Below are 57,671 nucleotides of genomic sequence, written 5' to 3'. Positions count from 1 at the left end.
ACAGCGATAAATTCATGCCTGAAAAGATCAAATGTTTCCTCACAGAAAACCTTGTCCAGATTTGCCAGGAAGTCTTTTTTGCTTCTTGCTTTATAAATTTCAAGCGTTGTTATGTTTACATCAGTAACCTTGATCAACGCCGCGCAGCGCATGACCTCATCGGGGCGGTTGTAAAAGTAATTCCTGAAATCAGTTACACCGGCCTCCTTTAATTTTTCAATATATGTTTTTATTCCGGAAAAATCTATTTCCCAAAGAGATGTCGGTGAATCCTCAAAAAACCTCCTGTAGCGCCTTTCGCTCTCCTGAAGTTTACGCTGAAGCTGCAGGCGCTCGCTTATCTCGCTCAATAACTGCTCGTTGGTTCTCTGAAGCGCCCTGGTCCTTTCACTGACCCTCTCTTCCAGCAGATCATGCGCATTTTCAAGCGCTTTCTCGGCAGACTTACGGTAAGAAATATCCCTGACAATATGAGAAACCCCGATAATCTCTCCTTTAAGGTCAAACCTGGGCATAGCCCTGACCTCAACATGCTTATCAAAAGCCGGCTCATACATCTCAAAAGTAGCAGGTTTGCCGGTAGTGAGACATTCACAGCTCACGCATTTTTCAGGCGGAAATGATGTGCCATGATAATATTGATAACATTTAAGCTGTTTACCCGGTACTGAATCCGGCAAATTCAGCATATCAAGCGCAGCCTTGTTCGCCTGGATTATATTAAAATCATGGTCATGGATAGTGATCATGTCGGTTATGTTATTGAAAGTCTCCTCCCACTCCACTCTTGACCGAAACAGTTCATTCTCAATCTGTTTTCTTTGAGTTATGTCACGGATAGTGCTAAGCAATACCTCTCTGCCTTTAAAAATGGTCAGTACCGAATTCACCTCAACAGGCATAACTGTGCCGTCCTTTCTCAGGTGGGCAGACTCAAATATGGCCTTGCCATGTTTAGCGATCTGCTCAAACCGTTCCGGCACCTTCGCGGCAAACTCGGGCGTGTCAAGTTCTGAGATATGCATCGAAAGCATCTCATCCTTGGTATAACCCAGCCGCTTATATGCGGCTGTATTGGCATCAATGAAGTTCCCATTCATATCAAGTACAAAGACGGCGTCATTGACAGATTCAAACAGGTTTCTGAGATCATTTTCAGATCTGGTCAATTCTAAAACTGCCAGCTTGCGGTCAATGCCTAAAGCTATCTTGCTTGATATGGATCCAAGCGCTTCAACAACGGTGTCAGAGATCATGTTACGCGAAAAAACTCCCAGAACCCCGACCACATCTTCACCAACAATAAGCGGATAGCCTGCAAAGGCTCTTATGCCCTCACGCTTTGCCCATTTCTGGTCATTGAGACCGGAGTCCCCGATAACATTATTGGTTATATGCGGTAATTTCTCCTTAGCTATCATGCCGATCTTAAATTTACCGACAGGGATTCGGCTGTGTTCTCCGTCAAGATGTGTGTACATCCCGGCGCTTGCCTGAAGTTCAAGGAGATTATCCTCCCTGTTAAGAGACCATATCCTGGCAAAAGCCACATCCAGGCGGGTAGCTGCTGATTCGCAGCATCTCTGAAGAATCTCCTTAAGAGTGCCTCCATAAGTAAGGGCAATTCCGATATCCGCCCGCAACAGCGCGATTGAGGCCTGTTCTGAAAGCATCCTTTCTCTCTGAACATTTTCAGTGACCTCTCTGACCATCTCAATGCCTGCTATTATTTTCCCGGATGAATCCTTCAATGGAGATGCCACTATTTCATAGTGTATCTCACCGTTATCGGTTACTCTGGATTGTTTCGCAGTATGGATCCTGCCGTCCTTAAAAGCCATTGCGAGATGGCAGGTTTCACAGACCTTATCCTTCTTCTGATATGCCTTGTAACAATATTCGCCGAAATGGTAACCGACAAGATCAATATGCGCCTTGTTCTGGTACAATACCTTGAAATCAAGGTTCTGCATGCTTACAGCTTCACCCATTCCGGCGAGAATACCTTCTGTCTTGGCCTTTTCATCCTCAAGCTTTGCTGTTCGCTCTTTCACCTCAATCTCAAGATTGTCACGGTATTTCATAAGCTCTTTTACCGCGCTCTCACGTTCTTTCATGCTCCTTCTTGCCTTGAAAGAACTGAACATTACTGCGCCAAAAAGAAGCAATGACACAATTGACATGGCTTTCGATATATCTGATATGATCTTGTTAAAGGCTGCCTTGCTTGCGGAATTATCAAGATAGGTCTCAAAAATGATCGCAACCTTTCCATCTTTAATTACAGGAATATAAGTTTCAAAAACATCGATAGGTATGATATTGCCGTCAAGGGATTTTGTGTCTTTCTCCGCCTCTTTTGAATAAATATTGCCTTTAAGAACGATATCGTAAAAGTATGGGTGTTCATTGATATCGCCTATCTCGCCATTTTCAGTGGAGTATACAAGCCTGCCGTCGGGGGTAAAGACTTTTATTTTAAAAAGGTTGAAATTCTTCCTGGCATTATTTATCTCATTGACAAAATCAGATGAAGCATAGTCAATGGGCAAATTATCAATACCGAACATCCCTGCAATGTGATTTGAGATGTGTAACGCATGCTCCTCTGTTTCCTTCATCTGATATCTGGAAAAAGCAGGATAGACGTAAAGTTCAGTAAATATCGGCAAAGATACTACAGCCACTATTGATAACAACATAATGTAAACAAGAAATTTATTGGCTCTCATATGGTCATTGAAGGCTAAGGCAAGGATTCAGAACATTACCCGTTAAATATATTATACATATTGCTTAAACCAAGAAAAAACAGCCTTACGCTTTAATGCTTATCCTGCTTATAGATAAAAAGGTTAAAGTCATACAAGCCCTTATTATGTCGGAGAGCGACGTGAGGCGAGATATTAACTGCCGCAAAATCATAAATATCCTCCGGCGAGATATAGTGAAGCTCGAAGTCCTTTCTCGGTTCATGCGAAGAAAGCGCGTTGAAGATCAGGGCGCGACGGCAGTGTTTAAAAAGCTTTGACAGCACATTCTTTACAGTATCATAAATGCCTTCCAACTTCAGGTTAAAGACACCGCACAGAAAAATATAATCAAAATCCTCATTCAGTGAATCCCGCTCTATATCAAAAACCTCGAACCTGCATTGAGGAAACTTTCTTCTGGCTAAAGAGACCATCTCATCATTAATATCAAATCCGGCATAATCAACAGCTATCCCCTTCTCCTTAAGAAATTGGTAAAAGTCTCCTTTGCCGCACCCGTAATCAAGTATCTTTCTGCCGCATATATCAGCATTGAGATGGAGAAGGGATTCAAAACGGAGGCGCTGGCCGGGGCCGGTCCATTTTACAGCTGCCGGTGTGTCACCGTGCATCCGGAGTGAGTTGCAGTAAAATGAGATCACATATTCTTTTGAAAGCTCATCCATATCATTCTATTCTTATAATGCTCATCGCAGGCAGTCCTTCAATAAGTTTTCTCATTGTGCGTTCCAGTGATTCCATGGACCTGGATTCGACTGTAACAATAAGATTAAAATCATCGCGTTCAAGTATAGGGTAAGAGCCTATGCTGATGCCCTTAACCGGAGAATCGAATTCGCTCAAAACTGCGGCGACATCAGACTCGCGTGTCTTTAAAAATATTTTTTTCAGGTATATGGATGATGATGAGAACCTCTCTTTGATAAGGGGAAACTTGTTTTTCAGATAGCCCGGGATCCCGGGAAAGATATATATGTTCTTGAAATTAACTACGGGAAACCTCATCTTCTCATTAAATAAGATCTCAGAGCCGTCAGGTATATAGGCCATCTTCAGCACTGCATCGTTCATGGAGTCATACAACGATGATAAGATATTGCTGATCAAGGGGCTGCACACGAGCTTGACACCAAAACCCTGCGCAATACCTTCCATTGTGATATCGTCATGCGTGGGGCCGACTCCGCCGGTTGTGAATACAAAGTCGAATGCAGCGGAGAAATCCCTTGCCTCCTTTCCTATGGCATCAAGTTCATCGGGTATTACTGATATGCGCCTGACATCAACGCCTAAGGCCCTGAGTTCAGCGGTAAGATAGTAAGAATTTACATCCTGCACCTTGCCGGAGAGTATCTCATTGCCGATAATGATAATACCTGCTGTATTTATGCCGTTATCATTCATATCTTAAGTATCACCTTTAGCGCATCCCTGCCTGAAGCATACTCAAAAGCCTCAATGCCGTCATCTAATGAAAAAACCCTGCTGATGAGCGGTAGGACATTTATTTTTTTTGAAGCAAGCGCCCAGATCGCCTTATCAAACGGCCCGCACCTTGACCCGACAAGCGTGACCTCATTGACCACAATGCTGTTAATATTTAAACTGCATGCTTCAGCTGTGGTTGTCTTCAACACAATCATACCCCCTGGCCTGACGATATCCAATGCTGTCTTGAGGCCTGATGGAGAGCCGGTGGCGTCAATAACTATATCAAAACCCTTTTTATCAAATTCAGACAAAATCAATGTCTCTATCCCCATGCCGCCGAGTATGGCAAGTTTATTGTCATGCTTTCCGACAACAGTAAGGTTGCAGCCTGAAAGAGAGATAACCTGAGCCGTAAGAAGCCCGAGCTTCCCGTCACCGAGAATACATACATTATCACTCTGCCTGATCTTAACCTGCCTGGTTATTTCAAATGCTGCCGCAAGCGGCTCAACAAAGACCGCTTCTTCGTCAGGCACATTATCAGGGATAACATGTATGTTCTTTAGCGGTAATGTTACATACCCGGCAAATACACCATCCCTGTTGAGTATGCCGAGCACTGAGCGGTTCGGGCAATGGCTCTGCATGCCGTTCAAACAATATGAACATCGTCCGCAGTTAAGGTTTATCTCGCCTACCACCCTTTTGTTTATAAGTTCTTTGTCATCTGTCTCTTCGACAACCCCTGCAAACTCATGGCCTAACACACCGCTGAATCCCATATAACCTTTAGTGATCTCAATGTCAGTATTGCAGATGCCGGCGTAAGTGACCCGGATCAGCGCTTCATCGCTTGCAGGCCGGGGGTAGTCCGTTCTCAAAACAAGATGTTCATTATAGACCAGCGCTTTCATACTTATTCATTTTACTTCATTTAAATCTAAATATAAATATAACTTACTTCAGGATAAAGGAGAATAATTAACTCTTCCTTGACTTAGTTAATCCTAATTGATAAGATTTACTTAGAAGCACTGCAAGGTTAAAACAATGAAAGAAAGACGGAAGTCATTCAGAAGAACAACCGACATTGATATTGAGTTCAAGGTCACTGAGATACAGTTCAGGCAAAGCACAAAGATCCTTTCAAGGGGAAAGATAGTAGATATCTCAGATCTCGGCTTCAGCCTGGTCACCCATTACCCTCTTGAAAAGGGCCAGGTAATCACGATCAAAGCAGAAAGTCACGACGATATTCCGAAATTCGGGCTTGCCCAATGGACGGAACATATCAACGGGATCTGCAGAGCGGGATTCGGCTACAAGTTCAACAGCGATTTTTAAGATCTTCAGGCATCTGATAAAGGATCACTTATTCCAGCATCTTTAAAACCCTTAATTCTCAGGACACAGCTGTCGCATCTCAAACACGGCAAATATTTACCGTTCTTTATTTCAGGGTCATAACAGCTCCATGCAAGAGAATGATCCACGCCAAGTTCAGCGCCTTTTCTTATGATCCCAGCTTTAGTCATATCTATAAGCGGAGCATGAATTTTAAATTTCATATTTCCCTCAACTGAAGCCTTGGTAGCAAGGTTTGCCATCTTCTCAAAAGCATGGAGAAACTCCGGCCTGCAGTCAGGATATCCGCTATAATCAATTGCATTGGCGCCTATAAAAATATCTGCGGAACCTGTAACTTCGGCCCAGGCAAGCGCTAATGATAAAAATATCGTATTTCTTGCGGGAACATAAGTAACAGGGATATTTGAGGAATCAGGAGTTGGGAATTTGCAATTTGATCCCGAATCTTCTTTAAAGACTTCACCCTGAACTCTCTTCGGCACTTCCATTTCAGACGTAAGGGCTGACCCGCCTATCTGCCTAAGGTCGATATCAAGGACAAGATGTTTTTTGACTTCCAGCTTCTCGGCGGATAAACGGGCCATACGAAGTTCTATGCTGTGCCGCTGGCCGTAATCAAATGTCATGGCATAAAGGTCAAACCCAAGGGCCTTTGCAATATACAATGTTGTCGTAGAATCAATGCCGCCGCTCAAAAGAACTACAGCCCGTTTCCCTTTACCTGTCCCTCTCATCCCTTACTGCCGCCTATTTTAGTTTCTGTGCCGCTGCAAAGCCTCTTTATATTTGAAGCATGTTTTAAGACGATCATCACAGCAAGTATTAAACCAATTGCGATCTTTACATATGAAGCGCCAGACAGCGCAAGTATGATCGGCATGGCAATATATGCATTTATGGCAGAAAGAGATGAGTATCTGCTAAAAGCAGCTGTCACCAGCCATATAATGACCATAACTGCCAGGGTCGCCGGACTGTAAAAAAGCATAACCCCGAGCCCTGTTGCAACGCCCTTTCCACCCTTAAAGGAAAGAAAGGCCGGAAAGAGATGCCCGAGCACAACTGCCAGAGCCGCCATCCCGCCCCATAGATCAAATGAAGAAGAACCCCGTTCGCCAAGTATGAGATATAACAAAAATAAAGGCGCTGCTCCCTTAAGAATGTCACATACAAGCGTAAGAAACGCGGGTAGTTTTCCAACGCCTCGCAGGACATTGGTCGCGCCTATATTGCCGCTGCCCGTACTCCTTATATCTATGCCTTTTGCCCTGCTTATGATAACGCCGAAAGGAATGGAGCCGATAATGTAAGAGAACGGTATAAGAAGGTAAAGATAACTTCCGGGATCCATTACAGCTTCTTCCAGAATGCCTGAAAATATTGTACTCCGGAGACCAGGCCTATTATCATTGCTGCCCAAAGGAGCGTGATACCGACGCTGTATTCAACGAGAAACTCGATCGGCCCGAAAAAATCATAGCTGATCAACGACCTGTCAAGCAGAAGTATTATGATCGAAGCGATCTGTGCGCCGACCTTTATCTTTCCTCCGGTCTCGGCAGGTATCACCAGGTCTTTTGTCAATGCAACCACCCTCAGCCCGGTCACGAGAAATTCCCTGGCAACGATGACTATGGCTATCCATGCGGGCACAAGCGCCATGTCCACAAGAACGATGAGCGCTGATATAACAAGAAGTTTATCCGCTATCGGGTCAAGCAGTATCCCGAGCTTGGTTACCTGTTTTGACCTTCGTGCAATATATCCGTCGAAAAAATCCGTAATAGCTGCAAGTGAAAATATCAGGGCTCCGGTAAAAGGGTCTTTGGCCGCAATAAAGACAAAGAGCGGGATCACGAAGATTCTGCTTAATGTGATGAGAGTGGGTATGTTAATCAATGGACTCGCCTGAGACATTTTCCCAGAGGCCGGAAGACTTCAATATTAAGTTGATAAATTCTCTTACAGCCCCTCTTCCGCCGTTTCTGCCTGATATGAAGCCGGCAATCTTTCGTACCTCATCCTCAGCATCTGCCGGGGCTGCGGTCATGCCTGCCCTTTTAAAAAGTTCGATATCAACTGTATCATCACCCATAAATGCGACATTCTCATCTTTGAGCCTGTATTTACTGAGAAGCCCTTCATAGACCTCTGACTTCTTAAACACACCCTGATGAACATCAGTGATGCCGAGCTCTTGCGCCCTTCTGTCCACAACCTTTGACCTTCTTCCTGTAATGATGGCTGTCTTTATGCCGGCCTTCTCGAGCATCTTTATCCCATGGCCGTCCCTGACGTGAAATCTCTTGTATTCGTTCCCGTTATTATCAAGCATTATGCTGCCGTCAGTCATAACGCCGTCAACATCCAGTATAAGAAGCCTTATCTTTTTTGCTTGTGCTTTTATATTCTTTTTCTTCTGAATGCTGAATGCTGAATGCTGAATGCTTTTTTTCATACTATCCCTGCCTTAAGCAGGTCATGCAGATGAATTATGCCCTCGGCCTTCCCTGACTGATCAAGAACGACAAGAGAGGTGATTGAGTTCTTTTCCATTATGGAAACAGCCTTTGTCGCAAGAGCGTCGCGCATTATAGTCTTGGGATTTGCTGACATGACATCACCTGCCTTAAGATTGATAAAGCCCTCGCCCCATTTTTCAAGGCCTCTCCTGAGGTCTCCGTCAGAGATCACGCCTTTGAACATTCCTTCCGCGTCAGCTACCGTTGTTATGCCGAGCCGCTTGGATGATATCTCAAGTATGGCAACCTTCATGTCTGTATCAACTCCGACAACAGGCACATCGCTTCCTTTGTGCATCAGGTCTTCGACATTTGTAAGCAGCCTCCTGCCTATATTGCCTCCGGGATGGCAGAAAGCGAAATCCTCTTCGGTAAAGCCCTTTTTGCTTAATAATGTTACGGCAAGGACATCGCCCATCGCAAGCGTTGCTGTGGTCGAGGCGGTCGGAGCAAGCCCCATAGGACATGCCTCTTCCTTAACTGATATATCAAGCACGACATCAGACTTTTTGGCAAGTGAAGATGAAAGGTTCCCTGTCATGGCGATTATCTTTACATCAAGCCTCTTAAGCACCGGAAGGATATTAATTATCTCGTCAGTTTCGCCGCTGTTCGATATTGCAATGACAACATCATCTTTTGTCACCATGCCGATATCGCCGTGGCTTCCTTCCGCAGGATTAAGATAGAATGCTGAGGTTCCTGTTGATGAAAGTGTCGCGGCTATCTTCTTGCCGATAAGCCCGGACTTTCCCATCCCGGTGACCACAACCTTCCCTTTGCATTGATACAGAATATCAATAGCCTCTATGATCGTCTCATTGACCCTTTCGATCAGAGACTCTATAGCATCCGCCTCGATCCTTAAAACCTTTTTTGCCTGTTCAATATACTTGTCCATAACTTCTTTTATATCTTCCTTATAAGTTCATTTATCTGAACCAGCTTCCGCAGTAATTCCGGCAGCGAATCCAGCGCTACCATATTGGGGCCGTCACAGAGAGCTTTTTCCGGGCATTCATGCACCTCTAAGAATACTGCATCACACCCTGCGGCAACAGCGGCTCTCGTAAGCGGCGATATGAACTGCCTCTCGCCTCCTGATGAACTCCCCATTCCGCCGGGAAGCTGCACGCTGTGAGTGGCATCATAAACCACAGGATAACCAAAGCCCTGAATTATCGGGATAGAGCGCATGTCAACAACAAGATTATTGTAGCCGAATGAAACTCCGCGCTCTGTGATCAGAATATTTTCATTTCCGGTTGAAATCATTTTATTAATAATATTCTTTACGTCACCCGGCGCAAGGAATTGTCCCTTCTTTACATTGACAGGCTTGCCGGTCTTAGAGGCTTCAATTATAAGGTCGGTCTGCCTGCATAAAAATGCGGGTATCTGAAGGCAGTCCAGCACTTCAGCAGCCTTCTTTGCCTCTTCAACTGAATGGACATCAGAGATAATAGAAAGCCCTGTCTCTTTTCTCGCCTTATCTAAAATAGTTAGCCCGGCATCAATACCAGGCCCCCTAAAAGAAGTGACAGATGTTCTGTTCGCCTTGTCATATGAACTCTTAAAAATGATCGGTATATTCAGCCGCTGAGAGATTTCAGCAAGCCTGACGGCAGCCTTAAGAGTTGATGCTTCAGACTCGATCACGCAAGGGCCTGCGATAAAGGCAAGTGGATTATCTTTTCCTATAGATACATTTCCTATTTTTACTTCATTGGTCTTCATTTATATTTACCTGATAAAAATTATATGGCCAGGCAGAAAGCCTGACCATAACCTGGATTAATAGCAATAATTTCAATATGTTAACCGGCAAGACATGATGTATTTTATCCGCTAAAACTTAAAGCCTGTCTACTTCTTCGGTGAATGTATCGCCCTGTCATGGACATCCTCAGAACACTCCATAATACCCTCGGCAAGTGTCGGATGGGCGTGGATCGTATCTGCAATATCTTTTGCGGTCAGGCCCTTCTCCATTGCAAGAGCAACCTCATGTATCAGGTCAGAAGCATGAGCGCCGATAATGTGCGCGCCGATTATCCTGTCTGTCGCATCTTCAGTTATCATCTTAAACATGCCTGAGATCTCTCCCATCGCATGCGCCTTGCCGAGCGCCCTGAACTGGAACCTTCCTACCTTGTATTTGATCCCGGCTGCAACAGCCTGCTTCTCCCTGAGGCCTACTGATCCTATCTCCGGGCTTGTAAATATCGCGGCAGGAATAACGTCATAGTTAACTTTACTGCTGCCGCCCATGGCATTCTCAGCGGCGACAATACCTTCTTTTGATGCGAGGTGCGCAAGCATTATCCCACCTGTGACATCACCGATGGCGTAGATGCCTTCAATATTGGTCTGCAGGCTGCTGTCAACTATTATCTCTCCGCGTTTACCCTGCGCTATACTTAAACCCTCAAGCCCGATATTCGCACTGTTGACAGCCCTTCCGATTGATACGAGCACCTTCTCTGCCTCAATCGTCTTTCCATCGGTGAGTGTTGCGGTTATGCCGTCATCTCTTACGTCAACCTTATTAACGCCAGTATTGGTCAGAAGCTTTATCTTGTTCTTCTTAAGCTCTCTCTCAAGTATCTGAGAAATCTCCTCATCCTCTGTTGAAACAGCATTAGGCATCATCTCGACCATAGTCACTTCAGAACCAAATTCCTTGTATATAAATGCAAACTCGCACCCTATGACGCCCGCCCCTACAATGAGGAGGCTTTTGGGAATGGAATCCGGATTTATCGCGTGGTCGCTTGAGAGTATCCGCTTCCCGTCAAAAGGAAATACCGGGATCTGCGCAGGCCTTGAACCTGTGGCGATAATTATTTTGTCAGTATCAATATCTGAAACAGAACCGTCCTTCAGCGTGACCTTTATTTTTTTCGGCCCGGCAATAATGCCCCTGCCTTCTATCAGGTTGACCCCCCACGACTTGAAGAGCCCGCGTATGCCCTTGACCTGTGTGACAACCACCTTGTTCTTTCGCTCAACTATCTTCGCTATATTGGGAGATATGGAGCCTTCAAAATCCAGCCCGTAATCCTTTGCGTTTCTCGCCTTGTGAAGAACTTCGGCAGACGCGATAAGTGTCTTTGTAGGAATACATCCCCAGTTAAGGCATGTGCCGCCTACCTCTCCGTCTTCAATAACCGTTACATCAGCTCCCAGTTGTGCCGCCCTTAATGCTGCTACATACCCGCCGGGGCCCGCGCCAAGAATCGTTATCTTCATTATTTAAGCTTCACCTCTTCCTCAAGATATTTCTCATAAGCCTCCAGATCCATAAGGCCGTTAAGCTGGCCCTCGTCATCAATATCAAGGACAGCTATCCAGCCCTTGCCGTAGGGATCCTCATTGATGATCTCAGGAGAGTCGGAAAGGTCCTCGTTTATCTTTACAATGGTACCTGTCACGGGGCTTATCACGGAAGAAGTGGCCTTGGTAGACTCGATCTGAGTGAGCTCTGTCCCCGCATCTACTTCCCCGTCAAGTTCAGGAGCATCAATATAAACGATGTCTCCAAGGGATTCCTGGGCATAGTCAGTGATGCCGACCGTAGCCTTCTTGTCCTCAACTTTTACCCAGGTGTGCTCCTTGTGATATTTAACGTCTTCGGGATTCATAATATTCCTCCTTATTAAATTGTTTATTAAATATTAAAACTATATAACATTGGATATGAGAGAAATTCTAATCATTGGAGATTTTATTTGTCAAGAAATAAAATCTACTTGATAAAGTCGTCCAGGATCTTTATTGACTCAGGGTCTGTCCAGCTTCGAAAACCCGTGAACTTGTTTTTTATTACACCATTGCGGTCAATAAGGAAGTTGGTCGGCAAGCCGTAAACACTGTAGGCATCTGTTACAATGCCGTCCTCATCTGAAAGAACCATGTAGCTGGCAGGATTGCTTTTGATATACTGCTTTACCTTTTCAATATCTCTGTCATTAGCTACCGAGATTATTACCAGCCCTTTAGCGTTATACACTTTATACAGTTCATTCAGCTCAGCCCTCTCTTTCCTGCAGTAAGGGCACCATGTGGCCCAGATGTTCAGCAGTACAGGCTTGCCTTTAAAAGACGAGAGCGTGACATCATTGCCCTTCAGGTCCTTTATTTTAAAATCAGTTGCCTGTGAACCTATCACCCTGTCAAGCTTCCACGGCATCATATCTTCGGCATTTGAATGACCGCAAAAAACGGTCAGCCCGAAAAAAACAATAACTAAAATTGTAAAGACCATTGACTTCAAATTTTTCATTTCATATCTCCTGTTCACAATAGTACATTATTGTACATATTTATGATGAATTTGGCTAACAGAAAATGGTATTTTGCAAAAGCCGCAGCCTTAACAGAATGCAAAACCACTAAAACCGGCATGCCGGGTCTTTCTTATCAAAGGTATCATCTAAAACATAGGCCCTTCCCCTGCAGCCGCCTATGCAATTATCAACCATGGCGCATTTCCGGCATTCATAAGGCGGAGCAAGAAGCGTTTTTCTTATTTGCCGTCTTTTGGCTGAAGAAAAGATTTCATTTAAAGTATCAGTGCCAAGATGCCCCATATTTAAAGGCAGTAAAGGGCATGGAGTAACGTCAAGATCCGGCGAGATATAGATCATCGTGTTTGCGCCGTTACAGCCCGTTCCTTCATGCTGTTCTTTGTCATGAAAGGCCTTCCAGAGAAAAGGATCATGAACCGTTACCTTCAGCTTTTCAAATGACATTGATTTCAGTTCATCATGAAGCCGGCCAATATTTTCGAAGTCAGGATAAAATATATCTTTGTCTTCAGCCCTCTGTATCGGAAATTCAAGTTCAGTTACCTGGCTCTTTAAGCAGAAGCAAATAACGTCAGGAATATCATGGAAGTTATTTTTGTTTAATAAAAATGAAACACTGCCCGTAACGGCAGCATCAGTGGATCGGAGTTTTACTATGGAATCCGTCTCTGTGAAAATAGAGACCCTGCGTTTCTGTAATATCTCCATCATCGGCCGTTCAACGGCATCGTGCTTCACAGTCAGCCTGATCTTAATATTCGTTTCACCCAGTTTTTCGAGAATACCGATCGAGGCGGCGCTTAGAGGATGTGAAATATCTCTTAGATTAAGGACAAATATTTTGCTCTTTATCAGTTCATCGCAAACATTTAAGATCGTCTCTTCACTGTATCCCGACGGCCTCAGGTCCCAGTAAACGATGAACGGATCTATCAAGTTATCAGGATTCATGATACCAGCAATGCGGATCAGGGTTGTTCATGTCGCCTGTCAGCGCGATGGCGCGCGCTGTACAGCCGCCGAGACAATCCGCATAATGGCCGCATGTTACGCACTTGCCTTTTGGTGTTTTGTTTCTCATCCTGATCAGCGCCGGAGAGTTTTTCCATATGTCTTTTAAATCGTCTTTTGTGATATTGCCTATCACGATCGGGATAAATCCGCATGGGGTTATATCCCCGTTTGATTTAATATTCAATGAAAGCTTCCCGCAGATGCTTCCCCTGACCATCGATCCATTTTTATTAGCCCCCAGCAGAGCTATCACAGGATCATCAAGCGATATATCCAGGTCTTTAGTTTTATTTTTTGCGTCAAGCGCCTTGATATAAAATTCCTTCCATTCATCACCGCATAGATCCAGCTTGTCCTTATTTGAATATCCGAGTCCTGAGCATTTGAAGTTGTGAAAATTGAGATGTTTCACTTTGTTCCGGGCCGCAAACTCAACCAATGCGTCAATATCCTTGTGATTGATCCTGCAGATCACGGTTGATATGGATGTCTCAATCCCTGCTTTATTCAGGCAGTCAAGCGCCCTCACCGCCCTTTCATGACTGCCAATTGCGCCTCTGAACTCATCGTGGATCTCAGACAGGTGGCTGTCAATGCTTATCCCGACTTTTGAAAATCCGCTGACTTTCAGGTCAACCGCCTTCCGGTTGTCTATTAAAAAACCGTTGCTGTTCATGGAAACCCGCAGGCCGTTTTGTGAAGCAAACCGTGCTATTTCCATCAGGCCGCTCCTTAACAGAGGCTCCCCGCCTCCAAAGTTGATCGAAAGTACGCCTGCCTTTGCGACTCTCTCAACGCATTGAAAAAGCAGGTTCATATCAAGTTCACCGGAGGGGTCATTCCGGCTGTAGCAGTGGCTGCATTTAAAATTGCATTTGTTCGTAACAGCCCAGTTGATCGTCAGCGGCGAGCCCGGAAGAAAGTCATTCATATCTGAGATACCCCTTTTCTTTCAGCTCGGAGATAAATGCCTCCGCATCCTTTTTCAGGACTTCAGGCTCAACATCAAATATCCCGGTAAGTTCAGATACTATTTCATCGATCGTCCCGCCCTCGCACCTTTTCCATATCTCTGTCCCAAGCAGGTTAAGCGACAGCATCATTCCATTGTGGAATAAAACGGATGTGCCGATCCTTTCGGCATCTTCTCCTTTTTCAAGCCTTTCATAAGCCTGCGCCCTGTATTCGTCCTCTTCCCGCCACATTACGTCAGCATTCCTGAATATTTTCATTTTCCATTCCGCCTTATCAGTCACCCTGAGCCGTCAGGGACGCAATAACAAGATCTTCATCTGAAGCATTGCGAATCCCGTGGTCTACAAGAGCGGGTACGATCACTATCTTGCCGATATCAATGGCCTGTGTCTCGCCTGCTGTCATAAATTCCCCCTTGCCCTCCATAACTACCCAGATATGGTTTCCATGATGCGTATGGGTTATAATTTCCTGCCCGGGTTTCATGCATATGAGGTTTATCTTTGAATGTTTGTCCGACCATATTGTTTCATGGTGCCTCTTTTCTTCACTGAATTTTTTAAGCTTCGCGATGTCCAGCACAACACTCTTGTTCTTCATAATTCCCTCCGGAAATGTTATTTACAGCAATTCAAAAATATAAGCCCTCTCTGCAAAAGCTACACCTGAATCAGTATCTCATCCTTTTGTAAAACCTTTCAAGTATCTCAGACATGCTGTTGAAAAAATAGAATGACTTAGCTACCCGGATCTCTTCCGTATTTTCAACAGAGCCGGAGAAGGCGACGCCAAAAATGGAAGCCAGCCTGTTGACAGCCGGGCCTTCAGTTCCTTCATGATGTTTTCCGTCAACAATCAGCAGGCCTTTCCCATCTTGCGAAAATCCGGTAATTGTATTTAGCTCAGCGCCTGAGAAACAACATGCCGGATCTGCTTCTCCAAAAATTATCCAGAGCTGGCTGTATTCTTCAAGCGATGCCCGGGTTATTTGAGGAGTCTCTTCTCTGTCCGTTAGCTTTATTTCAAATCCGTCCTTTTTTTCAAGGCCCTCAACTACGCTTCGGCTGAAGGCATTCTTATCCGTTCCTGATCCGCTGGCTGTATTATAAATTAATATATTTCTCGTGTTTCCCGATACATTGTTATCTTCCAGCCATGCCGCGATATTTTCTATATATCTCCGGTTATCATACTTATCTGCCGAACCTTCCATGAATCTCTCGCCGCCGGAATCAAAGACAACGCCTCCGTATCCTTCAGCTGAATTATTGAATGCAGCGATGATGCCTTTGCCGCCGGGATCCATGACAATACTCACATGTTTGCCATTTTGCATTTTCGTTATAACTGCCGAACTTCCTCCTGATATGGAACTTACGCCCCGTAAAACAGGATTGCCCGCGTCAACATATGGAGTAAATACGAAATATTGAAAAGCATAAGAGATCATAATTGTTCCAGCAACACAGACAAACAGGTACAGGAAAAACACCCTCTTTTTAAAGACCGTCCAGAACATTACCATGGTTGGAATTGCCGTTACCGGCCCTCCGATAAGGAAAGCCAGTCCCGCCCCTCCATTCATGGTGCCGTCAAGCGTGCTCCTGATATGGTATAGAATGCTTGAGGCGCTTATCTGATGCAGAAATATCGGAACCGACCCGAGCGTGATCCATACTATGCTAAGCTTGTCTTCCTGCCCGAAAAATTCATAGATCCAGTCGTAAGGCATATACCTCTGAACGATGCTGCCTGTTGCAACTCCGATGAGAACGTATTTCCCGACAAGCCAGAGCATCTCAGATGACTTTGCAAGAAAGACAATAAACATATTATTCGTCCTGGCAGCTACCCTGTTTCCGAATTTCTCCTTGCAATTGCATCTCAGGCGGGCGTCAGGATAATTCTCATCATGGAAATCACCCCTTGGGATCGCGCCTTCAATGAAAATGGCCTCTGCATGAAAACCTTTGTTCCTGATGAGATGGGTCAGTACCCCGGCAAAGATGCCCATCAGAAATGCGGCAATCGTTCTGATGGCCGTCCATTCCGGCCCCAGATCGTTTAGCGTGAGCAGGTAAGTTGAGGGGCTCATGAGCGGAGAAGTCACAAGAAGAGACATAACCGGAGCTAACGGCAGCCCGGCAAACAGCAGGCTGACCGCAGTCGTAAGAGTGCCGCAGGCGCACAGAGGTGTTAATATCCCTATCAGCGACGCCAAGAAAATACTGAGGAAACCGTAACGATTGAGAGTGCTTCGAAGTTTTATCGTGAGCTTGTATGTGCGTATGAGGCCGGCCAGAAGTATCCCGAAGATAAAGTACGGGAAGATATCTTTTAACTCGGCAAGCATCCCGTGTCCGCTGAAGAGCATATCCCATATCTCATTCCCAAGGATCACTAAAAAAGGTTTTTGTGATAACTCAGGCCTTGCCGCGTGGCCGGTCGGGCCGTAAACCCACACATGCCAGACAATAAGCAATAAAGATGCAAATACCATGAAGAGGAGCGTCCTGTTAGCTCCCTTATGAGATGTCCCGTGTATCCGGCATTCATTATTGTTATGTTTTTTCATTTTAAGGATTTTGTTAAGCGCCTGGATCAATCCAATCCCGTCTGGTATTCAGGCGCAAGCCCTTTATCCCTTTCACGATAGAGCAGGCCTATTATAAGCAGGAAAACAAATCCGGCTAATACAGCGATCTTTCCCCATAGCGGAACCTCGGTAGAGGCGGCAGCAATTCCCCAATTCTGCACAAGCGCTCCGCCGACAAGCATTCCCATTACCGTTACTCCGGCATCGGTATCGCCCTGTCCTGAAAGTATCAATTGTCTGAACGGGCATCCTTTAATCAGGACAGAACCAAATCCCACAAGCCCCATACCGAGCGCGTCCCACAAATAAGTATCAGATACTACAGCCTGCGTCGTTAGATCAGGAGAGAATTGTCCAGTGAGCAAATTTGCAGACAGCGCGGTCAGGAAGAATGCTCCTATTGCCATCAAAAGGCCTGTTGACTTCGGGCATCCGTAGACTTCTTTCGGCCCCCATAAAAACAATCTTGCCAGGCCGCCGGTAATGCAGAAGCCGGATATCTGAGCAAAGGCCCCGATAAGAAGTCCGAAAAACAACGATACCCACACGGGCGCATGTTGTGCCGCAGAACCCTTTGTACTGAAATTTATAAATGGCGCCTGAACAATAAAGAGAATGAAAAGCGCCAGCATTAAGCCGGGAATGATAAAGCCGTTCGCGCGCTGTGTCTCAGAAGGCCTTCCGAGCCTGAAACCTCCTTCAAGAAATTGCAAACCTGTCCAGACTCCTGCAGCAAGGCCAATTGCACCGATAATAGCTGTGAAATCTCCGGCAGATATGCGCAGGATCAGTTTTATCGGACAGCCGATGAATACAGAACACCCGAAAATCAGAAAGACGCCGACAAAGAACCTTAGAAGCGGCGAGCTTCCTGAAGTCGCTTTGAATTCCCTCGCTGCAAGAGACGCGAAAAAAGAGCCCAGAACAAATGCTATGATCTCCGGCCTGATATACTGCATCCTTATATCGTTGTGCATTCCGACGGCGCCTGCGATATTCCTCATAAAACAGGAGACGCATATGCCTGTATTTGCCGGATTGCCGAAATAAGAAAGCAGAACCGCTCCGGCTCCGAGTAAAATGCCTGTTGATATGAATTTCAGCTTACCCACAGGATCCTGCCAGTTTTTTTAAAAGATAATACATGTTTTTTTTTGCCGCCTTCACATCCTGATCATCATGCCGTTTTGAGAGCGTTTCATTAATCCTGACCTTTGCCTCCTCAACGGCAACCTTAATTTTATATCCCTGAAAGAGAGGCGCTTTCTTATCCAGATAATCGGGATTCAGGTCAACCGCTTCCCTGTACTTAAAGATCGCTCCGACAGCATCCTGCTTCCTCATCATCATATCGCCCATCAGCATATGAAGCTCTCCTTCATACGGATACCTGTTGATTAATTCATTAAGCAGCATTTCCGCCTTAAGAAAATTATCGCTCTCCAACAGGTTATTGATCGTTTTGATCTGATCGGCGGCCATCCCGCCAGCGATCGCCGTATTGTCTGCGTAAGTAACTGAACGATTGATATGGAATCCTGATTCACTGCGGTATTCAGCGCTGACAACCGCAATAGCTGCGATAAATATAAGGGCAAAAAGTATGGAGATTTTATCCAGTTTATCCATTTCGTCTTTTCACCTGCGATTGCCGATAGTAAAAAACGGCATACACAGGTCACGATCTCATGCTTCTATTTTAATATTTTTGATACGGCGGCATATTGGTGCGCTTTGCGATGTCTCTCACAACATCGTAATCCTCATCTTTTACATCCTGAAAACCGTCAAGCCTTGCCCTTGCAAGCACCTTCACAGTCTCTCCGTCTATTTCCACCGTGTCTTCCTTTTTTAATTCGAGCAATGCCTTCTTTAAGGCATTTGCGAGCGGTTCGTCGATCTTTTGCGCAGAGCCGAAGGTGCAGTACGGGATCGATCCGCCCTCAGCGATTATCCTGAAATCACCACGGTCGATCTTTCCCTCTTCAACCATCCGTTCAAAATCGAGCATCTGAAACGCGCCGGCGTCATACATGCCGTACAGAACTCCGTAGATCACCTTTTCATGTTTATACGTGCCTGCCGGTATCGTGTAAAACGACAGGTCATCTTCAGGATCTATACCGCTTTGGATCATCAGGTCGTATTGCTGTAAGTATCCGGTCGGCGCGAGCATGGGGCCGAAGGCCATGCTCTTCCCTTTCAAATCTTTTATCGTATTTATCCCGCTGTCCTTTCTTGTGACGATCGCCCCGTTCGATCTAAATCCGAGCGCTCCCTGTTTGTCCGCTGTCAATGCCCTGACGCCGTGATAGCGGTTTAATATTATGTAGAGAAGCGAATTCGTATGAGTAAAATCCAGGCTGTCAACCTCTTTTGTAAAGTTGGTTGTATCAATCGCCACAGCCTCTGTTTTTACGCCGAGTTTTTTACCTAAATAAGCTGTCAGCGGCCTGAATCTGTAAAGCGTTTCTTCTTCACTGTTGCAGATCATGTAGCCTATCCTGTAGGCCTTTTCATTTTTAACGGAAGGTGACTGCCTGCATGAGGCAAAAATAATAATCAGATTAATAAAGAGCAACAGTTTAATAAATCTCATCTATTTTCCCCTTTTCTGTCATAAAAATATCCTTCTTAATAAATATGCTGTCCCGCCGATAAATACAATACAGAATCCTGCATAAACAATCGGGATCCCGGGATCTCTTGTAATTTGAATGCCTACAAAAGGATTTCTGTCCGGATCCCTATTTGTCGCGGTATGAAAGAATTTCAGCCCCTGCCATGTAAAAGGACTGTTCACTCCTGTACTGCCTTCAGCGACTACTTCACCATTTCTTGAAAGAACCAGGTCCACCCATGTCTTTTTAATGACAGGATTCATGTATGCCACGAGCTTAAAATCAAAAGGAAAATCGGCAGGCAATTCCATAACACCTGTTGTATCGGCATATCCAATGTAGCTGTCTGCGTTAAAAACGCTTAGTCTCAGTTTTTGCGATGTTACATCAAGGGTGTCTGCCTGTATCCTGTAATTCCCGGCTCTAAAGCTCTCGCCGATTGTCAGTGTAAAAAGCCCGAACTTATCGCCGCCTCTGAGTACTCCGACTTTTAAAGGCGCCGGATAATATTCTTCGTGCAGCTTAGTTACGGTAATTTCTATTCCCGGAGAAACGTCCTGTTTCACATCCCACCTGTAGACCTTATCAACGGTGCTTCCTTCGTATATATTGACTGTAGCGACATAACCGAAAGAACTGATCCCTCCTCCAATAAAAACAATGATCACACCAAGGTGAATGATCAGAACAGGTCTTGAAAGTGTTTTTATCCTTTGAAGCGTGCAAAAAAAAAGGTTTAGAATTATCAGTGCAAGCAGCGCCTTGATCATATACCAAACAAAAGGAAATATTGATTCAGAAAAAGATGCAACTGCCAATATAGGACAGATGACCGTAAAAAGTATTATTGTTAATTCTTTCGATGAAAGGTAGCCGTAAATCCTTCCATTTCTATTCTTCGGCAATCGCAGCACGTTATACCAGTTTCTTTTTCTTCAAAAATTCTTTTGCCGCTTTCCTGGCTTTTTCTCCGCGCTTGATAGAGATAATCATACCTCTATAATTCTTATCCAATGTAATATCCGAAAGCTTGTTTATGAGCCTCGGAAGCGCCGGGAAATTGATCAGCACATCTTCGGTGATCACAGGAGCATAATAATATTGTCCTCCGTCATCTTCCATGTTCACAATTCCAAATGGTTTCAGCCATATGAGGTTCAATCTGCTCCTGAACTCATCCCTGGAAACATCATATGCCTTTGCATCACTCTCATTTCCAGAGAGACCCAGTATCTTTAATGCGCGTTCAGTGTTTTCAATTACTATACTTATTTCCTCGTTCTTCACTGCGTTGTAAATCTCTTTTGAATCTTTGTAAACCTTGATATTAACAGTCGTGCCTGTTCTCTCATTTACCATCACCGAGATCAATTCGGCAAGAAGATTTTCTTCAACCGAATTCAAGATGCCTATATTGAGTATCTTGCCTACACAGGCTTCCGCGGCGGAGGTGAAAAGCAAAACTGTTACTAGAAGACCAGATAATATTTTCTTCATGTGCGTCACTTGCTTTCAACTACAATATCAAAATTATCCTTGTCCGATTCCATAATCAATTCCTTGTAAACTCTATAACTATGCATTGGGAATTCATCATCATATCCAATGTAATATTTGCCTTTTGGTAAATAAAGGGTATATCGCCCATACATATCCGTCCATGCAGACAAGAAGTCGGGTATATCAGGAGCCGGATTAGTCCTGTTTGCCACAGCATAAACCTGTTTGACCGGTTTTCCGTCCGCAGCAATAATACGCCCGCTAATCCTTAAATAATCTTCTCCCGTCTTTTTTGATAGACGCCCGGCGTCCCTGATATCCACTACTGTAAAATTCATAACAAGTTCTTTACCGGCTTCAACCTCTATCTCAACAGGTTCTCCTGAATGCTTATCTCCAATCAAAAGCGGGCCATATTTGTCGTCTTTCCTCAATCTCGCCACAGCCCAATACTTCCCGAACGGCAGCGTAATACTAAAATATCCATCCTCTTCCGTGCGACCTGATATGAAATCAGCAGGCCTCCTGGTATCTGGAGAATTGTAAATAAATATCTCCGTCCCTTTAACGACGTCGCCTTCCACGTCAAAAACGTGTCCTTTGAAGATAGTTGTCTCAACGGCAGTGGCTTTACCAATCCCAAAAAACAGGGATATTACAATTAGAATAGCGACAATTTTAAATATATTTTCAAGCATAATGCTGTATAAATTCAGCTGCTTCTGGATGTCAAACTGTCATAGTTAATTTACGCCATTCAGCTTCACCGGCTCTGTCAAATACGGTTCATAAATGACTTCCCCGATACCTGGCTCACATCTTGCATCAAAGATCGTCACGGCGGGGTCATCGACTCCCCACCAGTTTTTCCGCGCGTCAATGTCTTCAGTATTAAAATCCCCAACCCTGACATTGTAAGCCTTGTTTGAATAAATATTGTTACTCTTTATGGTTAGGCCACTCCCTTTTTCTCTCACAAATATACCAACATCGTTATTTAATATAACATTTTCCTCTATCAATGCATTCCCAAAGTATGACCTTATCCCGACCTTATTCTCCCGAAATAACGAACGGTTGATTTCAACTGGCCCGCTCCTGAATCTTATGCCCCCCTCATTATGTAAAAATCGGCTGTTTGAGATTTTCAGACTGGTAAAATGGCTGTGAATAGCCCATGTTGCATATTCAAAATCACAGAAAGAGAATTCGCTCCCATCAGCATGTTCAAAAAGTATTTCATCCCACAGGCTGGCTTCATTTTTATCAGAGGAAGTAAATACTATCCTTTTATCACTTGTTCCAGGTGCAAGCATCTTTCCGCCTGAAACCTTCAAACCCGCGCCTTTTGAAAATATAATATTCGCACCGGGAGCGATTTCAAGGGTTGAACCATAAACAGTTACAGGCTCATTTAAATAAATACCCGAGGGCCATGTAACATCCGCATAAATACTTTTTAACGGCCATGAAAATACTAAAGGCGTTTCTATTTCAGGTGAATATAAGACCTCCCCTCTTTCATGTCTATCCTTATTATCGTAAATTACTGAGGCCGCATCTTTATTTCCCCACCAGTTCGATGGAGCGGAAATATCGCTGCCGCTTTCGTTCTCAACGGCATAAAGGCCGTTCCCGGCAATGTTGTTTTCCGTTATCGTTCCTGTAAACGATTGAATGCCGATGCCTCTTTCGCCGTTTTCAGAAATATAATTACCCTTGATCACGGCTCCTGCATTTTGCAGATTGATGCCGTTAACTCCATTGCCCTGGATGAAATTACCGCTGATATCCAGATTATCAACACCCTTTAACGACATACCTGACTCATAGTTGTTCACAATGGCATTATTGCTGAGCCTGCCATGAAACGCATCATTCACCATGAGCCCGGATCTATTGCAGCCGACAAAATTCCTCTCTAACGCGGTTATGCCTTCCCTGATCTTAAATCCGTCATTCATGTTGTATAACACAGTATTATCATTTGCGTTCATGCTCACACGAAAAAGATTCACTCCGTTAATGTTATCAAAGACATAATTGCCGGTAAAGTTCATGTCTGAATCCCTGCCTTTGATCCCGTTTTTATTGCCGTATATGTGGCTCCCTCTTATTTCCGCTGCTGATTCCTGAAACTGTATGCCTATATAATTATTTCTCAGAATTGATTCACTCACCATAACGTTTGAGAAGTGGAAATGCAGCCCTCTGTATGCATTTTCTATCTGACAGAACTCCACAAGATTCTGTGCTCCGTCACTGTTCATAATGTTGATCGCATCCCAGTCTCCGGGTCTTTTTTGTTTCTCCGCAGACCTGAAGATGATCGGCTCATCTTTTGTGCCTTTCGCAATCAGAACTCCCTGCATCAGGATTCCGTTCTCTCCGATACCGTCACCGTTTGTATCCTTCTTTTTAAATTCAACAACCGTGCCGGGAGCAATTATCAATCTGAAATTCACAGGAACTCTAAGCAGCCCGTTAATCGCTATCCTTCCCCGCCAGACCGTATCTCCAGGCAAAACTTCATCGCCGTATTCTCTGCTTGTTTCTTTACCATGAACTTCAAACTCCTTCGCAAAATCATAACTATTCCTGTTACACAAGACCGGGCGTTTTACAGTCAAACTCTCACTATCGGGCTTAGGCATGTAGAGATCATTTTTCATGTTATGCTCAATAACGCTGTCCCTGAAATCAACATTTGCGCCGGCAAATGAAAAAACGCCGTGATCATTTTTTTGGACATACGTGTTTTTCATATTCACAAAAGTCTGCGCGCCCTGCGCAACAATGCCGTACCGGTTATCCTCAAGGACCGAGTCTGTTAATCCAAGTGAACCGTTCATTACAAGAAGGCCTGTTTCAGCATCATAAATCCTGCACGCTTTTATATTTGCCTCCCCCCCGTCAATAATTATTCCTGCCCATCTGTAAGGCTTATCCTCTTTTACCTGGAATACAACTGGCGCTTCCCCGGTTCCCTCAACCTCCAGCCTGCCCCGGATTGTCATCTCGGTCATGAATAAAAGATATTCGGCTTCACTCTTTGTCCTGTCGGAAGGAATGATGTTTACCACTGTGCCGGATAGAATAGTGAGCGTAACGCCTTCAGGTACGACAATATCTTCTGAAAGAGTTATTTCGCCTTTCCACACGGTATCTCTTGTGATGGTTATTCCGGAGGCTGAAAAAGGAAATAAAATAAAAATGATGAGAAGCAGGAATGTCGTTTCAAGAAATTTCATAAGTTATTTTAAGACAACAAATCCCGGTCATTCATATCTCATTCATTTCAGCAAGGGTGAACAGCTGCGCTCCCGACTATTCCGGGCGGAACATATTTGATCTTTTTCACGCTATACCTCCTTCCACGCCGTGACGCAGTATAATAGCAGGCTTGATGATCTGCTATTGCTTCTTTTCAATCGTATTCTCCATTTCCTGTTTAATTTTTCTCATTTGCTCTTCCATGAAATTCTCGTTCGTTGCATCCGGCTGATGTTTGGGCCCCATTTCAAGATGCCTTATCACTTTTATATCTACGCCGCCAGATATCTCGCCTGTTTTAGCGACTATCGCTGTAGGCTTTTCTTCCCCGTAACCTCCCATGATAGCCCCTGGGACAGGCGGACCGCCTCCGTACACGTCTCTTACCCTTAAGTAATAAACTCCTCCAGTGTCTACTGTGATAATATATTTGCCATCCTTTCCGGTTTTATAGGAAGTAAAGGTCGGAATCCCAGTTAGTGTCTCAGTATAGTATGCAAATAATATTGCCCCTTCAACAGGGATATCTGCCATATCGAGGATAGTGCCTGATATCCCTGTGACTCCTTCAGGGAGCGAACGTTTAAAAGGGACAGCATCTGTGAGAGTGCCAAGCTTCACTTCCTTACCGTTCTCAATAATGTGCTGTATAGGTTTGCCATCTTTATCTTCACTGATAAAGAAATAATCACCATCCAGGGGCGGACCGGCTTTTTCGGCAGATACCCTTTTAATCGCTCCGATGTAATACTTGCCGACAGGAAGCGATACGCGAAACCCGCCTTCAGCATCAACTTCGTCAATTCCGTCCGGAACCCTGAAGTATTTATCGATAGATGGAGGAGGCCCTGATTGAGTATCAAAGAAAACTATCATGGCATCAGCTAATGGCCCGTTGTCCTTGATCATTATCCGGCCCGATATCCAGCCTGTCTCAATTTCCGCATGGATTACAGTTACTGATAACATTAGAATCAGAACAAAAAGTAACGCGGCTTTTTTAATCATAATACTCCCCCCCTTATCGCGCCTGCGTCTTTTGCAGGAGAAACAAGATATGGTTTATAAATTACACTTCCCAAAGAGCTGTCCTCATTCTCATCAAATATGGTATCAATTATCTGCTTTTCCTGCTCCATGCCCCACCAATTTTCTTTAATCATAATATCATATCCCTGCCTTTCACCCATTCTGTAATTATATTCCGTATTATAAGCAATATTATTGTAAGTGACAATAAACTGTTTGCGTGCAATGGCGTCCTTTTTGTCGAATGTGTCTGAAAAATCCACTATATTCTGATTCGACGGCACAAGGAAAATGCCGACCCCGTTATTTCTGATGTTGTTGTGTGTGATTTCGACAGGCTCTTCAACCCTTGTATGCCTGACGCCGTAAGTATTATCAAAAATGTCATTATGGTCAATGCGAAGATCAGCCCTGCCGAACCTTATGCCTTCATAATTATCCCTGAAGACTGAGTCTTTAATTACCACTTTCGAGAAATGCGCCTGAACACCGGAAAAAGCATATTCAAATATACAGTGGCTTATAATGCTCTCATCTCCTGACACAAAAAACAGGAGGTAAGACCAGTCTGCCTTATCCGGCGTTGTCTCAGCGGAAGTAAATCTGATGGGTCTTATCGCAGAGCCCAGCGCCTCAAGCCTGCCGCTTACTTTTATCATTGCGTCTCCAACTCCGTCCCTTGTCCGGTCAACTTTCTTAAATCTGACAGTCGTTCCCGGATCAATGGTCAGTATGGCACCGCGGGCTACATGAATGATCCCATTGATTGTTATCTTTCCACTCCATTCCGTATTTTTATCAATAACAATATCCCCTTTGTATTCATAATTGCGGATTACGGATTCAGGATCTATGCTTTTATCCCTCTGCTGTTCTTCCGCCATCACCCTGTTTACAAAAATATTTACAGCATCATGCGATTTGTCATTAATTATAAACAGGTGGTTTGCGTTAGCTTCATAAAGCCCATAGTACTCGCCTTTGACCGGAGCCTCTCCGACAAGCTGCCGGGCAACAAGGTAATATGCGCCTGCTGCCGCGTCGATCGAGTAATTCCCTTTCTCATCGGCCCTGACCATATAATCCGGCATGGTCCTGACATAATGCATCTGAAACATATCCGAAGGCTTTCCCTTGTAAGCCATAACGTAGAGGTCTTTCACCGGATTACCCATTAAGTCAGTTGCTCTTCCTTTTATCCTGAATAGATCCCGCGCCTCATTAATTGTATTCTCTCTGAATCTCATACTGTTCACGTCAGATTTTTTTACCAGAAGCGCCGGATAAGCATCCTCATTTAGAAAGGCCTTGAGGTCGTCTTTAGGATAACATGGGATCTCCACCTGTATTTCTTTCAACTCCGCGATATTCACTGGATTGGCTGCTGGATAGCAGAAGAGGTCGCCTTTTTCGAGAGGCGTCATACCGCTGTTGCCGGTCCTCTTTCGCGCTATAACAACATATTCCCCGGGCTCAATGCCCATGCTGAAAATCCCGTTGTCATCAGTTGTGCTTGTAAGAAAGCCCATGCCCCTGAAACTTCCCGCTGCCAGAGGATATATCGACACATGTGCGTTTTTGACAGGGTTGTTTTTAAAGAGGACTTTGCCTGAAAGCTTCGTGGAAGATGATTCTTTCAAACTCACTGCTGTTTCAGAAACAGCCATAAAAGGTATCCACAGGTTTTTGTACTCTATCTTGATCGGGTTTGCGCCGTGATAGGAGAAATATTTTTTACCATAAGACTGTCCGGATGCGATCAGGAAATAAGTTCCCGGAGGCAGGTCAAGTTTGTAGAATCCTTTTTTCTCTCCTGTAGCGGAGACGAATGACGGGGTCCCCTTTTCAATATCCCTGAAGCTGCTGTATGCAGATACGCATGAGTCTTCAACAGGGCCGTTTTCGAAAAGCACAACTCCTTCAATAACAGCAGAGAAAGATTTCAGAGGCGCCAGAATTAGAATCAAAAAGGCGTTTAATAGGATTAAACGTTTCATAAACACAAAAGATTTTACCATGTATCCTGAAAAAATCAGGATATCTCCATGAAGAGCTGAAGATATCCTGTCTCAATACCCAGCTTCACCTTTAGCAGGGATGAACAACCGCACTGCCGACAATCTTCGGCGCGATATATTTTATTTTTTTCATTTCACACCTCCTTTTATTTGATCAAGAATTATCAGAAATTCCAGATTTATTCATTGCACGTCTCATCTCCCTGCTGATATGCAGGGGTTATTGCTGATGCCTCATTGCTGTAAGACGACTTGTCCTCGCCCCTGTAGGCCCTTATCCTGAATGTATATGATTTATCGGGTTCTATGCTCCTGTTATCCGTATAGGTGATTACATTGGGAGCAAGCATTGCGATATTTACAAATACGCCGTTCCATATCTTTACTTCCACTTCAAAGCCGTCTTCATCATCTGAGTTGTCAACCCAGTCCAATTTCACCTTCATGGAATTAAGGGCTGTCGCAGTCAGGCTTGTCGGTTTTGCCGAGAAGGTCAGATCGCATGATTCACTGCTGTATGCCGTATTCCAGCTGCATGTTGCCGCCTTATACGCGCTTACACGGTAGCAATAGTTCATTGACGGCGTCAGGCCTGTATCGCTGTAGGAGGTCGTGTTAACGGTTACGGTGGTTATCTCAGTAAAGCTGCCACACCCGGCGCCCTCGCACCTTTCGATTCTGAAACCTGTCTCGTCAGTTGTGTTATCAGCCCACGTCAGGCCTGCGCTTGTATCAGTGGCTGCTACAGCCTCAAAGCTGCCCGGCGCGGCAATAGCTGCTGTTGCCGCAGATGAGGAACTGCTGTAGCTCGAATCCCATAATCCTGTCTTGTAGGCCTTCACCCTGTAGCTGTAGTTCGTTGAATTGCATACGGATGTGTCCTGATATGCAACTGCGTTTGCCGCAACTGATGCTATCTCTGTAAAGTCAGAGCAGCCTGCGCCGCTGCATCTTTCTATTTTAAATCCTGTTTCGCTTGCCGTATTGTCAGTCCACCCGAGATTTGCCTGTGTTGAATTTACTGCAGAAGCTGTCAGGCCTGAAGGCGCAGAGATACTCGTTGTCGCAGAAGGCGTATTGCTTGCAGCCGACCATGAACACGCTGCTGTCTTGTAGGCACTCACACGATAAACATATGTTGTAGCAGGGTTAATTCCTGTGTTGTTATATGTGACTGCATTTGCGGCAAGAGACGCTATTTCCACAAAGTCAGTGCAGCCTGAGCCTGCGCATTTTTCGACCTTGAAGCCGGTCTCATCGGCTGTATTGTCCGTCCATGAAAGGTTTATCTGTGTCTCGGATATCCGTGCCGCTGAAAGCACAGGAGCCCCGGGAACAGAAGTTGAGGCTGACGCTGTGCTGCTGTAGCCTGAATCCCATGCGGCTGCCTTGTACGCCTTCACCCTATAGCTGTAGCTTGTTGTATTGCACACCGAGGTGTCCTGATATGTAACTGTATTTGCCGCAACAGAAGCTATCTCTGCAAAATCGCTGCATCCCGTGCCGCTGCATCTTTCCACCTTAAAACCTGTCTCAGAGCCGGTATTGTCAGACCATTCAAGGTTTAACTGTGTTGTACTTGCCGTTGTTGCCGTCAGCCCTGAGGGAGGCACAACAATCGTCGTCTCTGTTCTGACGTTGCTGTATGCCGTGTCCCAGCCGCATGTTGCCGTCTTGTATGCTTTAATGCGGTAGCTGTAAGTTTCGCCAAGAGTCCGCCCAGTATCGCTGTAAACAGTTACATCAGCGCCTGGCACGGCAATCTGCGCAAAGTCGCTGCACCCTGCTCCGGCGCATCTTTCAAGCACAAAGCCTGTCTCGTCAGTTGTCGTGTCCGTCCATGAGAGATTTACAAATACATCTCCCACGCTTGTTGTTGAGAGCACCGGGGCAGAGACAGAGGCTGTGGATACCGCAGCTTCATTGCTCGGCAAAGTCTCCCATGTATTGTCAAACACATAACAGCCGGAGCCTTCCTCTGCGCCAAAGGATAATGAAGGATCAGTCGCCGCATATTTCTGCACTGTGATGAAATGAATATTTGCCTGATGCGAATATTGTGTAAAGGCAATCCTCAGCGTTGCATCCGAATACGCCGAGGTATCTTTCACCAGCGTCCAACTGCCGTAGGCCCCGCCTTTGATATAATACTTGGCGCCGGTTGCCTTGAGTTCAACTTTCATCTCATATTCCGTACTCGCCGTATATGCCTGTGTATTCGGCCCGGTTTGACCGCCTTTCTCATAAGTATTCAACATATAATTATTCCAGTAAAATCCATGCACTAATTGGTTGTAGCTCGCGTTAGAGGTCTGATTCAACTCCCATCCCACCATGAAATGGTTATTGCCCGCTGTGTCAACCGGTATATAAAGCTTTGCGTAAATCTTTTTGGTTGCAGCCCTGGCAAAGGTCTGTTTCGATATAAGCGCCTTGTCCCATGCATCGCTCACGTCGTTAAGTATGAGGTCGTTGTTCTGTGAGATAGAATTGTTCGGGTCAATCTCGGCCCACTTGTTTGTGTCAATTACCGAGCCTGTAAAATTATCAAAGAACTCAAAGACATTGCTTCCGTTGCTTGAGCTTGCAGCGTTAGGATTGCCGTAGTACATATAGATGTTGTTATTGGCCCCGGTCTTTATCCAGGCAGTAGCGTTCACGCTGTCTGTCTTACTTTCTATCCAGTAAGGAAGCTCCGTAAAGGAAGTCGCGTCGTAGAAGCGTATGTCGTCAAAATCAGGCTGCATATCAGCGTCATATGTCACTGTGATTGGTATCTGATAATCGGCCTGAAAGTTTGTAATTGTCATAGGGGCGCGCTTGCTCCAGCAACTGCCGCCAGGACTGGTGAACAGCTCTTTAATCGCCCTCACTCTGTACCTGTATGAAGTTTCGGAGCAGGCAGATGTGTCAGAGTACGCGGCTGTGTTCTGGGCTGTTTTTGCCAGCTCTGCAAAATCACTGCATCCCGCGCCTGTGCATTTTTCCACCTTGAATCCTGTCTCTGAACCTGTGTTGTCAGTCCATGCAAGATTCACCTGTGTTGTGTTGGCTGCGGTTGCAGTCAATCCGCTTGGAGGCGGAACAGTTGTTGTGATCCCCGTGGCAGTGCTGCTGTAAGCCGTATTCCAGCCGCCATTGCATGTTGCGTCTTTGTAAGCTCTAATACGGTAACTATATGTCGTTGACGGAGCAAGTCCGGTATTGTTATATGTTGTAGTGTTTGCCGCAACAGAGGTAATCTCTGCAAAGTCGCTGCATCCGGCCCCTGTGCAACGTTCTATCCTGAAGCCGGTCTCATCTGAAGTGTTATCTGTCCATCCAAGAGTCAGCTTTACCTCTGTCGCGCTGGAGGTTCCAAGGCCGCCAGGAGCCGAAGGCGTCCCGGTTGCTCTTGATATTGTGCCGCTGTAGCCTGAATCCCATTCACTCGTCTTGTACGCCCTCACTCTGTAACTATAGCTCGTCGAATCACATACTGTTGTGTCCAGGTAGGCAACTGTGTCTGCTGCTACAGTTGTTATCTCCACAAAGTCACTGCATCCGGCTCCCGAACATCTTTCGATCTTAAAACCAGTCTCGCTTGCAGTGTTGTCCGTCCAGTTCAGATTGATCTGTGTTGAGTTTGGAGAGCTTGATGTCAGGCCTGACGGCGCTGAAATGCTTGTCGTTGCCGCAGCCGTCCCGCTCGTAGTCTCCCATGTGCATGCCGCTGTCTTATATGCCCTGACTCTGTATGTATACGTTGTCCCATAATCAAGTCCTGCGTTGTTATAGGTCGTCGTGCCAGCTGCGACAGAAGTCAGCTCTGCAAAATCTGAACATCCCGCCCCTGTGCATCTGTCTATTTTGAAGCCCGTCTCATCGGATGTTGTGTCAGTCCATGAGAGGTTGATCTGCACCTCTGAATTCCTCATTGCCGCAAAGCTTCCGGGCGCTGACGGATTTGCCGTTGTTGCTGATGCTGTACCGCTGTATACGCTTTCCCACTCTCCTGTCTTGTATGCAACTACCCGGTAACTGTATGCAGTTGCCTTGCATACCGAAATGTCCTGATATGTTATGGTGTTTGCCGATACCGTAGTCAGTTCTATGAAATTGCTGCACCCTGCTCCGCTGCACCTCTCTATCCTGAAACCGTCCTCTGCATTGGTGTTATCGGTCCATGCAAGATCAATCTGCGTGGAGTTTACCGCTGTTGCGGAAAGCCCGCCCGGCGCTGAAGGGGTCAGTGTGGTCGTGGCCTTCTCTGTCCACACTGATGACTCCCCGTTGTTCCTGTACGCCTGCACCCTGTAACAGTACTGGCTGCCTGTGTTCAGTAGCGTATCGGAATATGAAACGGCGTTTGCGGCTGCAGTATATATCAGCGCCCACGGGTTCTCTGAATCACATCCCCCGACCTTTCTCTCAAGATAATAGCCGTCTTCAATAAGCGAGTTGTCAGTCCATGTGATGTCAACTGTCGTATATGAAGGCACGGCGTTAAGCGGCACAGGCGGCTGCAGCTGATAGCCTGTCACTTTTAATACTATATAATCTGCATTGCCGCCTGCATTTGTCGTATATCCACCGATGAAGGGTTCACCCATGTTGTTTACTGCGATTGATGACGCTTCATCGTTTCCGTTTGATGCTCCGTTGTATGTCGTGCCTCCGTTGAATGCGCCTTCAGTGTTGTACCAAACAGAGAGGATGTCAGTGTTGGCCCCGTTGTTTGAATAGCCCGTTACATGTAAATTGCCTGAACGATCCATTGCCGCTGCTGTCACGAAATCATCGCTTGCCGGCCTGTCAACCGTTCTCTCCCAGAACACGTTGCCATCCGCGTCGTACCTGATTATATGGAAGTCGTTATTGCCAGTGGCGGTAAGAACTGTTCCTGCTACCGCTGCCTGACCGTTCACAGGATCAACCTTTACGCTTATCGCCTCGTCAACACCGTTTGCAGGCCCGTTCATTGTGCGTACCCACATTTGCTCACCGGTTGCTCCATTGTATTTGATGGTTACAAAATCTTCATTGCCGGAACCAGTTACCGCAATACCCGTGACATAGAAGTTGCCTGATGAGTCGACCGCTAATGAACGGGTGAAGTCATTACCATTCCCGGCCCCGTTGTATATATCCGACCATATTATAGTTCCAGTGCTGCCGTTGTATTTCGCGGCAAAGTAGTCATAGTTGGCACCGTTGAATCTGTAACCGGTCATGAATATATTGCCTGCTGAGTCAAATGAAACAGCAGAAGGATAGTCATTGCCGCCTCCGTCATAAGGGGCTGCCGCCCATGCGCGTGTTCCGTTGTTAAGATATTTGATTACATATATGTCATCATTCGATGATGCGTTCTTGCCGTACCCGACTACCGCATAATTATTATTCCCGTCGGTTGATACGTCCACCACACTTGATCGGTCATCATCACCGGCAGGGCCGTTGTATTGATCAGCCCAGTCTTCAGGACTGCCGGTTGACGGATATTTGATGGTGTAGATATCATTGGTGTTTTCGCCAGACTGCGCGCTGTAAAGATATGAATAACCCGATACGATAACATTGTTATTGTTATCCACTGCAATCGTTTTTGCCACGTCAAGATCGTTCTGGTCGCTGTCATACCTTACATCCCATATCAGGCTATTGTCCTGCCTGTTGAGCTTTACGGTGTAATAATCAAATTGCCCCGCAGTTGAATAACTGTATCCTGTTACTGCCGGGTGGTTGTCAGAACCGGCTGCCGTTGCATTGATGAAATCGTCGCCGTTGTCTGCCCCGTTGTATATGTAACTCCAGACAGGATAGGTGTACGAATAAACCGTTGTTACCGCGTAATCTTCGTTGCTGTACTGTGAGTCCCCATTGGCCGCATTGTATGCCTTAACCCTGTAGTAGTATTTCGTATCTGCAGTCAGGGCTGTATTATTGTATGTCGTAACGCTTGCCCCTACTGTGGCTATCTGTGAATAAGTCCCCAACTCTCCTATCTTCCGCTCTATCTTGAACCCGTCCTCGTTTGATGAGTTGTCAGTCCATGCAAGGGCAATCTCTGAATTCGATACAGTTGTCACTGCCATTTCGGTAGGCGGGTTTATAAGCCCGGGGGCGTATTTGATTGCGTAATAGTCATAGTCCGTAGCACCGCTCGTCCACTTGTCTGTCCAGCCGCCGACTATGGATGCTCCTGCCGCTGTCAACCCTACGCCAGCTACACGGTCGCTCTTGTCAGCTGTGCCATTAAAGCTCTTCTGCCACAGGAGAGTTCCGCCGCCGGCCGTGTACTTTAGTGTCTGATAATCATAATTGGCTGAGACTTCATTATAAGTGTCACCTGTCACAAATATGCTCCCGGCATTGTCTCCTGATATGCATACTGCCTTATCGCTGTTGCTGTTGTCGGAATTGAAAATTTCATCCCATAGCTGTGTGCCGTCGCCTGAAGCATATCCTGCTGTGTAAATATCGTTTGTCCCTCCTATGGTAAATGTATTGCCCGCTACGTATGCATTGCCTGAAGAATCAACCCACAGGTCCTCAGGCTCTTCATCATACCCACCGCTGTAGGTCGTCTCCCACAGTATATTCCCATTGGAGGAATTGTATTTTGCCGTGTATATGTCTTTGTTCGCCCCATTGTATACATAACCGGTCATGATCACATTGCCCAAACTGTCCATACTCACCGAAACGCCCCTGTCATCTCCTGATACGGATTTCCTCTTCTCCCAAGTTAATGTGCTGTCAAATCCGTATTTGACCGTCAGTATGTCAAAGTCCAGCGTACTGTTCTGGGAGGTTCCGGTTACTGCTATGCCGTTTGTCCCTGCAACTATTGATGAGATTCGGTCGTGACCGTTTGCCGCACCGTTATAGCTCTTCTGCCATATCGGCGTGCTGTCGGGATTGGGCCCGCCTGAGCCATATTTGACTATCATGCAGTTATCTGCCCCGTTGCTTCCCTGAGAATTACCGCCGACATAGACATTGTTCAGGCTGTCCACCGTTACCGATGTCGCATAATCGTTACCGTTTACTGCCGCGTTAAACGTGTGCTGCCACAAAACTGTGCCGTCACTGCCTTTGTATTTGATAGTGTGATAATCATAGTTTGACCCGTTCCATACATATCCTGTCACTATTACGTTGCTATCCGAATCAACCGTTATTGCAGTAGCATGGTCGTCTCCGGATGCCTTGTCATATACTTTGCTCCATAATACTCCGGTGCCGTCAGCCTTGATCATTACCGTGTAATAATCATCATTTCCCGACTGATTCGACGCCCCTGTTATGATAGTGTTGCCTGCTGAGTCCACTATCATCGCCCCGGCTTCCTGCTTCCCAGCCTGCGGCGTATCCCCGTACTGCCAGATAACGTCTCCGCCTGCAGCGTGGGCATAATATGGCAGAACAAGCGTTGAAATGATCACAAATACAATTAAAGTGAAAAGATAGGATGCTACTGGATTCCCGCTCAACAGACTGCAGGAATGACGGTATTTCATCACTCCCTCACTCCATGTCTTCTTCACTTCTTCTCTGATTTTTTTCATTTCACCAACCCCTGTTTTCATCACCATGGCGTTACATTGTTCCACTTCTGGTTGTCAGGCCACCCGGCTGAACCGTTGGCGGTTGCAGCGCCATGACATATGGCTGTACTGTATGTGCTATATCCGTCATCCCACCAGCCGTAAGGGAATCTGCCATACTCGTTTTCGTAAGACCATGAAACATCGTATGCATAAGGAAGCCCTCCGGAGGCTACCCTGCCCCTGTGCTTATAATCGAGACAGTTCGTCTGAAGCAGTCTCGGCAGGCCGGAGCTGTGCGGCTGGTGACACTTTGAGCATGGATACGAATGCTCGCCGTTGGATCCCCATCCCTTGACAGATTCGTGTATCCTGTCTTTGGTCCTGAACGCGGTATTCTTGTTAATACCGTCGGTCAGATTGGATTTCGAATGGCATATCAGGCACAGCCCGGCGAACTTGCTTTCATCTTCGCTTATCCTGCCATATGTACTGTCAGGGACATTTCCCTTATTGCTCAAGTCAACAGTATTGAAAGTATTCCTGTCGGTATTCCATGAACCGAGTGGCTGCGGATCGGATTGCTGACCATACGGCCTTGGATAAGACCCGCTCCATGAATTGTAGTAATTATAGAAACCGCTCTTGCCGCTATATCCGTTCTTGTCCATCGGCGTAACGTCTTCCCTGTATGGCGATGTAAGCCATGTGCCTTTAAGCATGGGCAATGCGTATTGCTGGTTGGTTCCTATGGTCGGGCTTACTCCGTGTGGGTCATGGCATGGAGTGCATAACCCGTTGATCGTGCCCATCGCCGGGCTGGTTAATTCAGAAGACGCCTTAAAGTGTCCGCCTACAATGGTCGTCTTGTTCGCTCTGTATGTATATCTTGCAGTGGAACCTTTTGTGCCCTGTCCGAAACGTGGCGTATCCTTATATCCAAGAATAGGCGCGGTTGCCCCGAAGGTTGATCCGTAGCCCCAGGGTTTTGCGCCTGATGTCTGCGTCTCATGACAGTCAAAGCATTGTCCTGCTCCTGCATTGTACGGGTTCACACCCGAGGTATTTGCCTGAGCTTTATAGGTCATGCTGTAGCCGCCCTTGCCTGCCTGCGTCTCTTTCAGGTTTGCCCCGTTATTAGTGCCGTTGAATGTCTTGTAACTTGATGTAACTCCCGAGACCTTTGAGCCGTGAGAACTGTGACAGTCAAAACATTGGACATTTTGGCTTCCATTCCTTGTATTCGGGATCGTATCGTCCAGACCTGTTGCCGCATCCCATCCGCCCTGGTTATTGACCGCATTGCCGTGTGCGGAATATGCCTTGGTTATGTTTTTCTTTGCGGCATTTGCCATAGATGTGTATTTGCCCCATGTAGCTGTGCCTGTCTGAGAATATCTTGCAGCAATGCTCTGCCTGTCCCACGCATATTGTATCGGTGTCTTGCAGTCGCCGTTGTCAGGATCCACAATATTAAAGGGCTGTATTGTCTTGTTCTGATCACTGTGACAGCCCAGACAAGCCTGTGTTACCTTTGACACCTCCGCCCTCTCGTCAACCGTACCAACCTTGTTTGCCGTGAATGTTGCCGCAGTAGTTCCTTCAGTGTATGTTGTGGGCCTCTGTCCAGAGCCCCAAATTACGAGGTTCACCTCTCTGCCGGAAGCACGTTCATGTGTTTTATAATTATAGCCAGAATGATAATCCATGTTTATAAGCCCAAGCTCCGTAGCCTCCCAATGACAGGCGTAGCAATGTTTGTTAGTAACTTTATCACCCTGCACATGATGCGAATTCGCCCTGAATTGCCCCATAATATCCATGCGGCCGCTGATAGTACCGTTATGGCATTTTGTGCAATCTCTTGGCAGGCCGAAAGCCGTGTGCCTTGGAACCGGTTTATTCAGATGACAGGTATTGCATGCTTTGCCTGACGCATGGCTATCAGTGAACCTGTGTTCATGGCACGTCGTACAGATCCTGCCTGCATTATGTCCGTCTCCATAATCAAAGCGGTAATGCTGCCCTGTCTCTGAATGACATACATTGCAAATACCGTTGTACGGAGCAGACGTTTTTGCATAATCAAGGCCGCTCTGTTTTCTTGTGAACGAGACGTCACGCCTTGTGACGGGAATTCCGAAAGTGCCGTCCGTCTCTGTGGCAACCTTGCTCTGTATCATGTATATATTGCTGTCTCCGTGCGGGTCGTGACAGTCCCAGCAGAACTTGCCTCCTTTCCACACTCCGTTATTCTGGTAGGCGGCATAATGTTTGTAACCGAAATGTATTGACGTTGCCTTTGAAACATTTGCCTTTATAAAGCCAGTTCCCGGATCATAACCGAGCTGATATTGCTCTCCTGTATGACACTGGTTGCATTTCCCATTACTGTCGTCATCATGGCACTTAAGACATACGCCCATCATCACGTACTGGTTTTTTATGTCCACCTTCTGTTCGGCAGTCCACAGGCCTGCTCCAGTCTTATGCCTCTGTTCGTCGGTTGCATGACAAACAGCGACACAAGACGTCTGCCCGTTTGTATACTCCGAATGATCCTGTGAAAAAGGAGGATCTGTAATGGTCGAAAGCTGCGGGGCGAGGGAATTAGACGCGTTATGACAGTTCAGGCATTCAGCGTCCTGTCCTTCCATATGGCAGTAAATGCATTCTTTTTCAAAACGGCTTGCAAACTGCTGGTGCTGCTTCAGCCGAAACGGGTTTGAAGAATCATTGTGAAGCACATTATTGTCATGACAGTACCAGCATGGATTCCCGGGGAAATTTGCCGGGGGATTTCCTGAAGTGTAATTGCCTGCGGATGACGGCCGTCCATGTCCGGTGGTTTCCCATTCGGTCAGATTGATCTTGGCGCGTGTGCTGTTGAACTTGGTGAAATCGTCCACGTCCGCACCTGAAACGCCGTGGCAAGTAAAACAAAGCACAAGATTATTAACCGAATCGCCCCACTGTGGATCAGAACCGGTATGGCAGGCTGTGTTGGAACATGTCTTGTTAACCTGGTTGTAGGTGCCTCCGTTTTTGAAGACGACATCCTTGACCTTATTTACGTGATAAGCCGGATTGATGTGATTGACCTCATCCATGCTGCCTTGGGGAGTACCGCCGTTGTGGCATGTTGTACAGGTGCCGTTTGCGATAGTATTGGCATGGCAGTTATCACAATTAAAATCCGTCAGCAGATGCCGTTTGTGCGTGTTAGCATTCTCAGTGCCTGCCCCGGTGTTTGTATACATCGGCATTGCGGATTTCCATTCCTGCCCCGCAGGCCAGCCGGTTCTGCCGTCATTGTGGCAGGTGGAGCAGGTGCCCTGTTCATGCCCGTGACATGTGTTGCATTTGGCATGCCCCTGAGTCCAGGGGAAAGGCCTGACCTGCGGATCAACAGTTGTGCCGTCGCTATGGCAGTAAATATTGTCGCAGACCTTTGTGTCCGCATTGTAGCTTGGAGCAGGCTTTCCGGTGATGTTCCAGTTTGAAGCGATGGCGATATCTTTGGTTTCGTTAAGATGCCTGCTGTAGTCTTTTAAATTGTCTGAAGTGTCAACTGTATTGTCATGGCAGTAATAACACGGAAATCGTCTCACCCATTGACTGCTGACAAGGCGCGCATGCCCGTTAGAGATCATCTCAAGCGTCTCTACTCCCGTCCTGCCGTTATGGCATGAGTCGCATTGCATGCTTGCGGCGTCAGTCCATTTAACAGATACATTTGGCGGTCCTCCACCTGCGTTGCTGTGACAATATGTGCTCGTGCACGATTTAATCCCGCTGTCAAATGAACCGCCCTTTGCAAAAACAAGGTCTTTTGTATTGTTGGCGTGGTAAGCCTCATTCCTTATTGATGAGCTGCCAGACGCAGTCTCGTAATGACATTTTTCACATGCAAAAGCATACGTGGATTCGTCAGTATGTTTGCGGTGTTTGCCGCTTAGCGCGCTCTGGGAGCCGCCGGTGTCGTGACAGGAGGCGCAGGCTGCCGAACCGTCCCATTGCGGAGTTGTGCCGGCCCCTCCGCCCCAAATTGTTCCATCAGGAAGCCTGCCATGACAGTAGATATTGCTGCAGGTCTTACTGCCGGAATTCGATACCGACGTATTTACAGAGCTGCTGTCATAATCCACTGTTGTCTGGCCATCATATGAACCTCCTGGATATGCGCCGTCAAAAAGTGAAAATCCTATCGTTACATTATTATTAACATGTGTCGAGCCGCTGCCGGCACTTCCATTGTGGCAGACCTTGCATGAAAATGATTTTATGTTTACGTGTTTATTATGCGCGCCCGCGGTGATTGACCCGGTGACAGCCGGGTTATTTGCCAAACCGTCCGGCGCACCGGTTGCAGTATTGACAACAGGCGGATAGCCGTGGCAGACATTACATGAAGGCCTGAACCCGGCTTCGGCCGTATGACAGGCCATGGTACAGTCGGTTCCCGCAACCGCTCCTATATTTGTATGATTCTGATTGGGGGAGCTTCCGTCATTCTGAAAGTGCTGTGTCTCTGTGTGGCATACTTCGCAGACTCCGTCATAAACACCGTTGCCGTCCGAGAAGGAATTATTGTCTGAGTCTCTGAAGAACTTGACAGCCTTAAATCCGCTCTTTGCGTTCAAAGGATTTATTATCCTGCCAAGAGATATCTGGCCGCGAATAAGCCTGCCGTATATAATTGCAAACGTATTGCCGCTTGAAGCCCCTGTAACCTGGCCTTTTATTGTCAATGTGTCTGACGTGTTTCCGGTTATTTTATACGCAACAGGATACTTCGCGTTTATGTTGGGGAAAACCTTCATGTCCTTATATGCGTCATTTGTCCAGTTCGGCGTTCCCTGTGCCTTTAGTGTCGAGGATGTGGCAGATACCGTCACTGTATCAACAAGCAGCTTCACTACCCAGTACTGATCCGCTGTTGTCCGGTACTTGCTGAACTGCTCCTGATAATGAGGGTTGTGACAGGTCGAACATTGCACCTGCCACCCCCCATAAGGACTGGAGGCAGATGTTGCATATCCAACTCCAAGATATGAGTGAACATTATGTGCTGCTGCAGGCCCGCCGCCGTAATGGCAGCTCCGGCATAAATGGTTTACCGGTGTGTCATCATCATCCTGCATAACATAATCACCTGTCCAGTCAGTCATGAGATATGGATTAGTGCTGTAAAAATCATGACAGGTTGTACAATCATAATAATTCGCAGGAGAATGAGGATAATCAAGAGCATAAGCGGTTATGGCAATCATCAGTAGTAACCCTGATGCGATAACGGTGAGCTTTATCTTATTGTAATTACGCATATTATAATGTTACAAGCAAATACTCTGCCAAAATGTATACATCATATTTGCAAAACTCAAGAGTGTTTTTATACACTTTTCCCTTAGATTACAATAAGTTATAATAATAAAAATAATTACAACATTATAGCAGAAATAATGGTAAAAACCATATCAGGTGATTACCTGATTATCTGGGGGTAATTGCCTTAGCCAATTAAAGCTATTTGATATGACCCAATTTAATGAGGGAAATCGCTTACCAGGAAAATTATAAAGTTAACCGGGACGTTAAAATGCGTAGCAATAACAGTGCTGACACTGGAAGGTAACTTCACTTATTCTTAAATTATTCTATTGTGTAATCAGCAGACTGACATCTTACTCTTTCTCATGCGCTCCCATGTCATATCCTGCTCCAAGAGGCCTTGAGCTGCCGTAGATGTCATGGTCAGACGTATAACTTCCACTGCCTGCGTCTATGCAATATGAGGCGGCGGTGCAGCCTGCCGGATCGTCAACTCCTCCGCAGATGCGGTAGTCGCCGCCGGTGGCAGGTGCGGAAGCCGGATTCAGGCCGTTCACAAAATACGGCAATTCATTAGTGTCTGTTCCTTCATGCAGGTTGCCGCCCATATTCTCATAGCTGGATCTCTGATCAGGCGGGCCGCTGATATTAGCGCCCGGTATCTGATCGATCAATGTGTTATAGACATCAACATATGTGTACCTGGGGCTGGTCGCAAAAATCTGTTTATAGTTGCCCCCATTGAGAGCGTCGTTGTTATAGACGATACTATTCCAGATATTAGTCTGCGTGGAGCTGTTTTGATAAAGAGCGCCGCCGTAACCTCCGGCATAGTTGCCGCTAAGGGTACAGAACAGACAATTGGACGTCCCGCCATTAATATATATGGCGCCGCCGTTAGTGTTGGCCTTGTTGCCTGTTAACATGACGTTTGTCAGACTCTCAGCGCCATTGCCCATGTAGATCGCACCGCCGAGCGTGCCTGTCGCTTCATTTCCCTGAATAAAGGTATCAGTAATGGTTGCATTAACGCTGGGATTCAGGAAGTAGAGTGCGCCGCCTGAGCCTGCTGTGTTGTCATTTATGGTGCTGTTATCAATTGTTACAACACAGTTGACGCAGTAAATCGCGCCGCCGTTTCCGGTAGTCGTATTGCCTGTTAACGATACGTTGGTAATAATATGTGTTCCTGCACCGCCATTCAGATTAATGCCCGGGCCGTTGGTGATGCCGCCGCCGTTGTTGTATATATTGCTGTTTGTAACGCTGACGAGGTTGAGAGCACTTGGCGAATTTATGCCATAGGATGTATTGCTGTAAATGGATGTGTTCTGTATAGTTGCCGGATTACAGCCATTGTTCAGATGTATGCCGGTAGGATTCGTATGTATCTTGCTGTTTTTGACGGTCAATGAATCGCTGTTTGAGTAAATGCCGTATGTAGTCCCGCCGGTTATTGTGAACCCGTCAATGACCGCGCCGTCATTGCCCTGGAGGTTATAAACAGTGCCTCCGCCGGAAATGACCGTCAGATCCGCGCCGCAGACAGACTGAAGAGTACGGTTTGTCTTATTAATATTGGAGAGGCCGCCGGCATAGGTGGCTGCCGTAAAATCTGCATTCGGGTAAACCAGTACCGTGCTTGAAGCAGGAGAAGCTGTAAGGGCATTCGCTATCGTGCTGTACCATCCTGTGCCGCCTGACGGCCTGACTTTATAGGCCGTATTCACAACGTTTACTGTGCTGTCAGAAGTCGGCGTGCCTGTTGCAGGGTCTGTCCCGTCAGAGGCATAAAATCTGTGATTAAGAGATCCGTCTCCTGCAAATGATATCGCCCGTGTCACTTTATATATCTTGCCGTCCGCGCAGTTCGTATCACCGGCATCATCCTCTGTAAGATCATATTTCTCACCAGCGTCATATGAAGTATTATCATTCTCATCTATCCAGACCTGTATGTCGTTTGCGGTCGGCGGACAATCGTTTTCACCGTCCGTGTACTCAACCCAGAACTCAAAGTCCGCGCCGCCTGCCCCTGTGGACGGCCTCACTCCCTCAGTCCGGCATGACCCGGCATACCATTCAAGAGCAGGCGCGCTGTTAGCTGATAAGGACACTGTAACTGTATTATCAGAGACCGGATCGCCTGTTGCCGCGTCTGTCCCGTCTGAGGCGTAGAACCTGTAATTGAGAACGCCGTCTCCGGCGTAAGAGAGCGCGAGCGTCTTTGTATATACTTCACCGTCAGTATAATCGCCGTTCCCGCCGGAAACCGTCATTGAATATTTTTCACCTGCTGTATATGTGCCGCTGTCGTCTTCATCAACCCATACCTCAATCGGGCCTGGAGCTTCATCATCAGCATCGGTGTATTTTGCCCTGAAGATATAATCAGCGCCGTTTCCTCCGCTGTTCGGATCAACTCCGTCTGTCACATAATTAGTTTCCCCTGTCCATGAAAGCGCGGGGATATTATTGGTAACAGTTAAAGTGTTATTTGATGTTGGATCGCCCGCAGCCTCTCCTGATCCGTCAGCCGCGTAGAACCTGTAATTCAACGTATTATCTCCGGCCTTGGTTATTGGCAATGTCTTTGTATAGAGTTTGCCGTCGGTGTAATCTGTATCTCCGCCATCCACAGCGGTCATGTCATATTTTTCACCTGCCGTATATGTGCCGCTATCGTCCTCGTCCACCCATGCTTGGATTGACGTAGGCGCGTCATTTTCCGCGTCAGTGTAACTCACACGGAATTCAAAGCTGCTGCCGCTTACAGCGCTGTTCGGATTTACGCCGTCGCTTATATAATTTGCCTCGCCGGTCCATGAAAGCAGCGGGACGTTTGCGACAGTGAGAGTGCTATTGGACGCAGGAGCGCCGGTTGCGTCATCAGTCCCGTCTGAGGCATAGAAACGGTAATTGAGTATGCCGTCTCCCGTGTAACTGATTGACAAGGTTTTCGCATAACGCTTGCCGTCAGTGTAATCAATATCTCCGCCGTCAGTTGCGGTCATTACGTATTTTTCACCGGGCTCATATGTGCCGCTGTCGTCTTCATCCACCCATACTTCCATAAATGAAGGAGCTGTATTTTCCTCGTCGGTATAATCGATCCTGAACTCGTAACTGCCGCTGGTCACATTAATGTTCGGATCCACGCCGTCACTTGCGTAATCAGCCTCGCCGGTCCATGACAATACAGGATAATTATTTGTTACCGAAACCACGCCGTTTGACGTCGGAGAACCTGTTGCGTCTGCCGCACCGTCAGATGCGTAGAAACGATAATTAAAGGCATCGTCTCCGGCATGACTGAGTGTAAGTGTCTTTGTATACAGCTTACCGTCATTGTATATATTATCAATGCCAACTGCCGTCATATTGTATTTTTCATCTGACTCATATGTGCCGCTGTCGTCTTCATCTACCCATACCTGTATCGCTGACGGAGCTTCATTGTCTGCGTCAGTATAATTGACCCGGAATTCAAAACTGCTCCCGCTTGCCGCGTTATTCGGATTTACCCCGTCACTTGCGTAATTCGTCTCGCCTGTCCACGACAGCACCGGAGCGCTCCAGTCAGAAGTATATTCATCAGCGCCAATGTCGTCAGCGCTGCCCTGGGGCCTGCTCTCGCCGTCAATGTCATCAGCAGGAGCATACGTCGCATTGGCATTGTCTATGGCGTCCGAAGAAGCCTGAACATGGTAATCACCGTTTGACGCATCCGCAAATAAAGGATCATGTTCAGACGTATAACCGCTGATATTCAGCGTCATTGTGCCTTCCATATAAGGAGCATCAGTATAGACACCGTCTCCGCCGCTTGCGATAACGGAATCATTTATATTTAATGTGCCGCCGTTGAAGTAGGCGAGGTGTCCGTCGGTAGCAGCCATATTGTTCCAGAGTATGCTGTTTCTTACTGTTATGGCGCTTGTCGTTGATGTGCGGAAAGCGCCGCCGCTGCCGGTAGTTGCCTGATTGGCTGCAACGGTAGAGTTAATGATGTTTGCCGTGCCGCCATTAGTGTAGATCATGCCGCCCTGAGTCCCCTGATTACTTGTTACAATACAGTTTTCGAGATCCGCTGATGCTGAGGCATTCGCCAGATACATAGCTCCGCCCAGAGCAGATGATGTATTGCCGGTGATCTTACACTTGGAGAAGTCAACGCTTGAAGCATTATTGTAGAACCCTCCGCCATGACTTACAGCGCTGTTATCCCTGACCGTTGAGTTGGTTATGGTCAATGTAGCATTCTGCGGATAAATGCCGCCGCCGCTTCCGGTTGCGGTGTTGTCCCGGATAATTGAATTGCTGATCACATGATTTGTCCCGCTGTTATAAAAGATACCGCCGCCGCTCGCGGCAGAATTAGAATAAATCTCAGAATTAGATATGGTAAGAGTTGATGCCGCATTAGTGACATAGACACCGCCGCCTGCGGCTGCACTGTTTATGTTTCCGTATATCTTGCTGTTTGTGACAGTAGCAGTTGCCGCATTTATATATAAACCGATCGTCCCGCCGGTAATACTGAATCCGTCAATCACATTGCCGGTGTTATTCTGGGTAAGAACAACATTCCCTGTGGAGCTGATAATTGTGCTGTCAGCGCCGCAGACCGACCGGACCGTGGTGGAGCCGTCAAGCGCCCCGTTGAAGATAAGATTCTCGTTGTACGTCCCTTCATAGACCAGCACCGTATGGGCGCCGTCAATAGCATCTATGGCCGATTGTATGGAACTGTACCAGCCTGTGCCGCCTGATGTTCTGACCTTAAGCGCGTCAACAACCGTAACAGCGCTGTTTGATATCGGGTCACCGATAGCCGTATCAGTCCCATCGGTAGCATAGAACCGGTAATTCAACACATTGTCGCCTGCAAGTGAAAGCGTACGTGTTACGTTATAGAGCTTGCCGTCAGAGCATATGGTGTCTGAAACATCGGCCTCTGTCAGATTATACTTCTCGCCCGGCTCATAAGAACTGTTGTCATTTATATCCACCCACGCCTGGATATCGCTCGCAGCTGGAGGACACTGATTGTCCGGATCAGTGTATTTAATTATAAATTCAAAATCCCCGTTGTTCGGGCCTGTCGCAGGTTTTACGCCATCTGTCAGGCATGATGCCGCAATCCATTCAAGAACAGGAGGATTGTTTGCCGATGAGAGTACGGTTACAGTGCTGTTTGACGCCGGGCTGCCTGTTGCGTCCGCGCTCCCGTCACTCGCGTAAAAACGGTAATTGTAGACCCCGTCGCCGACATAAGAGAGGGTAAGTGTCTTATTGTAAAGCTTACCGTCACTGTAAGTGCTGTCAGAGCCGTTAACTGCAGACATGGCGTATTTTTCGTCCGGCTCGTATGTGCCGCTGTCATCAGCATCTATCCATGCCTGTATTGCGGACGGGGATTGATTATCAGTATCTGAGTAGTTCACCCTGAATTCAAAACTGCTGCCGCTGCCTCCGGTGTCCGGATGGATGCCGTCACCTGTGAAATAAGCTTCTCCTGTCCATGTGAGAGCAGGCGGATTATTTAAGATCGTAATAGTACCGCCGCTTGCCGGCGCGCCTGTCGCATCACTTGTTCCGTCAGACGCGTAGAATCGATAGTTCAGTGTATTGTCGCCTGCGCTGCCGACCGAGAGCGATTTGGAATATATCCTGCCGTTCGTATAAATAGTATCCCCGCTGTCCACTCCTGACATGACATACTTTTCTCCGGCCTCATATGTGCCGCTGTCGTCTTCGTCCACCCATAATTCAACAGGGTTTGGAGCATCGTTGTTGGTATCCGTGTATTTGACCCGGAAAGTAAATGTGCCTCCTGAAGCCGCGCTCCCCGGGTTTACGCCGTCTGATTGATAATTAGTCTCGCCTGTCCAGTCGAGTGTCGGCGCCTGAGCTACATTCTGGAACGGCGTCCTGTACTCCGGAAGCGTATTGTCGCTGCCGTGGCAGTGCGTACAGAGATTTCCTGACGTCAGCCCGCGCCATATCGTACCGGTACTGGCTGACAGCGGCAGGTTCTGCGGCTGAGGAGGATTCGGGTTGCTCGGGTCATTAGTTACGATATCGTCGTTGTTATACCAGATCATCAATCCGGGTTCTCTTTCGACAAGTTTTCCGTCCCTGACCATGGCGAGTCTTGTCGAGCCGTGAACATTATGACATACCACGCAGTTGATCAGGCTGGTGTTGCCGCCGCTCCAGTCAGCCGCATAAGCGTAGATATTTCTTGTTAAATGGAATTCGTGCCTGTTGATCCCGTCGGTCACCAGGTTTGTATTCATATTCACAGAGCTTGTAAACGGCCCTGAATTATGGCAGCTCACGCACAGCAGGTAATTATCAGCGCTGTTCGCCGTATTTTGCGGCCACGGTATCAGCATCGGTTCCTGGCCGCCAATGCGTTTAAGCCTGTAACCCTGGCGGTACACACCCGGATCGGTTGTGCTGCTGCCGCCGTCATCATAGGTTCTGGCATCTCCGTCGATATGAACCGTAGTTGAATCATGGCAGTCAAGGCATCCCTTGCCTGCCCCCGCAGTTACACCGCCGCTTGCGGGATATGCTGAAGTTGAAGACAAGCCATGTCCGGTCTTGTAGAATCCCCAGCCTGTTCCATATGTGAATGTTCCGTCTTCATCACCTATTACATTTGGCGCATTTATACTCTGTATCTGTGACGGAGACTCATCATGGCATGTTGCGCACCACCTTTCTTTGCCTGCTTTAAGGCTGCCATTAGGTTTATAAATGCGGCTTTCAGAATCGGCGATGCGGGTCCAGTTGTTCTTTGCTCCAACTGCAGCGTCACTTACTCCGTCATATGTGCCGCCTGAGCTGTGGCAGGGATTACAGACTGTCGTCATCACAGCGCCTGACTTATAATCGGCGTAACTCACACCATCGGCAAAGTTCGGGAAGTTGTCCGTAGCATGACATGTGCCGCAGCCTACATTCGGCCCCCTGAGATCGTCTGAATCGTTTTCAGTATGGTTTGAATGGCTGACATAAGTCCCTTGTCCTCCGGTAACTCCTCCGTATCCTGAATCATGGCCGTGGCACTCGCCACAACCCACCCCTGTTCCGCCGCCATGTTTAAAACCTTCATTATGGCTGTGGCAATCAACACAATGTATGCCTACATTATGAATGTGATTCGCGCTCGAATTGTTCCTGTGATAATCTGTCTCAGTGTGGCATACCTCACAGACTCCGTCGTACGTCGCATCGCCATCCACGCAGGAGTGATCCCCTGTTTCCCTGAAAAACTTCACCCTCTTCCACCCTGTTTTCGCAGTCGATGACATGGGATTGACTATGTCATCAAGCTTTATCAAATCCCTGATTATTTTGCCGTATATCACCGCGAATGTGTCGCCGCTTAAAATTCCCGTGACCTGCCCCTTTATCGTCAATGTGTCAGAATCATTCCCCGTTATCTTGTACGCGGTTGGATACCTTGCGTTGACGTTCGGCACAACCATCATCCCCACATACTCGTCAGTTGACCAGTTCGGCGTCCCCTGCGCCTTAAGAGTAGATGAGGTAGCAGATACAGTCACCGCATCCACCAGCATTTTCACCAGCCAGTATTCTTCTCCTGTAGAGCGGTATTTTCTGAACTGCTGCTGGTAATGAGGGTTATGACATGTGCTGCAGCGAACCTGCCAGCCTCCGTAAGGGCTGGTGGCAGATGTCGTATATCCTACTCCGAGATAGGAATGCGTATCATGCGCAGGCGCCGGGCCTCCGCCATAATGACAGCTCCGGCACAAATGATTTAATGGAGTGTCGTCATCATCCTGCATAACATAATCACCTGTCCAGTCAGTCATAAGATATGGATTAACGCTGTAGAAATCATGACAGGTCGCGCAATCATAATAGTTCGACGGAGAATGCGGATAATCAAGCGCAAAAGAGAATAACGCTGTCGCAAATATCACAAGAGATATGATGATAGATCTTAATATGTATTTATTGCTCACGTTATTCAACCTTCCTGATTTAATTATGTTATATAAATATCATTATGAGAAATAGGAAATGCTAATCCGTTTATAAAAAATATAAAGTAATTCTCCCTGCTAATCAATACTGTCTTTCCATTTGATCCAATCTATCAATCCCCAGAAAACATTATTGGCGTGATTGCTCACATTGGCGCCGATAAGGAAATCACCGTCTGTCGGACTGATAACATCGCCTTCAAATACCTCGCTGACAGTCGGCATTTGTGACTGGTCAGAGTCGGTGCAGTTGATGTATCCGGCCCAGCTTTCACCCGCATCATCCCCGTTAACGCCCTGGTCGTCAATGTATATACTTGCAGGCATGCCGCCAATTACACCGGAATTCCAGACAGCCTTTATCTGGTACCATTTATCATTGACTATGGGACATGTGTTGAAATCAGTCAGTACAGCCTTCCATGAATTGCCGCCGTGCGTGTCCTCAGGCCTTACCCACAGTGCTGTCATAACTACATTATCTGGCGGATCCTCATCTGTAGTGGAGTTGTTCCGCCAGAGTGATATCTGATAATTTCCGCCGCCGTCTCTTGCCAATATACGTCTTATATAGTTACTTCCGTCAGACACTATGCCAGCAGGCTTGATGCGTGCTTCAAATGTCATAGCGGTGGTAGCCTGCATGCACGTGTCGTTGTTCTCAAAATCTATGTATCTGCTGCTGCCGTCTCCGGAATATTCACTGCCTGTTAATGTGCCTGTTCCGTAGATCTTTCCGGACAACACACTCTGCGTGTCAAGCACATAGGCGCTGCCGGATGCCTCGTTCAGGTTTATTGTCACCTGCCCGCTCGGGCAAGTCGCGGTCATTTCCATAGTCACCGCTGTCACAGCGGCTGAATTGCTGTAATTGTCAAATATCTGATTACTTGCCGCCGCGAGAGTGTCAACTCCAAAATCGTTTGTGTCATCAAACGCTGAACTGAAAACCAGCACCGCTGTCGAGCTTCCTGCTGTATGCGTCACACCGGTTATTGTGCGTCCGTTATCTGTATCAATAAATGTAAAGTCCCCTGCAACAAGAGTGCCTGACGAGCCGGTATTTGTATACACGCCCTCTGAAAATGTAACTGTTAACTGGTTTGTCCCGACAGTTCCTTCCACAGTGCTTATGTACGGGCCGGACTGCGAATCATAAGATGTGAAATATGCCGGATCCTTTGTGATGTTCCAGACCTTTGCCTCATCAATCCTGCCTATGAACTCATTCTGCCATCCGGCGAATCCCCCGATTGCAAACTCTGAAGCGCACCAGCTGCCGCCGTAGCAAATGGCCTCATTCCACGGGCTGTTCTCAGAATAGGCATAAATGGAAGTTTCGCCCGCGCCCGGCTGTGAATCAATGCCTGATGATTTACTTGTTGTGACGTCTTCGCCGTTTACAAATATCCTGATTCGGCCGACTGACGGGTTGACCGGGTCTTTGTCAGGCCCGTTTGTGTCAAATGTTGCAGCCACATGTGTCCATGTGTTCAAAGGAATGGCAACCGAACTGTAAGCCCCTCGCGCGCCTGTCTTGCCGCCTTGCGTAAATCCGTTATTATCAGCTGTTATGTTTAAGGCCGCTCTCAAGGTATTATTGAATTTTCTAAGTGCGAATTGATAACCTCCGTCATTGTAACCGGTGTGTTTGGAATATATAATGTACTCATTGGCGGCATTGTCTGCCGGATAGACCCATGCCTCAAGAGTTGTGTTGAATTTCATCTCTGTATATTTCCACGTGCCGTGATAACCGTCATCTGTTGACCAGTTGGCGTTTTCCGTGCCAGCCTGAATGCTCTTCCCGCCGCCAAGTTCTACAGCCTGTCCGGATCTGCCGGATACATATGAACCGGCAATGTCATCCATCCATTTGCCGTCTATCTGCCAACCTCCTGAATCCTTCAAGTCGTTTTCAAAACGATAATCCAGCACCAGCCCCTGAGTATGTGTTCTTGTGCCGCCGGAGCCTGACATATTGGAAGCCCGGTGAGGTGAATTCGTTATATGACAGCTGGCACTTCCGCACGACATGCCGGCATGCCAGTCGCTGTAATAATAATGGCAGTTGTTGCACATACTGTTCCAGCTTGAAGTAAACGAACCACCATTGACATTCGGCCTGCCAAGAGATCCGGAACCATGCCCTGTATGGCAATCCGTGCAGGACATAGTAAAGTTAGCGCCTGCAACCCTGTCTGTATGGGTATAAGCCGATTTTGAAAATAGCTGGTCGCCGTCGCCTCTTGGCGTAACAGGCCAGCATTGTGACTGAGTGCCGACGCAATCATCACCATTCCATCCAAATGCCTGGCCGCACGCAAACCAGTTCGGACAGGTTCCGTAACCGTTAGGCTGATTGGCTGATTGCCTGCCATGCGGGTCACCATCCCAGTTTATGCCAAAAGGCGCGCTCCCGCTCTGACTGTGACAATCTGTACAGAAGGAAGCGTAATCAGGTAATTGGTCCCCGGTGAATGACTCGCCATTCGGCTTCCGGTATGTGCCGCTTCCCGCGTATGCATTCATCTTCTCGCCATCTGCATCGCCCCATACATTGGTGTTATCAGAAAATTTTGTCACCGGGCTCTTGTTCTGGTCAGCTTGTGCGTATGTGCCTGTGACTATATGCACGTTATGACAGGAGATGCACTCCAAGGTGTAATTTTTGCTGTTATGAGTAAATGATGTTGAGCCGACTCCTGGATGTCCGCCCGCGCCGGAGTGACAGCCTGCCTGATTGCACAGTGATTCCTGGTTCAGCTTTGTCATACCCTTATTGTTACCTGAATTCCCGTGCACATCATGACAGTCAGAGCATTTTTTATTCTTGTGCGCTGAATCCTGATAAGCGGCATAGGTCGTATACCACCGGGGATTTGCCGCAGCCGCGGTTCCCGGATCATGGCACTGCCTGCAATTGCTGTTGTTATTGTCATTCTCATAACCTGCCTTCAGCCTCTTGCCCGCATTGTTGAAATGCTGGGATGCCGCATCATGACACGAGCTGCACTGCCTGTTTGCCGCCGGATTTCCGCTTGCCGATGTATCCTGCCATGAAAGCTTCTGATAATTACCGAATGACTTTCCGTGCCCTGTTACCAAAAATCCATATGTAGGGTTGTCTTCGTCATCTGTGACATTGTCATCACCCATGACATTCGGCGCCGTGTCTCCCCCTCCGTCAGCCTGTGTCTTGCCCTGTGTAACATCATGACAGCTGCCGCAAAATACGTTCTCTCCTTTTTCAAATGCCCATGTGCCCGGAAGCTCGGGCCAATATGTCTTTGCCATCTCTCCGCCGTCGCTTCCGCCATGGCAGATGTCGCAGACGCCGGTCTCATCAATATCCCTGCCGTCCGCAAAAAGCGGGGATGTTGAATTTGGAACATAGGTTCCATGACAGCCATAGCCTCCTGCTGCGCATGTAAGGTGGGGGCCCTGCCCTGCAGTGAGATGCGATGGATGCCCGCCGGTCGTGCCGCCGCCCTGAAACCCGCCTTTGTGACTATGGCAATCGGTACAATGAATCCCCAGATTATGATTATGGTTGCCGCCAGAATTATTCCTGTGATAATCCGTATTTGTGTGGCATACCTCACAGACCCCATCATAAACATTGTCGCCGTCTATGCAGGAGTTGTTCCCAGTTGCCCTGAATAACTTCACCTTCTTTAACCCTGTCTTTGCAGTCGATGACATCGGATTAACTATGTCATCAAGCTTTATCTGAGACCTGATAAGCTTGCCGTATATCACAGCAAATGTATCGCCGCCGGCAACACCTGTAACCTGCCCCTTTATCGTCAATGTGTCCGTATCATTGCCGATTATCTTGTATGCGACAGGATATCTCGCATTGACATTCGGCACTACCCTCATGTTCTTGTAAGCGTCAGTTGTCCAGTTCGGAGCGCCTTGCGCCTTAAGTGTCGAGGATGTGGCGGATACCGTCACCGTGTCCACAAGCAGTTTCACTATCCAGTATTGTTCCCCTGTTGTCCTGTACTTGCTGAACTGCTGCTGATAATGAGGGTCATGGCATGTCGTGCACCTGACCTGCCATAGGCCGTAAGGACTCGTTCCTGACGTATATCCGAGAGAAAGATATGAATGTGTCCCATGCGCCGGAGTCGGCCCGCCGTCATAATGACAGCTCCGGCATAAATGGTTTAAAGGCGTGTCGTCATCATCCTGCATAACATAACTACCTGTCCAGTCAGTCATCAGATATGGATTAGTGCTGTAGAAATCATGACAGGTCTGACAATCATAATAATTCGACGGAGAATGAGGATAATCAAGGGCAAAGGCGGTTACGGCAATTATCAGGACTAAACCTGACGCGGTAATAGTGAAATTTATGTAATTTTTATTAAACATAATATTATATAAAGCAAATGCAGTGCCAAAATAAAATCATATAAACCGTACCGATTAGCCACGTCATAGATGTGATTTTTTTTCTTAAATTACAATTAGATACAATGCATCAAAAATCATATTAAAAGAATAACAAAACAAATAGACAAAACTGTATCGGGAGATTACCTGATTATCGAAAGATGGATTACCTTAGAAAATCAAAGCCTTATTGATAAAAATAACCCAGTTGAAGAGGAAAATCACTTACAAAAGAAAAATTATAAAGAGGTCAGGCCCTCACGAACCGCGTACTTGGTAAGGCCTGCTATACTGTGGATCTTCAGCTTATTCATCAACTGCTGGCGGTGTGTTTCTACGGTCTTTACGCTGACATTCAGGAGACCGGCTATCTCTTTAGTGGTATTGCCCTCGGCGATAAGCTGCAAGACCTCCCTTTCCCTGTTTGTAAGGGAAGAGAAAGCGGTGATATTCTTAAACGGCACATTATTGATGTATTCAGTGAGAATAGCATCTGAAATCTTTGGGCTAAGATACATCACATCATTCAGAACCGACCTGATGGCATTAATTAATTCATCATATGCACAATCCTTGAGAACATAACCCTGAGCCCCGGCCTTGAGCATCTCAATGATATACTGCCTCTCAGAGTGCATCGATAATGCAATTATCTTTATGCTGGTATCTTTCGACAATATCTGGCGAGTCGCTTCAATGCCATTCATATCGGGCATTGAAGCATCCATCACAATAAGATCCGGAGAAAGATCCAGCGCCATTCTGACTGCGGATCTGCCGTCCCCGGCCTCTGCAATAACCTTGAAATCCTCCTGCTTCTCAAGAAGCATCCGGAGGCCGTCTCGCATTATTTTGTGGTCATCCGCAATGAGTATTTTTTTATTCGTATCAGTCATGTTTTTTTTAATTATGCCCAAGAGGAAGAATTATTTCAATCTTCGTCCCTTTTGATATTCCAGATTTTATATTAAAAGTCCCGTTAAAAAAAGCTATCCTCTCCTGTATATTAAATATCCCGAACCCGCTGTCATTTTTCCCATAATCATTAATAGATTCTGCGTCAAATCCTATGCCGTCATCTTCAATTATAACACAGAGCCCTTTGTCATCTTTCTTTATTCTGATCACCACCTTTCCGGCACGCGCGTGCTTGACAATATTGTGCAGGAGTTCCCTGACAGTTTTAAAAAGGAGTATGCTCTTTTCTCCGCCGATATCATGAACATCTCCTTCTGACACGACCTCTGTAACAAGCCCGTACTTTTTCCTGAATTGCTCAGCGAGCCATTCTACGGCAGGAACAAACCCCAATTGATGAATGATCGGAGGGCTCAGTTCAAACGTAAGAGACCTTGTATATGCTATCGATTCATCAATCAATGCCAGGACATCATCAATCGTTTCTGATGAAGACGCCGGGGCCGCCTTAAGCGTTTTTAACCTTATTTTTGAGATAGCTAAATTCTGGCCTATATGGTCATGCAGATCCTCGGCAATCCGCCTTCTCTCGTCTTCTTCCAATTTTGATATTTTGAATATCATCTTCCTGAGACGGTCACGGGATACCTTAAGTTTTGTCCTTATCTCCCAGTTGAATATCTGAAGCATTCCACCCACCGCCCACGCCGCTGTCAGAGCGCAAATGGCACGGAAAAACTGAACCGGTATATGGACAACCTCAAAAAATGATTCTGTATTTAACCAGCTTGAGGGCGCAAAATCGCTTTTAGGCACAACCAGTCCGCCCAAAACACCATATATGTAAAATATCATGCTGAATATAAAGAAGTATTTTTTTACATGAAGCGGCCCTAAGATAAGCTCATTATCCTTGTAGTAGGTAAAAAGACCGAAACCGATCATAAAACTGCCTGTAAAACCGAAGAGATATCTTGTCCATATACTGGCGATCATCCAGAAATCAGACGAGAATACGCCTTGAAACACTATAAACGCAGCGATAAGAGGAGTGTTCCACCAACCGAAAAACTTAGCTGCCCGTTTTTGCCACATGGAAGTGCCTGGTGAATCCATGAGCATAAGATTCCTTCCAAATTCAAATAAAAAGATATAAGAGATTACAAGGATGTACCATCGGACAAAATCAAGAAAAACGTGCCTGCCTTTTATCAATGCCCACATGTCGAGATGCTCGTTCAAGCCATGGGTCAAACCAAAGGCTGCCAGAAGCCATATAGAGTCAGCGATCCTGAACTCGCTCCCTTTCTTGGGATGGACAAGGATGGTGATACCCATCATCAGGAAGCCGAGCCCGTAGATAAAGAAGATAATATCTAAATTGTTCTTCGCCCACTCCTGAAGCAGATCCAATAAATACATTGACCCCTCAATTGCCCGGACAATTCATGTCACATAATATTATTCAAAAGAAAATATTGCGGCAAAAACTCATAGATGGTGCCGGTGGAGGGACTTGAACCCCCACGGAATTTCTCCCAACAGATTTTGAGTCTGTCGTGTCTGCCATTCCACCACACCGGCTATTATTCAGTTATTCAGCATTCTGAAGAAGTTGCTGACAGAGCGGTCATATGTCCTCTCCGCCTCATTCGTAAAGTAGCAGGCGGGAAGCTGCATCTTTTCTCTGTGGTAATGAAGGCATTCACAGCACTTCAGCCGTCTCTCACAGTTTTTGTAGGTGCAGTTGCAAAACTTTTTATGCTCTTCCATTTTGCATTTCATGCCCGTTCTCCCGAATAAAATAAAATAGAATTATATAATATATCAAAATAACATATTTCGCGATTATTTATGAAGAAAAATCTTAAACAGTTATCCGAAGAAGAGATGAGCCTCTTTATCCAAAAGGCAGGCGAAAAGCCTTACAGGGCGAAGCAGGTCATTAACTGGATATACAAAAAACACGCCGCCTCTATTGATGAGATGACCGATCTTTCGGCCGGGACCAGAGAGAAGATTAAAGAGAAGGCTTTTATAAGCAGCCTGAAGCTTCTTGATAAAAAAATCGCCAAAGACGGCACAAGCAAATTTCTCTTTGAACTTGAAGACGGCGAGACGATCGAGAGTGTGCTCATCCCGAATATTCACGGAGAAGGGAAATATACCATCTGCATATCATCGCAGGCAGGATGCGCCCTGAAGTGCGCGTTCTGCACGACCGGGAAACTCGGCTTCATAAGAAACCTCAGATCACATGAGATCATTGACCAGGTGATAGCGCTTGAAAAATATATTAACGCTGATATTAAAGACAAAAAAGATGAACAGGATATTACCAATATCGTCCTGATGGGGATGGGCGAGCCGCTTAATAATTTCAAAGAGGTGAATGCCGCGCTTTGGAAGCTTACCTCCCTGATGGGGTATTCAAAGAGAAAGATAACACTATCAACAGCCGGCATAGTCCCGAAGATATTTGAGCTTGGTGAAACAGGCCCGGGCGTAAACCTCGCAGTCTCTCTTAACGCGACTACAGACGAGGTCAGGAACAGAATAATGCCGGTGAATAAAACATATCCTATCAAAGATCTGCTCAACGCCTGCCGTGAATTTACATTGGCGCCAAGGAGGAGGATCACCTTTGAATATGTAATGATAGACGGGCTGAACGACTCGGATGAGGATGCGGCAAGGCTTGTGAAACTGCTCAAGGGCATAAGGGCAAAGGTCAACCTTATCCCTTATAACGCGTCAGATGGCAAGGCAATGAATAAGCCGTCGGGAAACAGGATACATCAGTTTCAGGAGATACTTTTAGAAGGCGGCCTTCCGGCTACCATAAGAAAGAGCAAGGGCTCGGAAATATCCGCAGCCTGCGGCCAGCTTAAGGCGGCATATAAAAGCTGACATGCGTTATACTATCAAACATGATCATCATTGACGGGATTGAGCATATAAAAAAGAAGTACCCCTACCCTGTGCTTACCATAGGCAACTTCGACGGTGTGCATCTCGGCCACCAATCGATATTCAAAATGATCACTGATAAGGCCATAAAAAAGAAGGGGACATCCATCGTATTCACATTCGAGCCGCATCCTTTACGGGTGATAGCGCCTGAAAGAGCGCCAAGCCGCCTTACCCCATTTAAGAGTAAGGCTGAACTTATAAAGAAATACGGGATAGATGTGCTGATCTGCGCGAACTTCACAAAAGAGTTCTCTCATATGACGGCAGAGGATTTTGTGCATGACATCCTCTGGGATGCCATCGGCGTGAAGGAGATATTCATAGGCGCCAATTACCGCTTCGGCAAAGGCAGGAAAGGTTGTCCCGAAATGCTTAAAGAGCTTGGCAATGAATACGGCTTCAAGGTGACATCCATACCTGATATCACATACAACAATATAACGCTCAGCAGTTCAAAGGTGAGAAGCCTCATCGCAAAAGGCAAAGTAGATGAGGCTCCGCTCTTTCTTGGGAGGCACTACTCGGTAGAAGGAACCGTCATCGAGGGAGCAAAGAGAGGCAAGGCGCTCCTTCATATCCCGACCGCCAATATCTCTACATCCAATGAACTGCTTCCAATGGACGGGGTCTATGCCGTAAAGGTTAAGCTCGACAAAAAATCTTTCGGCGGAGCTGCGAACATCGGCTTCAATCCGACATTCATGCAGATGAAGCCCAGCTTTGAAGTACATATCTTTGACTTTGATGATGAGATAGTAGGCAGAGATATAAAGGTGGAATTCATTAAACGCATCAGAGATGAGAAGAAGTTTTCAGGTTTTGAAGAATTAGCGGAACAGATGAGGATTGATATTGAAGAGATAAGGCATATTCTTAAATCAAAGTGAAGCGTTTAATCCTTAAAACTGGGAGTGTCCACAGAACTGTGTAAATTGATAAACTTATCAAAACACAGGAGGTGGGCAAATGAAGAAAGAGAAACCTGCAAAGACGGAAGAAGTAAAAGCAAAGATCAGAAGCTTGGTGCAGCAGACCATGCAGGAAGCGCT

At 46.5% G+C, this 57,671-nt stretch carries 37 protein-coding genes and 1 tRNA gene (1 of these 38 running past the window's edge); 3 read left to right on the top strand and 35 right to left on the bottom strand.

Annotated elements, in window-relative coordinates:
* The 4 genes from HY807_11385 to HY807_11370 all read right to left on the bottom strand — a co-directional run.
* On the bottom strand, nucleotides 1–2,702 hold the 5' portion of the coding sequence (locus HY807_11385) for a PAS domain S-box protein (GenBank protein ID MBI4827000.1). 1,342 nt of this gene lie to the left of the window's left edge; 2,702 of the gene's 4,044 nt are visible here — the first part of the coding sequence; it begins with the start codon at nucleotides 2,700–2,702; the stop codon falls past the left edge of the window.
* 122 nt (nucleotides 2,703–2,824) lie between these two features.
* A complete protein-coding gene (locus HY807_11380) occupies nucleotides 2,825–3,439 on the bottom strand; it encodes a class I SAM-dependent methyltransferase (GenBank protein MBI4826999.1) in 615 nt (204 codons plus the stop codon).
* Nucleotide 3,440: 1 nt separating this feature from the next.
* On the bottom strand, nucleotides 3,441–4,178 hold the full coding sequence (locus tag HY807_11375) for a competence/damage-inducible protein A (protein ID MBI4826998.1): 738 nt from the start codon (nucleotides 4,176–4,178) through the stop codon (nucleotides 3,441–3,443).
* Nucleotides 4,175–5,119, bottom strand: a complete 945-nt coding sequence (locus HY807_11370) for an alcohol dehydrogenase catalytic domain-containing protein (protein MBI4826997.1) — start codon at nucleotides 5,117–5,119, stop codon at nucleotides 4,175–4,177. Before HY807_11370 ends, HY807_11375 begins: the two co-directional genes overlap by 4 nt.
* Before the next feature lie 136 nt (nucleotides 5,120–5,255).
* Between HY807_11370 and HY807_11365 the strand changes: the two genes are divergently transcribed.
* Complete coding sequence (locus HY807_11365; GenBank protein ID MBI4826996.1) at nucleotides 5,256–5,549, top strand: hypothetical protein; 294 nt, start codon at nucleotides 5,256–5,258, stop codon at nucleotides 5,547–5,549.
* Between the two features lie 5 nt (nucleotides 5,550–5,554).
* Here the strand turns inward: HY807_11365 and queC are convergent, their stop codons facing one another.
* From queC to HY807_11210, 31 genes are all read right to left on the bottom strand, one after another.
* Nucleotides 5,555–6,307: a 7-cyano-7-deazaguanine synthase QueC gene (gene queC / locus HY807_11360; GenBank protein MBI4826995.1), complete on the bottom strand. Its 753-nt coding sequence runs from the start codon at nucleotides 6,305–6,307 to the stop codon at nucleotides 5,555–5,557.
* Nucleotides 6,304–6,924 (bottom strand): glycerol-3-phosphate 1-O-acyltransferase PlsY, encoded by a 621-nt coding sequence (plsY, locus tag HY807_11355; protein ID MBI4826994.1) that lies wholly within the window; start codon nucleotides 6,922–6,924, stop codon nucleotides 6,304–6,306. The genes queC and plsY overlap by 4 nt, the downstream gene beginning before the upstream one ends.
* Nucleotides 6,924–7,469 (bottom strand): CDP-diacylglycerol--glycerol-3-phosphate 3-phosphatidyltransferase, encoded by a 546-nt coding sequence (gene pgsA / locus HY807_11350; GenBank protein MBI4826993.1) that lies wholly within the window; start codon nucleotides 7,467–7,469, stop codon nucleotides 6,924–6,926. The genes plsY and pgsA overlap by 1 nt, the downstream gene beginning before the upstream one ends.
* A complete protein-coding gene (locus HY807_11345) occupies nucleotides 7,465–7,980 on the bottom strand; it encodes an HAD-IIIA family hydrolase (GenBank protein ID MBI4826992.1) in 516 nt (171 codons plus the stop codon). The genes pgsA and HY807_11345 overlap by 5 nt, the downstream gene beginning before the upstream one ends.
* Nucleotides 7,981–8,027: 47 nt before the next feature.
* Complete coding sequence (locus tag HY807_11340; protein MBI4826991.1) at nucleotides 8,028–8,996, bottom strand: KpsF/GutQ family sugar-phosphate isomerase; 969 nt, start codon at nucleotides 8,994–8,996, stop codon at nucleotides 8,028–8,030.
* 8 nt (nucleotides 8,997–9,004) lie between these two features.
* Entirely contained in the window at nucleotides 9,005–9,832 is an 828-nt protein-coding gene (gene kdsA, locus HY807_11335) for a 3-deoxy-8-phosphooctulonate synthase (GenBank protein MBI4826990.1), read from the bottom strand.
* A 129-nt stretch (nucleotides 9,833–9,961) separates the two neighbouring features.
* Nucleotides 9,962–11,347, bottom strand: a complete 1,386-nt coding sequence (lpdA, locus tag HY807_11330) for a dihydrolipoyl dehydrogenase (protein MBI4826989.1) — start codon at nucleotides 11,345–11,347, stop codon at nucleotides 9,962–9,964.
* Nucleotides 11,347–11,739 (bottom strand): glycine cleavage system protein GcvH, encoded by a 393-nt coding sequence (gcvH, locus tag HY807_11325; protein ID MBI4826988.1) that lies wholly within the window; start codon nucleotides 11,737–11,739, stop codon nucleotides 11,347–11,349. The genes lpdA and gcvH overlap by 1 nt, the downstream gene beginning before the upstream one ends.
* A gap of 104 nt (nucleotides 11,740–11,843) precedes the next feature.
* Complete coding sequence (locus HY807_11320) at nucleotides 11,844–12,380, bottom strand: TlpA family protein disulfide reductase (protein MBI4826987.1); 537 nt, start codon at nucleotides 12,378–12,380, stop codon at nucleotides 11,844–11,846.
* Nucleotides 12,381–12,489: 109 nt separating this feature from the next.
* A complete protein-coding gene (locus HY807_11315; protein MBI4826986.1) occupies nucleotides 12,490–13,356 on the bottom strand; it encodes an SPASM domain-containing protein in 867 nt (288 codons plus the stop codon).
* Entirely contained in the window at nucleotides 13,346–14,350 is a 1,005-nt protein-coding gene (locus HY807_11310; GenBank protein ID MBI4826985.1) for a GeoRSP system radical SAM/SPASM protein, read from the bottom strand. Before HY807_11310 ends, HY807_11315 begins: the two co-directional genes overlap by 11 nt.
* Entirely contained in the window at nucleotides 14,343–14,651 is a 309-nt protein-coding gene (locus HY807_11305) for a GeoRSP system PqqD family peptide chaperone (protein MBI4826984.1), read from the bottom strand. Before HY807_11305 ends, HY807_11310 begins: the two co-directional genes overlap by 8 nt.
* A 16-nt stretch (nucleotides 14,652–14,667) precedes the next feature.
* On the bottom strand, nucleotides 14,668–14,994 hold the full coding sequence (locus HY807_11300) for a cupin domain-containing protein (GenBank protein ID MBI4826983.1): 327 nt from the start codon (nucleotides 14,992–14,994) through the stop codon (nucleotides 14,668–14,670).
* 70 nt (nucleotides 14,995–15,064) lie between these two features.
* Nucleotides 15,065–16,969 carry a permease gene (locus HY807_11295; protein MBI4826982.1) on the bottom strand — a complete coding sequence of 635 codons (1,905 nt, stop codon included), beginning with the start codon at nucleotides 16,967–16,969 and terminating at the stop codon, nucleotides 15,065–15,067.
* Nucleotides 16,970–16,995: 26 nt separating this feature from the next.
* Nucleotides 16,996–18,102, bottom strand: coding sequence for a YedE-related selenium metabolism membrane protein (locus HY807_11290; GenBank protein MBI4826981.1), 1,107 nt, complete (start codon nucleotides 18,100–18,102; stop codon nucleotides 16,996–16,998).
* On the bottom strand, nucleotides 18,095–18,619 hold the full coding sequence (locus HY807_11285; protein ID MBI4826980.1) for a hypothetical protein: 525 nt from the start codon (nucleotides 18,617–18,619) through the stop codon (nucleotides 18,095–18,097). The genes HY807_11290 and HY807_11285 overlap by 8 nt, the downstream gene beginning before the upstream one ends.
* Before the next feature lie 70 nt (nucleotides 18,620–18,689).
* Nucleotides 18,690–19,589 carry a phosphate/phosphite/phosphonate ABC transporter substrate-binding protein gene (locus HY807_11280; GenBank protein MBI4826979.1) on the bottom strand — a complete coding sequence of 300 codons (900 nt, stop codon included), beginning with the start codon at nucleotides 19,587–19,589 and terminating at the stop codon, nucleotides 18,690–18,692.
* Between the two features lie 18 nt (nucleotides 19,590–19,607).
* On the bottom strand, nucleotides 19,608–20,516 hold the full coding sequence (locus tag HY807_11275) for a ResB-like family cytochrome C biogenesis protein (protein ID MBI4826978.1): 909 nt from the start codon (nucleotides 20,514–20,516) through the stop codon (nucleotides 19,608–19,610).
* 10 nt (nucleotides 20,517–20,526) lie between these two features.
* On the bottom strand, nucleotides 20,527–21,108 hold the full coding sequence (locus HY807_11270; GenBank protein ID MBI4826977.1) for a hypothetical protein: 582 nt from the start codon (nucleotides 21,106–21,108) through the stop codon (nucleotides 20,527–20,529).
* 5 nt (nucleotides 21,109–21,113) lie between these two features.
* Nucleotides 21,114–21,809, bottom strand: a complete 696-nt coding sequence (locus HY807_11265) for a carboxypeptidase regulatory-like domain-containing protein (GenBank protein MBI4826976.1) — start codon at nucleotides 21,807–21,809, stop codon at nucleotides 21,114–21,116.
* 45 nt (nucleotides 21,810–21,854) lie between these two features.
* Entirely contained in the window at nucleotides 21,855–24,362 is a 2,508-nt protein-coding gene (locus HY807_11260; GenBank protein MBI4826975.1) for a right-handed parallel beta-helix repeat-containing protein, read from the bottom strand.
* Between the two features lie 163 nt (nucleotides 24,363–24,525).
* Nucleotides 24,526–25,392: a carboxypeptidase regulatory-like domain-containing protein gene (locus tag HY807_11255; protein ID MBI4826974.1), complete on the bottom strand. Its 867-nt coding sequence runs from the start codon at nucleotides 25,390–25,392 to the stop codon at nucleotides 24,526–24,528.
* A complete protein-coding gene (locus HY807_11250; GenBank protein ID MBI4826973.1) occupies nucleotides 25,389–27,410 on the bottom strand; it encodes a right-handed parallel beta-helix repeat-containing protein in 2,022 nt (673 codons plus the stop codon). The genes HY807_11255 and HY807_11250 overlap by 4 nt, the downstream gene beginning before the upstream one ends.
* A gap of 200 nt (nucleotides 27,411–27,610) precedes the next feature.
* Nucleotides 27,611–34,984, bottom strand: coding sequence for a DUF2341 domain-containing protein (locus HY807_11245; GenBank protein ID MBI4826972.1), 7,374 nt, complete (start codon nucleotides 34,982–34,984; stop codon nucleotides 27,611–27,613).
* A gap of 20 nt (nucleotides 34,985–35,004) precedes the next feature.
* Nucleotides 35,005–39,411: a CxxxxCH/CxxCH domain-containing protein gene (locus HY807_11240; protein ID MBI4826971.1), complete on the bottom strand. Its 4,407-nt coding sequence runs from the start codon at nucleotides 39,409–39,411 to the stop codon at nucleotides 35,005–35,007.
* A gap of 1,239 nt (nucleotides 39,412–40,650) precedes the next feature.
* A complete protein-coding gene (locus HY807_11235) occupies nucleotides 40,651–48,303 on the bottom strand; it encodes a right-handed parallel beta-helix repeat-containing protein (GenBank protein ID MBI4826970.1) in 7,653 nt (2,550 codons plus the stop codon).
* Nucleotides 48,304–48,402: 99 nt separating this feature from the next.
* A complete protein-coding gene (locus HY807_11230) occupies nucleotides 48,403–52,710 on the bottom strand; it encodes a hypothetical protein (protein ID MBI4826969.1) in 4,308 nt (1,435 codons plus the stop codon).
* A 260-nt stretch (nucleotides 52,711–52,970) separates the two neighbouring features.
* A complete protein-coding gene (locus HY807_11225; GenBank protein MBI4826968.1) occupies nucleotides 52,971–53,627 on the bottom strand; it encodes a response regulator transcription factor in 657 nt (218 codons plus the stop codon).
* Nucleotides 53,628–53,634: 7 nt separating this feature from the next.
* On the bottom strand, nucleotides 53,635–55,071 hold the full coding sequence (locus HY807_11220; GenBank protein MBI4826967.1) for a sensor histidine kinase: 1,437 nt from the start codon (nucleotides 55,069–55,071) through the stop codon (nucleotides 53,635–53,637).
* A gap of 76 nt (nucleotides 55,072–55,147) precedes the next feature.
* Nucleotides 55,148–55,233: transfer RNA gene (locus tag HY807_11215), tRNA-Leu, on the bottom strand.
* Between the two features lie 6 nt (nucleotides 55,234–55,239).
* Nucleotides 55,240–55,434 (bottom strand): hypothetical protein, encoded by a 195-nt coding sequence (locus tag HY807_11210; GenBank protein ID MBI4826966.1) that lies wholly within the window; start codon nucleotides 55,432–55,434, stop codon nucleotides 55,240–55,242.
* Between the two features lie 69 nt (nucleotides 55,435–55,503).
* Here HY807_11210 and rlmN point away from each other — a divergent pair, with 69 nt between their 5' ends.
* Nucleotides 55,504–56,559, top strand: a complete 1,056-nt coding sequence (gene rlmN / locus HY807_11205) for a 23S rRNA (adenine(2503)-C(2))-methyltransferase RlmN (protein ID MBI4826965.1) — start codon at nucleotides 55,504–55,506, stop codon at nucleotides 56,557–56,559.
* A 20-nt stretch (nucleotides 56,560–56,579) separates the two neighbouring features.
* Nucleotides 56,580–57,509: a bifunctional riboflavin kinase/FAD synthetase gene (locus HY807_11200; protein MBI4826964.1), complete on the top strand. Its 930-nt coding sequence runs from the start codon at nucleotides 56,580–56,582 to the stop codon at nucleotides 57,507–57,509.
* Nucleotides 57,510–57,671 lie beyond the last annotated feature (162 nt).

This window comes from Nitrospirota bacterium (assembly GCA_016207885.1).
In the GTDB taxonomy this organism is placed as follows: Bacteria; Nitrospirota; Thermodesulfovibrionia; order UBA6902; family UBA6902; genus JACQZG01.
Note: the sequence above shows the minus strand (reverse complement) of the source record. Positions and strands in the feature narration are given on the sequence as shown.

Bases quoted from the DNA above. Each gene is read 5' to 3' on its own strand.
- HY807_11365 (MBI4826996.1), top strand. From the start codon at position 5,256: ATGAAAGAAAGACGGAAGTCATTCAGAAGAACAACCGACATTGATATT.
- HY807_11295 (MBI4826982.1), bottom strand. From the start codon at position 16,969: ATGAAAAAACATAACAATAATGAATGCCGGATACACGGGACATCTCAT.
- HY807_11230 (MBI4826969.1), bottom strand. From the start codon at position 52,710: ATGTTTAATAAAAATTACATAAATTTCACTATTACCGCGTCAGGTTTA.
- HY807_11315 (MBI4826986.1), bottom strand. From the start codon at position 13,356: ATGAATCCTGATAACTTGATAGATCCGTTCATCGTTTACTGGGACCTG.
- HY807_11320 (MBI4826987.1), bottom strand. From the start codon at position 12,380: ATGAAAAATTTGAAGTCAATGGTCTTTACAATTTTAGTTATTGTTTTT.
- HY807_11240 (MBI4826971.1), bottom strand. From the start codon at position 39,411: ATGGCCTGTCATACGGCCGAAGCCGGGTTCAGGCCTTCATGTAATGTC.
- HY807_11225 (MBI4826968.1), bottom strand. From the start codon at position 53,627: ATGACTGATACGAATAAAAAAATACTCATTGCGGATGACCACAAAATA.
- lpdA (MBI4826989.1), bottom strand. From the start codon at position 11,347: ATGAAGATAACGATTCTTGGCGCGGGCCCCGGCGGGTATGTAGCAGCA.
- HY807_11210 (MBI4826966.1), bottom strand. From the start codon at position 55,434: ATGAAATGCAAAATGGAAGAGCATAAAAAGTTTTGCAACTGCACCTAC.
- HY807_11340 (MBI4826991.1), bottom strand. From the start codon at position 8,996: ATGGACAAGTATATTGAACAGGCAAAAAAGGTTTTAAGGATCGAGGCG.
- HY807_11300 (MBI4826983.1), bottom strand. From the start codon at position 14,994: ATGAAGAACAAGAGTGTTGTGCTGGACATCGCGAAGCTTAAAAAATTC.
- plsY (MBI4826994.1), bottom strand. From the start codon at position 6,924: ATGGATCCCGGAAGTTATCTTTACCTTCTTATACCGTTCTCTTACATT.
- HY807_11310 (MBI4826985.1), bottom strand. From the start codon at position 14,350: ATGAATGACTTTCTTCCGGGCTCGCCGCTGACGATCAACTGGGCTGTT.
- HY807_11220 (MBI4826967.1), bottom strand. From the start codon at position 55,071: ATGTATTTATTGGATCTGCTTCAGGAGTGGGCGAAGAACAATTTAGAT.
- HY807_11260 (MBI4826975.1), bottom strand. From the start codon at position 24,362: ATGAAATTTCTTGAAACGACATTCCTGCTTCTCATCATTTTTATTTTA.
- HY807_11370 (MBI4826997.1), bottom strand. From the start codon at position 5,119: ATGAAAGCGCTGGTCTATAATGAACATCTTGTTTTGAGAACGGACTAC.
- HY807_11200 (MBI4826964.1), top strand. From the start codon at position 56,580: ATGATCATCATTGACGGGATTGAGCATATAAAAAAGAAGTACCCCTAC.
- HY807_11255 (MBI4826974.1), bottom strand. From the start codon at position 25,392: ATGATTAAAAAAGCCGCGTTACTTTTTGTTCTGATTCTAATGTTATCA.
- HY807_11380 (MBI4826999.1), bottom strand. From the start codon at position 3,439: ATGGATGAGCTTTCAAAAGAATATGTGATCTCATTTTACTGCAACTCA.
- HY807_11285 (MBI4826980.1), bottom strand. From the start codon at position 18,619: ATGGATAAACTGGATAAAATCTCCATACTTTTTGCCCTTATATTTATC.
- queC (MBI4826995.1), bottom strand. From the start codon at position 6,307: ATGAGAGGGACAGGTAAAGGGAAACGGGCTGTAGTTCTTTTGAGCGGC.
- HY807_11270 (MBI4826977.1), bottom strand. From the start codon at position 21,108: ATGAAGAAAATATTATCTGGTCTTCTAGTAACAGTTTTGCTTTTCACC.
- HY807_11250 (MBI4826973.1), bottom strand. From the start codon at position 27,410: ATGAAACGTTTAATCCTATTAAACGCCTTTTTGATTCTAATTCTGGCG.
- HY807_11245 (MBI4826972.1), bottom strand. From the start codon at position 34,984: ATGAAAAAAATCAGAGAAGAAGTGAAGAAGACATGGAGTGAGGGAGTG.
- rlmN (MBI4826965.1), top strand. From the start codon at position 55,504: ATGAAGAAAAATCTTAAACAGTTATCCGAAGAAGAGATGAGCCTCTTT.
- gcvH (MBI4826988.1), bottom strand. From the start codon at position 11,739: ATGAATCCCGAAGACGTTAAATATCACAAGGAGCACACCTGGGTAAAA.
- HY807_11280 (MBI4826979.1), bottom strand. From the start codon at position 19,589: ATGAGATTTATTAAACTGTTGCTCTTTATTAATCTGATTATTATTTTT.
- kdsA (MBI4826990.1), bottom strand. From the start codon at position 9,832: ATGAAGACCAATGAAGTAAAAATAGGAAATGTATCTATAGGAAAAGAT.
- HY807_11265 (MBI4826976.1), bottom strand. From the start codon at position 21,809: ATGCTTGAAAATATATTTAAAATTGTCGCTATTCTAATTGTAATATCC.
- HY807_11375 (MBI4826998.1), bottom strand. From the start codon at position 4,178: ATGAATGATAACGGCATAAATACAGCAGGTATTATCATTATCGGCAAT.
- HY807_11305 (MBI4826984.1), bottom strand. From the start codon at position 14,651: ATGAAAATATTCAGGAATGCTGACGTAATGTGGCGGGAAGAGGACGAA.